The organism is Mesorhizobium sp. P2_C4, from assembly GCF_056404575.1.
On record NZ_JBFUDT010000009.1, the window covers coordinates 167,907 to 222,664 of the forward strand.

General features: G+C 63.1%; 58 protein-coding genes (1 of these 58 only partly in view). 19 read left to right on the forward strand and 39 right to left on the reverse strand.

Annotated elements, in window-relative coordinates; translation table 11 throughout:
• The 4 genes from lhpI to sppA form a co-directional block, all read right to left on the reverse strand.
• Positions 1-366, reverse strand: the 5' portion of a protein-coding gene (gene lhpI / locus AC1DX6_RS27035; RefSeq protein ID WP_477319022.1) for a bifunctional Delta(1)-pyrroline-2-carboxylate/Delta(1)-piperideine-2-carboxylate reductase. Its footprint begins 606 nt before the window's first position; only the first 366 of its 972 coding nucleotides appear in the window; its start codon is at positions 364-366; its stop codon lies beyond the left edge, outside the window.
• A gap of 34 nt (positions 367-400) precedes the next feature.
• Positions 401-757 carry a LapA family protein gene (locus tag AC1DX6_RS27040; RefSeq protein WP_477319024.1) on the reverse strand — a complete coding sequence of 119 codons (357 nt, stop codon included), beginning with the start codon at positions 755-757 and terminating at the stop codon, positions 401-403.
• Between the two features lie 62 nt (positions 758-819).
• On the reverse strand, positions 820-1,104 hold the full coding sequence (locus AC1DX6_RS27045) for an integration host factor subunit beta (RefSeq protein ID WP_006200394.1): 285 nt from the start codon (positions 1,102-1,104) through the stop codon (positions 820-822).
• An 82-nt stretch (positions 1,105-1,186) separates the two neighbouring features.
• Positions 1,187-2,143: a signal peptide peptidase SppA gene (sppA, locus tag AC1DX6_RS27050; protein WP_477319026.1), complete on the reverse strand. Its 957-nt coding sequence runs from the start codon at positions 2,141-2,143 to the stop codon at positions 1,187-1,189.
• Positions 2,144-2,447: 304 nt separating this feature from the next.
• On the opposite strand from sppA, the gene lptC reads away from it, so the two are divergent.
• The 6 genes from lptC (at position 2,448) to ptsN (ending at position 7,685) form a co-directional block, all read left to right on the forward strand.
• Complete coding sequence (gene lptC / locus AC1DX6_RS27055) at positions 2,448-3,161, forward strand: LPS export ABC transporter periplasmic protein LptC (RefSeq protein WP_477319028.1); 714 nt, start codon at positions 2,448-2,450, stop codon at positions 3,159-3,161.
• Positions 3,148-3,738, forward strand: coding sequence for an LptA/OstA family protein (locus AC1DX6_RS27060; RefSeq protein ID WP_477319030.1), 591 nt, complete (start codon positions 3,148-3,150; stop codon positions 3,736-3,738). The genes lptC and AC1DX6_RS27060 overlap by 14 nt, the downstream gene beginning before the upstream one ends.
• A gap of 2 nt (positions 3,739-3,740) precedes the next feature.
• On the forward strand, positions 3,741-4,559 hold the full coding sequence (lptB, locus tag AC1DX6_RS27065; protein WP_477319032.1) for an LPS export ABC transporter ATP-binding protein: 819 nt from the start codon (positions 3,741-3,743) through the stop codon (positions 4,557-4,559).
• A gap of 199 nt (positions 4,560-4,758) precedes the next feature.
• Positions 4,759-6,285 (forward strand): RNA polymerase factor sigma-54, encoded by a 1,527-nt coding sequence (rpoN, locus tag AC1DX6_RS27070; RefSeq protein ID WP_477319034.1) that lies wholly within the window; start codon positions 4,759-4,761, stop codon positions 6,283-6,285.
• A 268-nt stretch (positions 6,286-6,553) separates the two neighbouring features.
• Complete coding sequence (gene hpf, locus AC1DX6_RS27075) at positions 6,554-7,138, forward strand: ribosome hibernation-promoting factor, HPF/YfiA family (RefSeq protein ID WP_477319036.1); 585 nt, start codon at positions 6,554-6,556, stop codon at positions 7,136-7,138.
• Between the two features lie 82 nt (positions 7,139-7,220).
• On the forward strand, positions 7,221-7,685 hold the full coding sequence (ptsN, locus tag AC1DX6_RS27080; protein ID WP_477249196.1) for a PTS IIA-like nitrogen regulatory protein PtsN: 465 nt from the start codon (positions 7,221-7,223) through the stop codon (positions 7,683-7,685).
• Positions 7,686-7,767: 82 nt separating this feature from the next.
• Here ptsN and AC1DX6_RS27085 read toward each other — a convergent pair whose 3' ends face one another.
• On the reverse strand, positions 7,768-8,025 hold the full coding sequence (locus AC1DX6_RS27085; RefSeq protein WP_477319038.1) for a BQ00720 family protein: 258 nt from the start codon (positions 8,023-8,025) through the stop codon (positions 7,768-7,770).
• Positions 8,026-8,101: 76 nt separating this feature from the next.
• Positions 8,102-8,527 carry an Hsp20 family protein gene (locus tag AC1DX6_RS27090; RefSeq protein ID WP_477319040.1) on the reverse strand — a complete coding sequence of 142 codons (426 nt, stop codon included), beginning with the start codon at positions 8,525-8,527 and terminating at the stop codon, positions 8,102-8,104.
• Between the two features lie 144 nt (positions 8,528-8,671).
• Here AC1DX6_RS27090 and AC1DX6_RS27095 point away from each other — a divergent pair, with 144 nt between their 5' ends.
• Entirely contained in the window at positions 8,672-9,613 is a 942-nt protein-coding gene (locus AC1DX6_RS27095; RefSeq protein ID WP_477319042.1) for a nucleoside hydrolase, read from the forward strand.
• Positions 9,614-9,768: 155 nt separating this feature from the next.
• Here AC1DX6_RS27095 and AC1DX6_RS27100 read toward each other — a convergent pair whose 3' ends face one another.
• From AC1DX6_RS27100 to AC1DX6_RS27115, 4 genes are all read right to left on the reverse strand, one after another.
• The gene (locus tag AC1DX6_RS27100; RefSeq protein ID WP_477319044.1) at positions 9,769-10,383 is read right to left on the reverse strand and encodes a LysE family translocator; all 615 of its coding nucleotides are present in this window, start codon (positions 10,381-10,383) and stop codon (positions 9,769-9,771) included.
• Positions 10,384-10,492: 109 nt separating this feature from the next.
• Complete coding sequence (locus AC1DX6_RS27105; RefSeq protein WP_477319046.1) at positions 10,493-11,950, reverse strand: amidase; 1,458 nt, start codon at positions 11,948-11,950, stop codon at positions 10,493-10,495.
• Positions 11,947-12,855, reverse strand: a complete 909-nt coding sequence (locus AC1DX6_RS27110; RefSeq protein ID WP_477319048.1) for a ribokinase — start codon at positions 12,853-12,855, stop codon at positions 11,947-11,949. The genes AC1DX6_RS27105 and AC1DX6_RS27110 overlap by 4 nt, the downstream gene beginning before the upstream one ends.
• A 178-nt stretch (positions 12,856-13,033) precedes the next feature.
• A complete protein-coding gene (locus AC1DX6_RS27115) occupies positions 13,034-13,921 on the reverse strand; it encodes a methylated-DNA--[protein]-cysteine S-methyltransferase (protein WP_477319148.1) in 888 nt (295 codons plus the stop codon).
• 181 nt (positions 13,922-14,102) lie between these two features.
• On the opposite strand from AC1DX6_RS27115, the gene AC1DX6_RS27120 reads away from it, so the two are divergent.
• Entirely contained in the window at positions 14,103-14,870 is a 768-nt protein-coding gene (locus AC1DX6_RS27120) for a class I SAM-dependent methyltransferase (protein WP_477319050.1), read from the forward strand.
• Between the two features lie 9 nt (positions 14,871-14,879).
• On the opposite strand, the gene AC1DX6_RS27125 is transcribed toward AC1DX6_RS27120, so the two are convergent.
• Complete coding sequence (locus tag AC1DX6_RS27125; protein ID WP_477319052.1) at positions 14,880-15,374, reverse strand: DUF2244 domain-containing protein; 495 nt, start codon at positions 15,372-15,374, stop codon at positions 14,880-14,882.
• 22 nt (positions 15,375-15,396) lie between these two features.
• On the opposite strand from AC1DX6_RS27125, the gene nth reads away from it, so the two are divergent.
• Positions 15,397-16,203 carry an endonuclease III gene (gene nth, locus AC1DX6_RS27130; RefSeq protein ID WP_477319054.1) on the forward strand — a complete coding sequence of 269 codons (807 nt, stop codon included), beginning with the start codon at positions 15,397-15,399 and terminating at the stop codon, positions 16,201-16,203.
• Here the strand turns inward: nth and AC1DX6_RS27135 are convergent.
• On the reverse strand, positions 16,197-16,652 hold the full coding sequence (locus AC1DX6_RS27135; protein WP_477319056.1) for a DUF2214 family protein: 456 nt from the start codon (positions 16,650-16,652) through the stop codon (positions 16,197-16,199). The two genes, nth and AC1DX6_RS27135, sit on opposite strands and share 7 nt — an antisense overlap.
• Before the next feature lie 176 nt (positions 16,653-16,828).
• Here AC1DX6_RS27135 and AC1DX6_RS27140 point away from each other — a divergent pair, with 176 nt between their 5' ends.
• Both AC1DX6_RS27140 and AC1DX6_RS27145 read left to right on the forward strand, forming a co-directional pair.
• Positions 16,829-17,059, forward strand: coding sequence for a YdeI/OmpD-associated family protein (locus AC1DX6_RS27140; protein WP_477319058.1), 231 nt, complete (start codon positions 16,829-16,831; stop codon positions 17,057-17,059).
• A 79-nt stretch (positions 17,060-17,138) separates the two neighbouring features.
• Entirely contained in the window at positions 17,139-17,678 is a 540-nt protein-coding gene (locus AC1DX6_RS27145; protein ID WP_477319060.1) for a GNAT family N-acetyltransferase, read from the forward strand.
• A 16-nt stretch (positions 17,679-17,694) separates the two neighbouring features.
• Here AC1DX6_RS27145 and AC1DX6_RS27150 read toward each other — a convergent pair whose 3' ends face one another.
• From AC1DX6_RS27150 to AC1DX6_RS27160, 3 genes are all read right to left on the reverse strand, one after another.
• Complete coding sequence (locus AC1DX6_RS27150) at positions 17,695-20,175, reverse strand: EAL domain-containing protein (protein ID WP_477319062.1); 2,481 nt, start codon at positions 20,173-20,175, stop codon at positions 17,695-17,697.
• A 393-nt stretch (positions 20,176-20,568) separates the two neighbouring features.
• The gene (locus tag AC1DX6_RS27155) at positions 20,569-21,045 is read right to left on the reverse strand and encodes an NUDIX hydrolase (protein ID WP_477319064.1); all 477 of its coding nucleotides are present in this window, start codon (positions 21,043-21,045) and stop codon (positions 20,569-20,571) included.
• A 131-nt stretch (positions 21,046-21,176) separates the two neighbouring features.
• Positions 21,177-21,482: a hypothetical protein gene (locus AC1DX6_RS27160; RefSeq protein WP_477319066.1), complete on the reverse strand. Its 306-nt coding sequence runs from the start codon at positions 21,480-21,482 to the stop codon at positions 21,177-21,179.
• Between the two features lie 223 nt (positions 21,483-21,705).
• Here AC1DX6_RS27160 and AC1DX6_RS27165 point away from each other — a divergent pair, with 223 nt between their 5' ends.
• A complete protein-coding gene (locus AC1DX6_RS27165; protein WP_477319068.1) occupies positions 21,706-22,290 on the forward strand; it encodes an invasion associated locus B family protein in 585 nt (194 codons plus the stop codon).
• A 15-nt stretch (positions 22,291-22,305) separates the two neighbouring features.
• Here AC1DX6_RS27165 and AC1DX6_RS27170 read toward each other — a convergent pair whose 3' ends face one another.
• From AC1DX6_RS27170 to kdpF, 7 genes are read right to left on the reverse strand one after another with little or no spacing between them, the layout of a single operon-like run.
• Positions 22,306-22,998 carry a response regulator transcription factor gene (locus tag AC1DX6_RS27170; RefSeq protein WP_477319070.1) on the reverse strand — a complete coding sequence of 231 codons (693 nt, stop codon included), beginning with the start codon at positions 22,996-22,998 and terminating at the stop codon, positions 22,306-22,308.
• On the reverse strand, positions 22,995-25,730 hold the full coding sequence (locus AC1DX6_RS27175) for a DUF4118 domain-containing protein (protein ID WP_477319072.1): 2,736 nt from the start codon (positions 25,728-25,730) through the stop codon (positions 22,995-22,997). Before AC1DX6_RS27175 ends, AC1DX6_RS27170 begins: the two co-directional genes overlap by 4 nt.
• Before the next feature lie 60 nt (positions 25,731-25,790).
• On the reverse strand, positions 25,791-26,357 hold the full coding sequence (gene kdpC, locus AC1DX6_RS27180; protein WP_477319074.1) for a potassium-transporting ATPase subunit KdpC: 567 nt from the start codon (positions 26,355-26,357) through the stop codon (positions 25,791-25,793).
• Positions 26,358-26,369: 12 nt separating this feature from the next.
• Positions 26,370-28,463: a potassium-transporting ATPase subunit KdpB gene (gene kdpB / locus AC1DX6_RS27185; protein WP_477319076.1), complete on the reverse strand. Its 2,094-nt coding sequence runs from the start codon at positions 28,461-28,463 to the stop codon at positions 26,370-26,372.
• A complete protein-coding gene (locus AC1DX6_RS27190) occupies positions 28,460-28,669 on the reverse strand; it encodes a hypothetical protein (RefSeq protein ID WP_477319078.1) in 210 nt (69 codons plus the stop codon). Before AC1DX6_RS27190 ends, kdpB begins: the two co-directional genes overlap by 4 nt.
• Positions 28,670-28,676: 7 nt before the next feature.
• Complete coding sequence (gene kdpA, locus AC1DX6_RS27195; protein WP_477319080.1) at positions 28,677-30,380, reverse strand: potassium-transporting ATPase subunit KdpA; 1,704 nt, start codon at positions 30,378-30,380, stop codon at positions 28,677-28,679.
• Between the two features lie 34 nt (positions 30,381-30,414).
• Entirely contained in the window at positions 30,415-30,504 is a 90-nt protein-coding gene (kdpF, locus tag AC1DX6_RS27200; RefSeq protein WP_081609884.1) for a K(+)-transporting ATPase subunit F, read from the reverse strand.
• 425 nt (positions 30,505-30,929) lie between these two features.
• Between kdpF and AC1DX6_RS27205 the strand changes: the two genes are divergently transcribed.
• Positions 30,930-32,720 (forward strand): NAD(P)/FAD-dependent oxidoreductase, encoded by a 1,791-nt coding sequence (locus AC1DX6_RS27205; RefSeq protein WP_477319082.1) that lies wholly within the window; start codon positions 30,930-30,932, stop codon positions 32,718-32,720.
• A 194-nt stretch (positions 32,721-32,914) separates the two neighbouring features.
• Here the strand turns inward: AC1DX6_RS27205 and AC1DX6_RS27210 are convergent, their stop codons facing one another.
• Complete coding sequence (locus tag AC1DX6_RS27210; RefSeq protein ID WP_477319084.1) at positions 32,915-34,141, reverse strand: amidohydrolase/deacetylase family metallohydrolase; 1,227 nt, start codon at positions 34,139-34,141, stop codon at positions 32,915-32,917.
• 28 nt (positions 34,142-34,169) lie between these two features.
• Positions 34,170-34,535: a RidA family protein gene (locus AC1DX6_RS27215; protein WP_477319086.1), complete on the reverse strand. Its 366-nt coding sequence runs from the start codon at positions 34,533-34,535 to the stop codon at positions 34,170-34,172.
• A gap of 222 nt (positions 34,536-34,757) precedes the next feature.
• Between AC1DX6_RS27215 and AC1DX6_RS27220 the strand changes: the two genes are divergently transcribed.
• Positions 34,758-35,243, forward strand: a complete 486-nt coding sequence (locus AC1DX6_RS27220) for a hypothetical protein (protein WP_477319088.1) — start codon at positions 34,758-34,760, stop codon at positions 35,241-35,243.
• Between the two features lie 136 nt (positions 35,244-35,379).
• Here AC1DX6_RS27220 and AC1DX6_RS27225 read toward each other — a convergent pair whose 3' ends face one another.
• Positions 35,380-35,610: a hypothetical protein gene (locus AC1DX6_RS27225; protein ID WP_477319090.1), complete on the reverse strand. Its 231-nt coding sequence runs from the start codon at positions 35,608-35,610 to the stop codon at positions 35,380-35,382.
• 184 nt (positions 35,611-35,794) lie between these two features.
• Here AC1DX6_RS27225 and AC1DX6_RS27230 point away from each other — a divergent pair, with 184 nt between their 5' ends.
• From AC1DX6_RS27230 to AC1DX6_RS27245, 4 genes are all read left to right on the forward strand, one after another.
• The gene (locus AC1DX6_RS27230; RefSeq protein ID WP_477319092.1) at positions 35,795-36,436 is read left to right on the forward strand and encodes a glutathione S-transferase family protein; all 642 of its coding nucleotides are present in this window, start codon (positions 35,795-35,797) and stop codon (positions 36,434-36,436) included.
• Positions 36,437-36,578: 142 nt separating this feature from the next.
• Positions 36,579-38,078, forward strand: a complete 1,500-nt coding sequence (locus AC1DX6_RS27235; RefSeq protein WP_477319094.1) for a helicase HerA domain-containing protein — start codon at positions 36,579-36,581, stop codon at positions 38,076-38,078.
• Between the two features lie 335 nt (positions 38,079-38,413).
• Complete coding sequence (locus AC1DX6_RS27240) at positions 38,414-39,385, forward strand: hypothetical protein (RefSeq protein WP_477319096.1); 972 nt, start codon at positions 38,414-38,416, stop codon at positions 39,383-39,385.
• Between the two features lie 112 nt (positions 39,386-39,497).
• Positions 39,498-39,938 (forward strand): hypothetical protein, encoded by a 441-nt coding sequence (locus AC1DX6_RS27245; protein WP_477319098.1) that lies wholly within the window; start codon positions 39,498-39,500, stop codon positions 39,936-39,938.
• Between the two features lie 199 nt (positions 39,939-40,137).
• Here AC1DX6_RS27245 and AC1DX6_RS27250 read toward each other — a convergent pair whose 3' ends face one another.
• Both AC1DX6_RS27250 and AC1DX6_RS27255 read right to left on the reverse strand, forming a co-directional pair.
• On the reverse strand, positions 40,138-40,920 hold the full coding sequence (locus AC1DX6_RS27250) for an SDR family oxidoreductase (protein ID WP_477319100.1): 783 nt from the start codon (positions 40,918-40,920) through the stop codon (positions 40,138-40,140).
• Between the two features lie 109 nt (positions 40,921-41,029).
• Positions 41,030-41,494: an NUDIX hydrolase gene (locus tag AC1DX6_RS27255; RefSeq protein ID WP_477319102.1), complete on the reverse strand. Its 465-nt coding sequence runs from the start codon at positions 41,492-41,494 to the stop codon at positions 41,030-41,032.
• Between the two features lie 194 nt (positions 41,495-41,688).
• Between AC1DX6_RS27255 and AC1DX6_RS27260 the strand changes: the two genes are divergently transcribed.
• Positions 41,689-42,222, forward strand: a complete 534-nt coding sequence (locus AC1DX6_RS27260) for a sterol desaturase family protein (protein WP_477319104.1) — start codon at positions 41,689-41,691, stop codon at positions 42,220-42,222.
• A gap of 25 nt (positions 42,223-42,247) precedes the next feature.
• Here AC1DX6_RS27260 and rsgA read toward each other — a convergent pair whose 3' ends face one another.
• From rsgA to AC1DX6_RS27320, 12 genes are all read right to left on the reverse strand, one after another.
• Entirely contained in the window at positions 42,248-43,279 is a 1,032-nt protein-coding gene (gene rsgA, locus AC1DX6_RS27265) for a ribosome small subunit-dependent GTPase A (protein ID WP_477319106.1), read from the reverse strand.
• A gap of 211 nt (positions 43,280-43,490) precedes the next feature.
• Complete coding sequence (locus AC1DX6_RS27270) at positions 43,491-44,639, reverse strand: substrate-binding domain-containing protein (RefSeq protein WP_477319108.1); 1,149 nt, start codon at positions 44,637-44,639, stop codon at positions 43,491-43,493.
• A gap of 72 nt (positions 44,640-44,711) precedes the next feature.
• Positions 44,712-45,707, reverse strand: a complete 996-nt coding sequence (locus AC1DX6_RS27275; protein WP_477319110.1) for an ABC transporter permease — start codon at positions 45,705-45,707, stop codon at positions 44,712-44,714.
• Positions 45,704-47,287, reverse strand: a complete 1,584-nt coding sequence (locus tag AC1DX6_RS27280) for a sugar ABC transporter ATP-binding protein (RefSeq protein ID WP_477319150.1) — start codon at positions 47,285-47,287, stop codon at positions 45,704-45,706. The genes AC1DX6_RS27275 and AC1DX6_RS27280 overlap by 4 nt, the downstream gene beginning before the upstream one ends.
• 134 nt (positions 47,288-47,421) lie before the next feature.
• Positions 47,422-48,153 carry a DeoR family transcriptional regulator gene (locus AC1DX6_RS27285; protein WP_477319112.1) on the reverse strand — a complete coding sequence of 244 codons (732 nt, stop codon included), beginning with the start codon at positions 48,151-48,153 and terminating at the stop codon, positions 47,422-47,424.
• Between the two features lie 150 nt (positions 48,154-48,303).
• Positions 48,304-49,407, reverse strand: coding sequence for a glycosyltransferase family 4 protein (locus AC1DX6_RS27290; RefSeq protein ID WP_477319114.1), 1,104 nt, complete (start codon positions 49,405-49,407; stop codon positions 48,304-48,306).
• A gap of 197 nt (positions 49,408-49,604) precedes the next feature.
• Complete coding sequence (locus AC1DX6_RS27295) at positions 49,605-50,375, reverse strand: SDR family oxidoreductase (protein WP_477319116.1); 771 nt, start codon at positions 50,373-50,375, stop codon at positions 49,605-49,607.
• A gap of 199 nt (positions 50,376-50,574) precedes the next feature.
• A complete protein-coding gene (locus AC1DX6_RS27300; RefSeq protein ID WP_477319118.1) occupies positions 50,575-51,240 on the reverse strand; it encodes a HupE/UreJ family protein in 666 nt (221 codons plus the stop codon).
• 47 nt (positions 51,241-51,287) lie between these two features.
• A complete protein-coding gene (locus AC1DX6_RS27305) occupies positions 51,288-51,821 on the reverse strand; it encodes a hypothetical protein (RefSeq protein WP_477319120.1) in 534 nt (177 codons plus the stop codon).
• A 2-nt stretch (positions 51,822-51,823) separates the two neighbouring features.
• Positions 51,824-53,032 carry an agmatinase family protein gene (locus AC1DX6_RS27310; RefSeq protein WP_477319122.1) on the reverse strand — a complete coding sequence of 403 codons (1,209 nt, stop codon included), beginning with the start codon at positions 53,030-53,032 and terminating at the stop codon, positions 51,824-51,826.
• Between the two features lie 11 nt (positions 53,033-53,043).
• Positions 53,044-53,853 (reverse strand): ATP-binding cassette domain-containing protein, encoded by an 810-nt coding sequence (locus tag AC1DX6_RS27315; protein WP_477319124.1) that lies wholly within the window; start codon positions 53,851-53,853, stop codon positions 53,044-53,046.
• The gene (locus tag AC1DX6_RS27320) at positions 53,850-54,734 is read right to left on the reverse strand and encodes an ABC transporter permease (protein WP_477319126.1); all 885 of its coding nucleotides are present in this window, start codon (positions 54,732-54,734) and stop codon (positions 53,850-53,852) included. Before AC1DX6_RS27320 ends, AC1DX6_RS27315 begins: the two co-directional genes overlap by 4 nt.
• Between the last annotated feature and the right edge of the window lie 24 nt (positions 54,735-54,758).

Here is a 54,758-nt window from a genome sequence, read left to right on the forward strand (position 1 = left end):
CGCCGAGGCGCAAGCCGTGCGCCACTGCGTCAGCCGCTGGCCGTCGATCAAGGCTTCAGGCTCGCCGGTGGCGCCGTCGAGCAGCAGATAAAGCCCCATCACCGCAGGTTTGGCGATGGCATTGTTGTCTGGCGACACCGTGACGATCTTGACGCCGATATGGCCGCCGGCAGAGGTGCCGGCGGCGTTGAAGTCGGTCCAGGCCGGCATCAAAAGCAGGGTCGAGGCCGCGCCGTCGGGCCGTTCGACCGTGTGGTGATGACGCACCGGCTGCACGGCGCCATCACGAAAGGCCGCGCGCAATGTCTCGACCAGTCCGGGAAATGTCAGCGCATGGTCGACCTCGGCGGCCGAAATGGTCAGCATGAAAAACTCCGTGGAGAAAGCGCGATCAGGCGCTTCAATTCGTCGGCTTCGGCAAGGCCGACCCGTGGGCTGACCCTTGGGCCGGGCCCTGCGGCGCGGTCGGTGCGCGGCTGACCGCCTGGCGCAGGTTCTCGGCCTCGACGCCGCGCTGGCGTGCCAGCTTGCGATAGCGGCCCTGCCTGACCCAGGTCGCCAGGCTGCCGACGATCATACCGATGGCGAGCGCGAGGAACAGGAAGATGAAGAGCGGCAAGGTCAGCGTCAGCGCCGGATTGCCGGGATGGAACGGGTCGAGCGTGAAGGCAACCAGTTCGCGGTTGGCCACAGCCAGCGCGATCAGGATGATGGCCAGCGGCACGAAGACCACGATGAGCAAGAAGCGATTGAACATAGTATTTCCTGTCGAAAGGCGGGCCGTGCCGACAGCCGGCATGGCCCATGAACCCGCGGCGCCTATTTGCCGCCGTTCAGCCTTTCGCGCAACTCCTTGCCGGTCTTGAAGAACGGCACCCATTTCTCCTCGACCTCGACGGATTCGCCCGTGCGCGGGTTGCGCCCGGTGCGGGCGGGGCGGTTTTTCACCGAAAAAGCGCCGAAGCCGCGCAGTTCGACCCGGTTGCCTTCGGCAAGGGCGTCGGTGATCTCGTCGAATATGGCGCCGACGATGTTTTCGACGTCGCGCAGGAAAAGATGCGGATTGCGCGTGGCAATAATTTGCACAAGTTCGGATTTGATCATGAGAGGGGTCCCCGTGAAAGCACTGCGGTCGAAATTATGAGGATGATTTTATTTGCTTTTTTCACTCGTCCCAGAAGGCTCATCAAGGGTGCCAGACGGAAACGAGACCGTCAAGAAACAAGCGGTCGGCGCCAAGTTCCTCAATAACGTCGCCGCTGGCGACCGGTAGGCCGAGCGCGCTGCCGATGTTTTGGGCCATCGCTTTCGAGAACAGGAAGCCACCGCGCCTTTCGGTGCTCTTCCATTCCACCACCTTGAGCTTGGCATCGACACCTTTGGTCGCCAGCCAGTCGATCGCCTCGGTCTCGCCGCCGACGGCGTCGATCAGCCGGTTGGCGACGCCCTGCCGGCCGGTGAAGATCGAACCGTCGGCGAGCGCCAGCGCTTCCTCGCGGGTCATCTTGCGGCGTTCGGCGACGATGCCGACGAACCAGTCGTAGCTGTCGAGGATGAGTTTGCGGACCATGGCGCGCTCGTCGTCATTGGTCGGCTTGAAGGGCGAGGGCGAGGCTTTCAACGGTGAAGATTTAACCTCTTCGAGCTTGATGCCCAGTTTGTCCATCAGGCCACTGACATCGGGATACTGGATCAGCACGCCGATCGAGCCGACGATCGAGGTTTTGCGGGCGACGATATGGTCGGTGGCGGTTGCGATCATGTAGCCGGCGGACGCGGCGAGTGTGCCGACCTCGGCCACCACCGGCTTGTCGGCGGCGAGCTTGCGCACTTCCTCGTAGATGGATTCGCCACCGACCGTGGTGCCGCCCGGCGAATCGATCGACAGGATCACGCCCTTCACCGTCGAGGATTGGCGGATGGTCTCCAGCCGTTTGATCAGTTCCTCGTCCTCGGTGATGGTGCCTTCGATCCTGACCTTGGCGATATGATCGACGCTGGCGCCGGCGAAGTCGTCGCCGTAGACCCAGGCTGAAAGGGCGATCAGCCCGGCTGCTGCAACAACGATCGCCGCGACACGCCAGAATGTCAGCTTGCGCCGCAAGCGGCGGCGGTCGATCAGGTCGTCGGCTCTCAGTGCCATGGTCAGCCTCATAGTCGGTGGGAAGAGATGCTTTTAGAGCAACCGTCCGCGCCCGGCTACCGTTTCCTGACGGGCGCGCGCCAAACACGGGATCGTCAACGCCTGCGAAACGGTACTTGATGAAAAATTAACGCTGCGCGGCCGTATCTGGTATGAAGTGCGGACAGTTGTGTTGACTTCATTTTCGTTTGTACAACAGCAGCCGTCACATTTTTGCGATTTTCCTCCGCTTGTGCTTGCTTGCGGAGGTCGACATCCCACCTATGTGCGGTGTCTGGCGGGCAAGGGTTTATAGAAAGCAGTTATGTTAGCGCGACCGAATGAACCGACCAATGCCGAGACGGTATTGGCTCCTGCGGTGCCCGGCACCGTGCGGGTCGACGCCTTCGGCCTTGCGCAGCGCCATTCGCGCCGTGTCCGCGTCTTGAAGTTCGTGGTGCCGCTGGCTGCCGCCCTGATCGCCATTGCCTTTCCAGTGTACTCCTATCTTGCGGCTCCCATTTCCGTGCGGGTGCAGGCCGATGGCACCGCCTATGCCGACGGCAAGCTGGTGATGGCCAACCCCAAGCTTAACGGCTTCACCAAGCAGAAGCTGCCCTATTCGCTGACGGCCTTGCGCGCCATCCAGGACGTCGGCAAGCAGGACATCATCGATCTCGAGGGCATCAACGCAAAAGTGCCGCTCACGGCCGACAATGTGGCAATGGTCAATGCGACGCGCGGCATCTACGACCGCGCCGGCAACACGATGAACCTGACCAGCGATGTCACCGTGACAACGACGGATGGCGTCGAGGCGAAATTCAAATCGGTCTTTCTCGACATGGGCAAAGGTTCTATGAAGACGGATGATCCGGTCGACGTCAGCCGTGGCGGGTCGCGTATCACGGCGGATAAGATGTCGGTCCAGGACAATGGCAAGGTCCTGGTTTTCGAAAACAGAGTGCGCGTCAACATTGATCCCGCCAGTCTGAAGGCGGCACAGGCAAAGAGCGGAGAATCGAATGCGGCCCAGTAGTTCGACACGGCTTGTGGCCGCAACTTCGGCGCTGCTGCTGCTGCTGCTGCTGCTGGGGCTGGTGCCATCGCTGGCCCAGTCCAGCACCAGTCAGGTGTCCGGGCTGCAATTGTCCGGCGACAAGCCGATCCAGATCGAAAGCGATAAGCTTGAGGTCCGCCAGGCCGACAGCCTCGCGGTGTTCACGGGCAATGTCACGGTCATTCAGGGGCCGACCATGCTCAAGGCCGGCAAGATGACGGTCTATTATGTCAAGGATCCCAACGCCGCCAAGGGCGCCGCCGCCAACGCATCGGCGATGACCGGCTCGGCCAACATCGATCACTTGGACGTCGACAACCGGGTCTATATCAAATCGAACGACCAGATCGCCACCGGCGACCGCGGCACTTTCGACATGAAAACCGAAGTGCTCGTCCTGTCCGGCAAGGAGGTTGTGCTGTCTCAGGGCGACAACGTCCTCAAGGGCTGCAAGCTGACCGTGCAGATGAAGAGCGGCCTTGCCCAGGTCGACGCTTGCGGTGGGCGCGTCATCATGTCGATCACGCCGCCACCGAAGTCAGGAGCGGCGAAGTAACAATGGCCGGCGTATCGTCGCTGATGGCGCGTCTTCCGGGGCGGGCCGCCAGCAAGCTAGCGGCACCGGCTACGGTCAACGTCGACGCGGGAAAGTTCAAGGGAACCTTGATCGCGAAAGGCCTGACCAAGAGCTACAAGGGCCGCAAGGTGGTCAGCGGCGTGACCATCGGCGTGCGCGCAGGCGAGGCTGTCGGTCTGCTCGGGCCCAACGGCGCCGGCAAGACGACCTGTTTCTACATGGTCACCGGACTGGTTCCGGTCGACGAAGGCACGATCGAGATCGACGGTTTCGATGTCACCTCGATGCCGATGTACCGTCGCGCCCGCCTCGGTATCGGCTACCTTCCCCAGGAAGCGTCGATCTTTCGCGGCCTCAATGTCGAGCAGAACATCCGCGCCGTGCTGGAAGTGGTCGAAAAGGACCGCAAGGCGCGCGAGCGCTCGCTGGACGAACTGCTCGAGGAATTTCACATCAGCCATTTGCGCAAGTCGCCGTCGATGTCGCTTTCCGGTGGCGAGCGGCGACGGCTTGAAATCGCACGCGCGCTGGCGACGCGGCCGGCCTACATGCTGCTCGACGAGCCTTTCGCCGGCATCGATCCGATCGCCGTCGCCGATATCCAGCAGCTTGTGCGCCATCTGACGGCACGCGGCATCGGCGTGCTCATCACCGATCACAATGTCCGCGAGACGCTCGGCCTGATCGACCGCGCCTACATCATCCATGCCGGCCAGGTGCTGACGCATGGCCGGGCCGATGAAGTGGTCGCCAATGCGGATGTGCGGCGCCTGTATCTCGGTGAGGGATTTACGCTCTAAGCGCGAAATCCCCGTCCAATTCGATTTTTCAAGAAAATTTCGATCGTTTTCCGCGATTTTTCTAGACGCTAACGCCGGGGTAACCGGCTTTTGCTAGCAATTGCCTTGACAAGCAAAAGCCGGGCCAGTTTCTATGACCGGCTGGGAAAATTTGTCCCGACAATCCTGGATGCGTATACGAGGCGTTTGAAACCGAACCATGGCGCTGGCTGCCAAACTACAGCTACGACAATCTCAGTCGCTGGTGATGACGCCGCAGCTGATGCAGTCGATTCGGCTGTTGCAGCTCACCCATGTGGAGCTCGAACACTTCATCGACGATGAGATCGAGCGCAATCCGCTTCTGGAGCGCGCCGAACCCCAGGACGACGCCGTCAGCGACCAGGCGCAGAAGGCTGACGCCGTATCCGAAGCCGCTGCCGAGGGCGACTGGTTCGACACCGAGACGCAATGGAGCGCCGAGGCGATCTCGGACAAGCTCGATACGTCGCTGGAAAACCTGTTTCAGGACGATCCCGGCACGAGCGAGCGGCTAGGCCCTGATCTGACGGCGCAATGGAAATCGGCCGCCGGCAACAGTTCAGCGTCCTCGGGCGAAGGCTTCGACGTCGGCGACATGGCCGCCGCTGCGATTACGATGCGCGAGCATGTCGGCGAGCAGATTGCCCTTGCCTTTGCCGATCCGGCGGAGCGGCTGATTGCCGGCGAGCTGGCCGATGGCCTCGACGAGGCCGGCTACATGCGCGCCGATATGGCGGAGATTGCGGCCCGTCTCGGCACTGACGCCGCCACAGTGGCCAAGGTGCTGGCGGTCTGCCAGACATTCGAGCCTGTCGGCCTGTTTGCTCGCGACCTCGCCGAATGCCTGTTGCTGCAGCTGGTCGTGCGCGACCGGTTCGACCCGGCGATGAAGGCGCTGATCGCCAATTTGGAACTGCTAGCGCGGCGCGATTTCCAGACGCTGAAACGGATTTGTGGCGTCGATGAAGAGGATCTTCTCGACATGCTGGCCGAAATCCGGGCGCTTGACCCGCGACCCGGGACGGCGTTTTCGGGCGGCACCAGCGACGCCATCGTCGCCGACGTCGAAGTGCGGGCGGCAAACGATGGCAGCTGGACGGTGGAGCTCAATGCCGAAACGCTGCCGCGCGTGCTGGTCGACCATATTTATTTCGCCCAGGTTTCGCCGCAGGCAAAAAACCAGACGGAACGGGATTTTCTGGCCGAGTGCCTGCAAAATGCCAACTGGCTGACGCGCAGCCTCGACCAGCGGGCCAAGACCATCCTCAAAGTCGCCTCGGAAATCGTGCGCCAGCAGGATGCGTTTCTCATGCATGGCGTGCGTCACCTCAGGCCGCTCAACCTGCGCACGGTGGCCGACGCCATCGGCATGCACGAATCGACCGTCAGCCGGGTCACGGCCAACAAATACATGCTGACGCCGCGCGGTGTGTTCGAACTGCGCTATTTCTTCACCGCCTCGATCGCTGCGTCGGGTGGTGGCGATGCGCATTCGTCGGAAGCGGTGCGCGATCGCATCAAACAGCTGATCGACGAGGAGAAACCCGTCGACGTGCTTTCCGACGACGCGATTGTGGATATGTTGCGGGAAAATGGCGTCGATATCGCCCGGCGCACGGTCGCCAAGTACCGGGAGGGTATGAACATTCCCTCCTCGGTGCAGCGGCGGCGCGAAAAACGTGCGCTGGCCAGCGCCGGGCGCTGAACGCCAGCCGGATTTCCACAGTTTTTGCGCTTCATTGACAAGCTGCAATGAAGTGGCTAGAAGCCCGCCCGCATGAGACGGGCTGGATTGCCCGCATGCGAATGGTCCGTCACGACGTAGGCCACGGGACGGCCAAGAGGCGGCTTGTGATCAATCGGAAAGTCCGGATTTAAAATCGGCGCGAGTGACGCCGCAAAGCTTGTGCGCACGGACCACGAGTATAAACTCGGGCCAGTTTGAAGCCTGAGCAAGGAAGGTCAGTTTTCAGATGAAGCTGCGCATATCGGGAAAACACATGGATATTGGCGATGCGTTTCGTACGCGCATCACCGACCGTGTCGGCGAGGCGATCGGAAAATATTTCGATCGGGGCTTTTCGGGGCACGTCACCGTCATCAAATCAGGGTCGCGTTATTCGGCCGATTGCATGATCCGGCTCGATTCCGGCGCTTCGCTGCAGGCGACCGGCGATGCCCAAGATCCGACGCTGGCCTTCGAGGCCGCCGCCGACCGCCTCGAAACCCGCCTTCGACGCTACAAGCGCCGGCTGAAATCGCACAATTCGGGGGCCTCCAATGGCGAGCCGACCGACATCGCCTATACGGTGATGGCGCCGCTTGCCGATGACGACGAGGACATTCCGGAGAATTTCGCGCCGGCCATCGTTGCCGAATCGACCATGACGCTGCAGACCATGTCGGTGGCGTCAGCCGTTATCGAGCTCGACACCAAGGACAGCCCGGTTTTCGTCTTCCGCAACGCCGGAAACGATCATCTCAACATCGTCTATCGCCGGCCGGACGGAAATATCGGCTGGATCGACCCGTCCACGACCAAAGTCGCGCAGGCGTAACGACAATGGTCGCACAGGGATAGAAGCCAGCCACGCGAGGGGCGAGGACTGGCGACGGCAGGCGAACAAGGGAATTTCAAGCATGGATCTGAGCGATCTTATCAACGTTCCGGCGATCATGCCGGCGTTGAAGGCGAACTCCAAGAAGCAGCTGCTGCAATTGCTGTCCGAAAGGGCGGCGGCAATTTCCGGTATTCCGGAGCGGGAAGTGTTCGACACCATCCTGCAGCGCGAACGGCTGGGCTCCACCGGTGTCGGCAACGGCATCGCCATTCCGCATGGCAAGCTCGCCGGGGTGAAGCGTATTGCCGGGGTCTTTGCCCGGCTGGAGACGCCGGTCGATTTCGAGGCGCTGGACGACCAGCCGGTCGACCTGGTGTTCCTGCTGCTGGCCCCCGAAGGGGCGGGTGCTGATCACCTCAAGGCCTTGTCACGCATCGCGCGGGTGTTGCGCGATGCCGACACGGTGGCCAAGGTCAGGGGTACGCGCGATGCCGTGGCAATCCACGCGCTGCTTTCGGATACACAAGCCTCGCACGCAGCCTGACGTTTTTTCGAGTTGAGCTTTTCGATAAAGTCTGCCGAGGGCCGCGATGAGCGGCCCTGCCTGTTTCAGCCAACCAGTTCGCTTAATGGATAGCGACGGTGGTCAGGTCGTTTTCCATCGCGCCGGCCAATGCCCGGTCGCGCGCGTCGGAAAGCAGGATCGGCTGGCCGTTGGCGGCAAACAGCGCCCACAGCTCCATACCGGGCTCGATTTCACCGAGGCCGGGGAAGCGCCCGAGCAAATCGTCGCTCGACACTTTCCGGAGATAGGCGACCGAGCCTTCGCCGAGATGGGCGAATTCGCCGCTGGTCATGGTGATGGTTTCGTCAGTTCTGGTCATTTCAAGCCTCCTTGGCGCGAGACGCCGCCCTTTTCCGGGGCAACAGGCCATCCCGCATGAGAGCCATCGGCAAAGATCAGTCTTTCACCGATATATTTATTTTCCGTACCAGCCGTTCGGTGTCAGGCCGATCGAGGTCGATCGACAAAAGGCCGTTCTTCAGCTCCGCCGCGATCACCCGCATGCCGTCGGCCAGCACGAAACAGCGCTGGAACTGGCGCGCGGCGATGCCGCGGTGAAGGAATTCGCGCTCGGTGTCGTCGTTCTGACGGCCGCGCACGACCAACTGATTCTCCTCCGTGGTGACATCGAGATCGCTTTCCGCGAAACCGGCGACGGCGAGCGTGATGCGCAGCCTTTCGGCCTTGCCGTCGGCACCGCTGAGGCGCTCGATGTTGTAGGGAGGATAGCTGTCACCGGATTTCGCCAGTCGTTCCAAGGTCTTTTCCATGGCATCGAAACCGAGGAGAAGCGGGCTGGAGAAGGGCGTCATTCGGCTCATGTTACACTGTCCTCTTTGGAGCGACATAAACTGGAAAAACCCGGATGGCATTTTTCCCGATGGTCTTGATATGGTCCGCGCCGCGGCCAAGTTCAAGCCGTCAAAAAACCCCGCCCAAAAAGACTCCCCAGACAAGGAAATGAAATGCCCCAAGCCCGCAAGATCATCATCGACACGGATCCCGGCCAGGACGATGCCGTCGCCATATTGCTGGCACTCGGCAGCACCGAGCTGGAGATCGTCGGCATCACTGCTGTTGCCGGTAACGTGCCGCTGAAGCTGACCGAGAAAAACGCGCGCAAGATCTGCGAACTGGCGGGACGACCGGAGGTCAAGGTCTATGCCGGCGCCATCCGGCCGCTGGCGCGGCAGCTCGTCACCGCCGAGGAAGTGCATGGCAAGACCGGCCTCAACGGACCGCAACTGCCCGAACCGACAATGAAGCTGCAGGACCAATACGCGGTCGATTTCATCGTCGAGACGCTGATGAAAGCGCCGAGCGGCACGATCACGCTCTGCCCGCTCGGGCCGCTCACCAACATTGCGCTGGCGCTGATCCGCGAGCCCAAGATCGCGCCGCGCATCAAGGAAATCGTGCTGATGGGTGGCGGGTTCTTCGAAGGCGGCAACGTCACGCCGACCGCCGAGTTCAACATCTACGTCGACCCGCACGCCGCCGATATCGTGTTCAAATCCGGCATTCCGATCGTCATGATGCCGCTCGACGTCACCCACAAGGCGTTGACCACGGCCAAGCGCACGCAGGCCTTCCGCACGCTCGGCACCAGGGTTGGAAATGCCACCGCCGACATGCTCGAGTTCTTCGAACGCTTCGACGAAGAGAAATACGGCACCGATGGCGGGCCGCTGCACGATCCTTGCGTCATCGCCTATCTGCTGAAGCCGGAGCTGTTCAAGGGCCGCAACTGCAACGTCACGGTGGAAACATCCTCGGAACTGACCATGGGCATGACCGTGATCGACTGGTGGGGCGTCACCAAGCGGCCGAAGAACGCCATGGTGATGCGCGACATCGACCATGACGCGTTTTTCGCACTGCTGGTGGAGAGGCTGGGGCGGCTTTAGAGCACTTCCTTCTCCCCGTTCACGGGGAGAAGGTGCCGGCAGGCGGATGAGGGGCGGCGCAAACGTTTGAAATTATGCTTGCAGCTTCGGCGCCGCCCCTCACCCGATCGCTTCGCGACCACCCTCTCCCCGTAAACGGGGTGAGGGAAGAGGCCTTACTTCGCCTTTGAAAACGCCAGCCACAGGCCGCCGCCGACCAAAAAACTGCCGCTGATCCTGGACATCAGCTTGATGCGGCTGGCCGACAGCAGGCGCCCGGCGCGGCTGGCGGCGAGCGCGTAGGTCGAATCCGAGACGGCGGCGAAGATCATGGCGGTGAGGCCCATGACCACGATCTGCAGCGTGTAATTGCCCTGAGGGGCGATGAACTGCGGGAAGAAGGCGCCGAAGAACACCAGCGTCTTCGGGTTGCTGAGCGCCACCAGCTGGCCCTGCAGGAAGAAGCCACCGCGCGGCTTCCTGGCGGTACCATCGGCATTCAGCGTGCCCTTGGAGCGGAACATCTGCACGCCCATCCAGATCAGATAGGCGGCGCCGATCAGGCGCACCCATTCGAACCAGTGGCCCATGCCCGTGATCAGCGTGTTGAGACCGATGCCGACAATGGCGATCATGATGGCAAGCCCGGCCTGCGTGCCGGCAACGTTGGCGAGGCCGGCGCGCGAGCCATGGCGGATGCTGTTGGCGATGATCAGAGTGACCGTCGGTCCCGGCACCAGGATGATTACAAGGCAAGCGAGAAGATAGGCAGCGTAGAGTTCCAGCGACATGGGGATTTCCTCGACTGAATGCCGCCCTTCGATGCGGCGAGCCCCGATCAAAACATGACGGCGATGCCGGTGCAAGCCAGTGGAAACGTCGCCAACGCTACCCGCCTGTTCAGGCGCCAGCCTGCCATGGCAGCGTCGCCTCGTAGGCCGCTGCCGCTCTCAGCACGGCAAGGTCGCCACGCGGCCGCCCGATCAGTTGCATGCCCATCGGCCGGCCCTGGTCGTCGAAACCGACCGGCACGTTGACCGCCGGGCAGCCGCCCAGCGTGGCAAAGGCCGAGACCTGCATCCAGCGGTGGTAGCTGTCCATGGCGCGTCCTGCCACTTCGCTTGGCCAGTGCGTGGTGACATCGAAGGGAAACACCTGCGCGGTCGGCAGCGCGATGAGATCGAAGCGTTCGAACAGCGACAGCAGCATTTTGTGCCAGGAGGAGCGCCGCACGGAGGCGGCGTAAACCTGCGGCGCGGTGAGTTGCTGCGCCTGTTCCACTTCCCACACGGCCTCCGGCTTCAGAAGGCTGCGTTTTGCAGGATCGTCGTAATGGGCTTTCAGCGCGCAGCCGCTGGTCGCCTGGCGCAGCGTCACGAAGGCTCGCCATAGCGCCTCGTAGTCGAAATCCGGCACCAGCGGCTCGGTTGCGAACGATGCGGCCGCAAACCGGGCGAGGGCGGCCTCGCAAAGCTGCAGGATGCCGGCTTCCATCGGCAGATGGCCGCCCAGATCGCCGAACCAAGCAATGCGGCCGCCAGCAGCAGCCGTTTGCAGCCCTTCGAGGAACGAACCCTGCTTGTGGTGTGAGAGCGGCGCGCGGGGGTCGTAGCCGGCCTGCTCGTCGAGCAGCAGCGCCATGTCGCGCACGCTTCTGCCCATAGGCCCATCGACGCCCATCTGCGCATGAAAGACATCGAGGTCCGGGCCGCCAGGAACAAGTCCCTGCGAGGGCCGAAAGCCATAGACATTGTTGTAGGCGGCCGGATTGCGCAGCGAGCCGCCAAAATCGCTGCCGTCGACGACGGGAACCATGTTGAGCGCCAGTGCGACAGCCGCACCGCCACTCGAGCCGCCGGCGGTCAAGGCCGGATCGAAAGCGTTGAGCGTCGCACCGAACACGCTGTTGTATGTGTTGGAGCCAAGCCCGAATTCGGGAACGTTGGTCTTGCCGATGATGATGGCGCCGGCCTTGCGGATGCGATCAACGAAGAAATCGTCCTCCTGTGGCACGAAATCGGCGAAGATCGGCGAGCCAAAACTGGTCCGCAGCCCGCGGGTCATGGCGAGGTCTTTTATCGCGATAGGCAGGCCGAACAGGGAACCAACTGGCCCACCCTGCGTCATGTGGACGTCCGCCGCGTCAGCCTCGCGCAGTATGTCGGCGCGGTCGCGCAGCGAGACGATGGCGTTGACCAGCGGGTTCACAGCTTCGATACGGTCGAGGAAGGCCGCAACCACTTCGCGCACCGACAGGCGGCGGCGCCTGATCGCGTCTGCAAGATCGACGGCGGACAGCCGGCAGATATCGCCGGCGGGCGGCACGGCGTGTTTGGTGGCGGGACGCACTGCAATCATGCTTTGGCAGCCTGCAAGGCGGTGTCGACGGCCGCCGCCAGCGGGATCGCCGGCTGCGCGCCGGGCTTCAGGCAGGCGAGCGAACCGGCGGCTGCGGCACGGGCGAGCGCCTGTTCGAGCGGCAGACCGGATGACAGGCAGGCGGCCAGATAGCCGCAAAACGTGTCGCCGGCGCCGACCGTGTCGACTGGGGTGATTTTCAGCGCCGGAACGGTCAGGAAATCCTCCGGCGTTGCGGCCAGCACGCCGTCGCCGCCGAGCGTGACGACGATTGTGCGGCCGGTCTTGCCGGCAAAATCGCGCATCCGTGCCGGGCGGTCGCGGCCCTTCAACGACAGCGCTTCGCCATAGAGGTCGAATTCGGTTTCATTGGCGACGACATAGTCGGCCTTGCCGAGAAGCGCGGCCGCCTCGCTGCGGAAGGGGGCTGTGTTGAGCACGGTGATCGCGCCTGCTACTCGTGCCGCATCAAGTGCTGCATCGACGGTCTGCAGCGGGATTTCGTGCTGCAACAGCGCGACATCGCCCTTTCCGAGGAAAGCCTTGGCAAGATCGCCAGGCACAACCGAATCATTGGCGCCGGGCGCGACGGCAATGATGTTTTCGCCGTCGTCGCCGACCATGATCAGCGCCGTGCCGGTCGAGGCGAAGGTTTCACCGACGCCGGACAGGTCGACCTTGCCGTCGCGCAGCAGCGCCAGCGCCTCGGTGGCGAAATTGTCCTTGCCGACGGCACCGACCATGCGCACCTTGGCGCCGGCGCGTGCGGCGGCCAGCGCCTGGTTGGCGCCCTTGCCGCCAGGCGCGGTGGTGAAACCTGAGCCGCGAACCGTCTCGCCGGGTGCCGGCAAGCGGTCGACCTTGGTGATAAGGTCGAGATTGATTGAGCCGATGACGATGATCAAGAAATGCCTCCTCATGAATGCGCGGGAAGCTATCCTGTAAGATCGCTGCTTTCCAGAGCATGCTGATATGCTAGCGCGCTGTCGTTGCGCCATTCACTGGCAAGGCCATGTCGTTTTCGCCATGAAACGAAAACACCGGCGAAAAGTTTTCGCCGGTGTTTTTTCTGCGAGCCGTTTTTCAGGACGCGGTCTGTCCCGCTTCCCAGCCGAGTATGGCGCGCTTGCGCGTCAGGCCCCAGTGATAGCCGGTGAGTGCGCCGGACTTGCCGAGCGCCCGGTGGCACGGCACGACGAAGGACATCGGATTGGCGCCGACCGCGGCACCCACCGCACGGCTTGCACTCGGGGCGCCGATGCGGGCGGCGATCGAGGAATAGGTGCAGGCCTTGCCCATCGGGATGCGCAGCAAGGCTTCCCAGACGCGGAGCTGGAAGTCGGTGCCGATCATCACCACGCGCAGCGGCTGGTCGGCGCGCCACAGCGTCGGATCGAAGATGCGCGCGGCATAGGGCGCGGTGGCCGACATGTCCTCGACATAGGTGGCATTTGGCCAGCGGCCCGACATGTCGGCGAAGGCCGCGCGCTCGCCGCCGGCATCGTTGAAGGCGAGGCCGGCCAGCCCGCGGTCTGTAACCATGATCAGGGCGATGCCGAAAGGCGAGATGTGATAGCCGTAGCGGATGGTCAGCCCGGCGCCGCGCGTCTTGTAGTCGCCCGGCGACATCGCCTCATGGGTGACGAAGAGATCGTGCAGCCGGCCGGGGCCGGACATGCCGACCTCGAACGAAGTCTCGAGCAGCGGCATGCCGGAATCGAGCAGCTTGCGCGCATGGTCAAGCGTGACGGCTTGCAAAAAGGCCTTCGGCGACAGGCCGGCCCAGCGGGTGAACAGTTTCTGCAGGCCGGTCGGCGTCTCGCCGACTTCCTCGGCCAATGTCTCGAGCGAGGGCTGGTCGCGGTAGTCGAGGCTGATCTTCTCGATTGCGCGGCGCACGACCTCGTAGTCGCTGCCTTCGGGCGTGATGTCGTTCTGCAGGATGGCCGTCGGTTTCATCTGCGCATTCATGGTCATCTGGGCGTTCATGGCAATATCTCCTTGACCGCGAATATCGTTCTTCCCGCCCTTCGCCACCACCCGAAACTTGCCTTCCTGGCGCGGATACCCAGATAGAGTCACCTTCGAAGTGAAGAGGACAATCATGGCCGGTGAAAAGGTAAATTTGACCGGGGCAAAGGAGACTTTGCTGATGACCCTCTACGGCAAGGCGAGGGAAAGCAGGTTGCCGGGTTCCTTGCTCAGAGATCATTTCGCCGACGAGGCGGTGCGCAAGATCGACTATGATTTCTCCAGGCTCAAGGTCGACGACAATCTCGGCGTCGGCCTGGCGATCCGGGCCAGGACGCTGGATGTCCGCGTTCAGGACTTTCTCGCCAGAAATCCCGATGCGATCGTGCTGCATCTCGGGTGTGGCCTCGATACGCGGGTATTCCGCGTCGATCCACCGGCCGACGTGGAGTGGTTCGATGTCGACTACCCCGACGTGATCGAACTCAGGCGCAGGCTTTACCCTTCCCGAAATCACTACCACCTGATCGCCTCGTCGGTGACCGAGCCGGGGTGGCTGGCTGAAGTTCCGCGCAATCGCCTGGCCGTCGTGGTGATGGAAGGACTGACGCCCTATCTTCCCGCCGAGGAGGGACCGCGGCTGTTTTCGCGCCTCGTCTCGCATCTTGCCAGCGGCGAGCTGATGTTCGACGCCTACAGCCGCTTCGGCCTGAAGCTGCTTCGGCTCAATCCGACCATCAGGGCAACGGGCGCCGAGGTCCACTGGGCGATCGAGGATCCGCACGAGCTGGAGCGCGCTGTTCCGAAACTGCGCTTCGTCGATGACATCTCGGCCTATAGTCCTGAACGCACTGCCGGCATGGGCTGGTCCGCGAAACTGTTTATCCAGCTTTGGAGACATATCCCCGCATTGCGCAAGGTCGGCAGGATCTTGCGCTTTCGATTCTGAAACAACGGTTTAGCGGGTCTTCGCGGTTGCCAGCGCGCGTGAAAAGGCTGTGGCAAAACTTTCGCGCGAGTCGGGATCCAGGAAAGACCCGATCGGCACATTCTGCCCCTGTGCTTCCACCGCCATTCTGGTGATGCCGATCTCGGCATGGCGGGCGATCGAAAAGCGCGCCCAGAACGGATTGAAGCGATGCGCTTCGGATTTGCCTGACGGCGCGGTCTTGCGAATGTCGAGCGCGGTGCGCGAAACCGAGACCTCCTCGCGGGCGCGGGCGGCGCGGTAATTGGCGCGAAAGGCGATGTAGACAGCAATCACGTCGAGGCCGAAGAAGCCGAACACCGGCCAGGCGCCGCGCGACAGGAAAAACGCGCCGGTCACCACCCAGCCGAACAGCAGCGCGCCCATCAGGATGGCAAAGCCGGTTTTGCCGAGCGACCGGTGCGGTGTCAGCAGCGCCCGGAAGAAGGGTTCGTCAGCCTGGAATGAGGCGTTTGTGTCGCTCATGCGGGAATACTATAGGAAGGGAATGGCGAGCCCCAAGTCCAAAAAATTGTCCGCACCCAAAAATGGATTGCCGCCCGGCCGACGCGATGGCTCGAACGCCAAACCGCGCCCCAGACCGGCCCGGCCCGGTTCGCTCTACAGCGCGGCGGAGGTGCACGAGATCTTTCGGCGCTTTTCCGTTCAGCGGCCCGAGCCGAAGGGCGAGCTCGAGCATGTCAACGCCTTTACGCTGCTGGTCGCCGTGGTGCTGTCGGCGCAAGCCACCGACGCCGGCGTCAACAAGGCGACGCGGGCGCTGTTCAAGATCGCCGATACGCCGCAAAAGATGCTGGCGCTGGGTGAAGCCAAGGTTGGCGACCATATCCGCACCATCGGGCTCTGGCGCAACAAGGCCAAGAACGTCATCGCGCTGTCGCAGGCGCTGATCCGCGATCATGGCGGCGAGGTGCCTGACGAGCGCGACGAACTGGTCAAGCTGCCGGGTGTCGGGCGCAAGACCGCCAATGTCGTGCTCAACATGGCCTTCGGCCAGCACACGATGGCCGTCGACACGCATATTTTGCGCATCGGCAACCGGCTCGGTCTGGCGCCCGGCAAGACGCCGGAACAGGTCGAGCAAGGGCTGTTGCGGATCATTCCGGACGAATATATGCGCCATGCCCATCACTGGCTGATCCTGCATGGCCGCTATGTCTGCAAGGCGCGCAAGCCGGATTGCCCGGCCTGCGTCATTGCCGATATCTGCAAGGCGCCGGAGAAGACGACCAGCATTCCAGCGCCGCTGGTGCCGATCGCTCCTCTTGCGGCGGCTTCAGCTGAAAATCAGTAGCCGTAGCCGCGCGTCATCGCTGCCGCGAAGACCGGGATCAGCAGGAAGATGAAGGCTTCGGCGCGGATGTAGGTCTTCACCGAAGCAAGCTCGGCTGCCGGCACCAGGAAAGAGGGATTGGCGCTGGCCTGCCTGTTCCAGGAAATGAAGCGGATGGTCGGGATGATCGACAACAGGCCGACAAGGGCGAAGGCCGCCATCTTGGCCCAGAACACCCAATTGTAGACATAGAACTCCCAGCCTTTCAGGCCGTAAAGTACGCGGCCGATGCCGACGATGATGATCAGCGTGGCGATGATGCCGTAGTGGCGATCGATGCCGGCAAGGCGCTTCAGCGTCGCGGCAGGCAGGTCGCCACGGATCAGGACAAACTCGGCGCCGATGATGCCAGCCAGCGAGAACACCAGCAAATGATGGACGATGGCTAGTACGAGATCGGTGGTGTCCATGGTCTTTCCCTCCGCTTGAGCGGCCTGCGCCGAAACCGGCCAGCTGATTCGATCACCCTGAATCAACGCTTGGCGAAAGCTAGCATCGTTCGGCATGATTCCCATACCGCAGCATGCGTTCGCGACCTGGCCATCGGCGTCATTGACGCCAGTTCCTGACAGTCTAAATCTTGGCCATGACCGGACTGAAACGCGCGCTCAATCCAATGCCGGACGACATCCGAACCGCTTTGACAGAGCGGGGACTGACGGTGGCCTATGATGGCAGGCCGGACTACCAAAAGAACGATTATCTCGGCTGGATCGCCCGCGCCAAACGCCCCGACACCAGGCAGAAGCGGCTCGACCAGATGCTCGACGAACTGCAGCGCGGTGGCGTCTACATGAACATGGTCTGGCGCGGCTGACATAGGGCCGGGCCGGGTGCTGGCCCTTGGTATCCCCCAGGCTGTTTGCTAGTCGCCAGGTACCCAAGCGAGGCATGTCATGAGCGCTCATCGAACACGATCGGCTCCGGTCATCGAGACGGAACGAACAATCCTGCGGCCGCATAGGCTGGAGGATTTCGATGCCTATGTTGCCATGTGGGCGGATCCTGTCGTCACCCGTTTCATCGGCGGCAAGCCGCGTACGCGCGAGGAAAGCTGGATGCGCTTTCTGCGGCATGCCGGCCTGTGGTCGCTGCTCGGCTACGGCTTCTGGGCGATTGAGGAAAAGGCGACCGGCAACTTCATCGGCGAGGCCGGCTTCCATGATTTGAAGCGTGACATGGTGCCGTCGATCGAGGGCATTCCGGAAGCCGGTTGGGCGCTGGCGCCTGAGGCGCACGGCAAGGGCCTCGCCAGCGAAGTCGTCGGGCGTGTTCTTGCCTGGGGCGACGAGACATTCGCCGCCGCAAGAACCGTCTGTATCATCGATCCGGAAAACACCGGCTCGCTGAATGTCGCGGCAAAGTGCGGCTACAAGGAATTGCTGCGGACCACCTATCACGATGCAGCGACGATCCTGCTCGAACGGCGAGTGTGAAGGGATCGCGCCTCTGTCACCCGACCTTGCGCAGCTTGCGCGCCAAGGCGCTCCACAAATCGTCGTCAAGAACGGCCGGTGTTGCACCCGGATGCAGCAACTTCGTCGAAGCATCGAAAGGTTGCGGCCGGGCGATGGCGAAGCCCTGGGCATAGTCGACGCCGATTTCCTTCAATGCCGCGACGATGCCTTCGCTTTCGACGAATTCGGCGATGGTGCGCTTGCCCATCACCTTGCCGATATGATGGATCATCTCGACCATGGCACGGTCGATGCGGTCCTCCAGCATGTCCTTGACGAAGCTGCCGTCGATCTTGAGGTAGTCGACAGGCAGGTGCTTCAGATAGGCGAAGGAAGACATGCCGGAGCCGAAGTCGTCGAGGGCGAAGCGGCACCCCAATTGGCGCAAGTCTGCAATGAAGCGGATGGCGTTGGCGAGGTCGGCGATGGCACTGGTCTCGGTGATCTCCAGGCAGATCATTTTCGGTGGAATGCCGTGGGCGAGAAACTGTTCGCGCAGGAAATCGAGGAATGTCTCGTCGCCGAAACTCGCTCCGGAAAGATTGATGGCGCAGGTGGCGATGGGGGCGGCTTGCGGATCGGCAAGGCGGGCAGCCAGAACGCCCAAGGTATTGCGCACCACCCAACGGTCGATCGACGGCATCAGGCCGTAGCGCTCGGCCGCCGGAATGAAACTGGCTGGCGAGACGATGAGGCCGTCCTCGTCCGTCAACCGCAACAGGATCTCGATATGAGCGCCGGCCTCCGCCGCGGTCTCGTTGAGCGGCCAGATTTCCTGGGCATGAAGCTTGAAACGGTTTTCCTCCAGCGCGGCGTGCAGGCGCTGAACCCAGGCCATCTCGCTGAATCGCTCCCGCAAGGCCATGTCGCTGTCGCTGTGCAACTGAACCCGGTTGCGGCCCTTTTCCTTGGCCATGTAGCAGGCGACATCGGCGGCTTGCAGGGTCTCCTCAAGCGTGATCTCGCTATTGGTGATCTGAACCATGCCAATGCTGACGCTGATGTTGAACTGCCTGCCATCCCAGGCGAAATGCAGCTCCTGCACGGTCGTGCGCAGCCGTTCGGCGATGTCGGCGACGAGATCCGGTTGGCAATCGAGGAGCAGCACGCCGAATTCGTCGCCGCCCAACCGGGCCAGGACGTCGCCTTGCCGCAGTTCATTGCCGAGCAGCACGGAGATCTGCCGCAACAACTCATCACCGGCGGCATGACCACAGGTATCGTTGACAAGCTTGAACTGGTCGAGATCCAGATACATCAGCGCATGTTGGCGGGACTGCAGCTCCGCGATTGCCCTTTCCAGGCGGCTTTCGAAGTCGCGGCGGTTGACAAGCCCGGTCAAGGCGTCGTGCGACGCCTGCCATGAAAGCCGCTCGATGTAATCCTGTTCGCGCCTCATGTCGTGGAAGGCGAGGACCGCGCCGACGACGCGGCCGGAAACGAGCAGGGGCGCACCGGTCAGTGCAACGGGAACAAGTGAGCCGTCAGCGCGCTGCAGCAGTTGCGGGCGGACATTGGCGCCGTGCGGCTCACCGGCCAGCAGGCGCTCCATCAACCGAGGCTCTTCGACGCCAGTGTCCTTGTCCACCAGCCGAAACAGCGAGGCGACCGGCTTGCCCTTGGCCGCACTGAGCGGGCATGCCAGCAGACACTCCGCGACGGTGTTCATATAGTCTAGGCATCCGTCTGCTCCGGTGCTGATGACGGCCTGGCCGATGGAGGCCAGCGTGATCTGGGCACGCTCGCGTTCGGCGTTGAGGGCGTTCTGGAAAGCCCGGCGCTGCGCCAGGAGTTTGCGGGTGCGCCACACGGCAAGCAGGATAAGCAAAGCGGCGGTGGCGAGATTGGCCATCATGAGCGCTATCATGATGAAGCGGGATCCCTCGCCGAGGCTATCGGAAAAAGCCTTGGAGAGCGGGCCGATCTGATGATCGAGCCGATGGATCTCTGCCTTCCAGGCGCTGATCTGTGTCGCCGATGCCGGCCCTTCCTTGAGCTTCTGGTGTATGTCACTGCCGAGCCGGTCGAGCGCGAGGATCATGCTGTCGGCGGCCGTCCAATGACGGATGGCGATGTCGAGGTAGCTGAAGCTGCGGAAGTTCTGGAACAACCAGATCATCCCCGTCAGATCATCTGCGTGATTTCCGCCTTGCAGGAATCCGACACGGGCCGCATCCGTGTCAGGCTCGGATTGCTCGAGAGCAAGCCGCGCCGAATGGTCGGCCAGCGGAATGGCGATGGCTGCGCGGTACTCGCCGAAGAATTCTTCCCTGCCAGTGTTGGCGTAGAGACTGAGAAAATAGATGGCGTGTTTTTGGCCCTTCGACCACTGGCTTTCGCCGCCGACATAGGCGCGGACTGCCGACAGGGTGTAGAGGCTGCCGCTGGCGACCAGGGCCTGGACAAGGACGACAATGACGAATGGCCAGACGAGCCCGAGAAGACGGGGGCTGGTGTCTGTCTGCGAAAGCTTCATCGAGCTTCCATGGAGATTGCCATGACCCCCGTGAACTTGCCTGCCGACTGATGCAGATGTCGATGAGGGCGATGCCCTTGCCTCATGTCGCCCTGCAAACAGCAACAACAACCCGACTAGCATGCCGGTCTTAACGGCCAATAAATTCTTCGGTTTTCTGCTTCCAGAATCGCTTGTTTTGGCAATTCACATGTTACGTTGCGTCATGCAAAAGATGTTTAGATAAAATTTTATCGTATTCGATTTTTTCCAAAAAGCATTCATTGTCCGGAGTCTGCAAGGCGACAGAGCAGTTGAGCCGGCTGCGTTGCATTGCTTACGAACTTCGCAAAACTCGAAGGAGCCACGGTGTCGTCCCGCCGCCGCTGACGCGCGGGACCGATTGAGGCGGCCTCAAGCCGGGCTGGCAGCCACGGTTGCGGGTGCCTTCAAGGCGCTGACGAGGGTGGAAAGATCCGGCTCGTCGATGAGCATCGCCGCATCGGTCGGGGCGAGCCACGCCCGCTGCCGCCTCTTGGCCTCCTGCCAGTCGGCGAGTTCCTCGGTTACTTCAAGCAGATAGACAATGACATCGACGTGAACGAAGCGGTTCGACAACCGTTTCCAGTATGAATAGGTGCCGGCCGGCTGCTTCACGATCTTGCCGAGGACACCGGCTTCCTCCTGAGCTTCGATCATGGCCGCCTTGCGCCCGCTCTTGCCCTTCATCGGCCAACCCTTGGGCACGATGAAGCGCTTTGTCGTGCGTGACGTCACCAGCATGACTTCGATATCGCCATCCTGGCTCAGCCGAAAGGGAATGGCTGCGACCTGACGGATCCGCTCGCCTTTCTTTGCCTTTCTGACTGCTTTCTTCTTGGTGGCCGCCATTGGTGAAAATCCAGTCGAAGCAATGCCCCATAACGCGAACGGGCAGCGCTGCAAAAGCCAAAAACTGCCCTTGTTCTCAGGCAGCATCACAAGCACGTAAGTCGGCTAAATAAATGAAAAGCGCCGGCTTGTCAGCGACATACAGTGACAAAACCGCCGCCCGACGGTTGTAGCTGGCAGCTTGGCTTGATCACCGGCACCACCGGCCGTTGCGGCGGCACGATCTGGCGGTCCTGGTCGCGGAACTGCTGTTGCTGCTGCTGGAACTGCTGCCGCTGCAGCCTGTTTTCCAGCATCTGCAGTTCGTTTTGGTCGACCAGCGCGTTGCGATTTGTCGGAATGACGACCTGTGCCGCGGTGTACGAGGTTGCAACCGGCAGCATCGCTGTTGCCAGCATTGCCGTCATCAAGACCGTCGAAAAGCGAAGCGGCGACATACGTTCATTCCTGTACGAAACGGAACATTGCCCAGATATAGGGCGTTTGTCGCTATGTGCCATGGTCAAGGGTCGATCGCGGCCAATTGATGGTCGTTGCCCAAGAATCTGCCTGGCCACCCGGCGTGGCTCTTGACGGAAGCGGGCGTTTCACCGCTCTATCGCGTCGGCGCCTGCCTGGGCTCAATGGCTTGCTCCGAACCAGGGCAATAGGGGGAACTTGATGAGAAGCAAGCAGGCATATTTCGTGGCAATACTTGGTCTGGCCTGCATCGCCGGATCGGTGGCGTTTGCGGCGCAGACCAAGGGTGACAAAGTGGTGGCACCTGCCACCGACGCAGCCAAGCCACCGCAACTGCCCGGCGGCGCGTCGGCGCTGTCCGAGACCCATGGCGACTGGACGGTCAATTGCCAGATTTCAGGCACGACCAAGGTCTGCAGCCTGTCGCATCAGCAGTTCAACAAGCAAACCAACCAGCGCCTGCTGGCGATAGAACTGTCGAGCAAGACCGGTGACGATGCCGCCGGAACCCTTGCCCTGCCGTTCGGCCTGGCCTTGGCCAAAGGGGTTGCGCTTTCGATCGACGACCAGAAGCTCGAGGGCAGCCTGCAGTTCAACACCTGCCAGGCGGTCGGCTGTTTGGTGCCGGTGACGTTCGATGCGAACGTCACGCCCCTGCTCGCGGCAGGCACGACCTTGAAGATCGATGCGGTCGCGGCGGACACGCTGCAGCCGATCAGTTTTTCGATCCCGCTGAACGGCTTTGCCGGTGCGCTTGCCAGAACCGCGGAACTGTCGGCCGATTGAGCGTCGGTCCAGGCCTCATTCGACTTCGCGCAGGCGATAGCCGACGCCGGTCTCGGTGGTGATATAGCGTGGCTGGTCCGGGATCTTTTCGATCTTCTGCCTGAGCTGGCGAACATAGACCCTGAGATATTGCACGTCGGTCGAATCGCCCCACACCTGCTTCAGCAGAAAGTGGTGGGTGAGAACCTTGCCGGCGTGCTGCACCAGGATGCGCAGGATGTCGTATTCTTTCGGCGACAGCTTTACCTCCTTGCCCTCGACCTTGACGATGCGCTTGACCAGATCGACGGTGAGATCGCCGGTCTGGAACACCGGTTTCTCGCCCTGCTGCTGGAATTTGTGCCGCAGCGCCACGCGGATGCGCGCGACCAGTTCGTTCATGCCGAAGGGCTTGGCGACATAGTCGTCGGCGCCGAGTTCAAGCGCCTGGACGATGCCCGCTTCGTCGGTGCGGCTGGATAGGATGACCACCGGAATATCGAGGCCGTCATCACGCCATTTGCGCAAAAGGTCGTGGCCGCTCATGCCGGGCAGGCCGAGATCGAGCAGGATCAGGTCCGGCCGTTCGGTCTCCACGATCTCGATCGCGGCCTTGGCGTTGGGCGCTTCGCTGATCGCATAGCCCTGGCTGCCGAGGCCGACGCGAAGCAGTTTGCGGATTGGCGGTTCGTCATCGACGACCAATATGCTGACGTTCGAATTGGTCATGGCAAATCGCCAATATTTTGAGCGCCCACATCGAGTTCGTCGACATCGGGCAGTTCTGTCGGCACCGGCATCCGGATGGTGAAAACGGCACCCGCGCGGTCGGTCCGGTTTGCCGCGGCAATCGTCCCGCCCATAGCCTCGATAAAGCCGCGGCAGATCGACAGCCCAAGCCCGGTGCCGGCGCGGACCTGGTCGCCTTTGCGCACCCTGTAGAAAGTATCGAAGATGCGCTCCAGATCGCCGGGCGGGATGCCCGGACCTTCATCCATGATCTGCAGGATGACGGATCCGTTGTCGACCCAGCCCTGCAGCCGGATGGTCGAGCCTGACGGCGCATACTTTGCAGCATTGTCGAGCAGATTGAACAGCACCTGCTCGAACAGCACCGGGTCGAGCCGCAACATCGGCAGGTCCGAGGGGATATCTGTCTCGGCCTTGTGCTCGCCGATGATTTTCTTTGCCCGCCGCAAGGCGGAGCCGACAATGTCGCCGACATAGTGGAAGGCGTAGTTCGGCTCCATGGCGCCGGATTCGATCTTGGTCATGTCGAGCAGATTGGCGATGAAGCGGTTCAACCGTTCCGATTCGTCGAGCACGGTCGACAGCAATTCCACCCGATCTTCTTCAGGAAGAGCCGGCGCGAATTCCCGGAGCGTTCCGGCCGCGCCCATGATGGCGGCAAGCGGCGTCTTCAAATCATGGGAAATTGAGGTCAGCAGCGCCGAGCGCAGGCGGTCCGCCTCGGCGGCGAGCTTGGCCCGGTCGACATCGCCGACGAGCTGGATGCGCTCGATGGCGACAGCCGCCTGGTCGGCGAGCGCATCGAGCAGCCGCTGCTGCTCGGGCGTCAGCAACGGACCTTGCTTGTCGTTGTCGAGGCCGACGACACCGACCGCCGTGCGCCCGGTCCGCAGCGGCAGATAGAGGCGTTTTGCGCCCGGCAGCGTGTCGGCGCCGCGTCCGGCGGCGCGGTTGTGCTCCCAGGCCCAGAGTGCTGCGGCGATATCGGCTTCGGCCAGCGTGTCGTCAGGCGGATAGCCGGCCCTGACGGCGATCGTGCCGTTTTCGGGCAGAAGCAGCACGACGCGCAGCTTCAGCATCGAGGCGATCTGGAAGGCGGTGGCCCAGAGCACGTCGTCGAGCGTGCCGGCGCCGGCGAGCTTCTTTGAAAAGAGATAGATGTCTTCCGTCGCCCGTGCCCGCGCGCGGGCAGCGACCGCCTGGCGCTGCACGCGTGCCGTCAAATTGCTGGCAATGACGGCAACGACGAGGAACACGCCGAGCGCGACAATGCTCTCCGGATCCCGGATCGTCAGCGTGTAGCGCGGCTCGAGGAAGAAATAGTTGAAGCATAGCGCGCTGACGAGACAGGCGTACAGAGCCGGCCAGAGCCCCCCGGTCACCGCCGATGTCAGCACGCCGATGAGAAAGATGATGGCGAGATTTCGAACGTCGAGAAACTGGTCGAGAAGGGCGGCGAAGGCGAGCGAACCGGCGACATAGGCCGTGGCCTTGAGATAGGGCCAGATCTGGAATTGCTTTTGCTCGTGCGCCGTCCTGACGTTCCGTGACGCCGCTGCGATGTCCCGATCGGTTCCTGAGATAACATGGACGCTGATGTCGCCGGCATTGCGGATGAGGTCATAGGTCAGCGAGCCTTCGACCAGTTCGCGCCAGCGCGAGCGGGTCGGCCTGCCGATGACGATATGGGTAAAATTGTTCGCCGTCGCATGGCGAACGATATCCTGCGCGACGTTCTGACCCGGAATGGTCGTCACCTCGGCGCCGAGCTGCTCAGCAAGGCGCAGATGCGTCGCCAGCCGGTCCTTGTCCTCCTCGGACATGGCGGCCGAGCGAGGGGTATCGACATTGAGCGCCGTCCAGGGGGCACGGAGCCGGTCGGCCAGCCTGCGCGCATAGCGGACGCGGGCCGCGCCGCCCGGACGCGCGTCGACGCAGACGAGAACCCTTTCGCCTGCCGCCCACGGTCCGGGGATGGCGTGGGCCTGCATATGGATCAGCAACTGCTCGTCGACGCGCTGGGCGGTGCGGCGCAGCGCCAGTTCCCTCAGTGCGGTCAGATTGCCAGGCGAAAAATAGTTCTCGATGGCGCGCTGGGCAGTGTTGGGGAAGTAGACCTTGCCCTCTTCGAGCCGCTTGATCAGATCGTCGGGGGTGAGGTCGATGATCTCGACGTCGTCGGCCTGGTCGATGATGGAGTCCGGGACCGTCTCGCGAACCCTGACCTTGGTGATCTGGGCGACGACATCGTTCAGGCTTTCGACATGCTGGATGTTGAGCGTCGTGTAGACGTCGATGCCGTGCGTCAGGATTTCCTGGACGTCGAGATAGCGCTTGGGATGGCGGCTGCCTGGAGCGTTGGTGTGGGCGAGCTCATCGACGAGCACGAGGGCAGGGCGCCGGGCGAGGATGGCATCGATATCCATCTCCTCGAGGATGCGGCCCTTGTAGTCGACTTTCTGGCGCGGGATGACTTCATAGCCTTCGACTAGCGCCAGGGTTTCCTTGCGGCCGTGTGTCTCGACGATGCCGATCACCACGTCGATGCCGTCGGCCAGCCTGGCGCGGCCCGACATCAGCATTTCGTAGGTCTTGCCGACGCCGGGTGCGGCGCCGAGAAATATCCTCAGGCGACCGCGCGCCTCCCGCTCCGCATGATCAAGCAGCGCATCTGGAGAAGGTCTGGTTTCGTTGCTTCGGTCTTCCGGCATCGGCATTCTTGTCAATCATGAATGGCGCCGGGGATGCTGTCGATCCCCGGCCGGTACCATTCACTCTTTCGCGCCGTCCAGCGCAAGGTTGAGCGCCAGCACGTTGACCACCGGCTCGCCCATGAAGCCGAGTTCGCGGCCCTCGATGTTGCTGTCGACCAGGGTCTTGACCTTGGCTTCATCGATGCTTCTGGCCTTGGCCACCCGGGCGACCTGGAAATAGGCGGCTTCAGGACTGATATGCGGGTCCAGCCCGCTGCCGGAGGTCGTGACCAGATCCATCGGCACCGGCTGGTTCGGATTTTCCGCCTTCAGTTTTTCGGCATCGCCCTTGATGCGGTCGATCAGCTTGGGATTGGTCGGGCCGAGGTTGGTGCCGCTGGAGGCGGCGGCGTTGTAGCCGTCGCCGGCAGCCGAAGGGCGGCCGTGGAAATACTTATCGCTGGCGAAGCCCTGGCCGATCAGTTCGGAGCCGATGACCTTGCCGTCCTTCTCGATCAGGCTGCCATTAGCCTGATGTGGAAACAGGGCCTGGGCGATCTCGGTCATGCCCAGGGGATAGGCCAGGCCGGTCAGGAGGGTGAAGAAGACGATCATGACGATCGCGGGTCTGATTTGCTTGAGCATGAACGTAATTCCTTATGCGAGGCCAAGCGCGGTGATGGCCATGTCGATCGCCTTGATGCCGACGAACGGAACGATGATGCCGCCGAGGCCGTAGACGAGAAGGTTGCGGCTGAGCAGCGCGCCGGCGCCGATGGCGCGGTATTTGACGCCTCTCAGCGACAGTGGGATCAGCGCGATGATGATCAGCGCGTTGAAGATGATGGCCGATAGGATGGCGCTCTGCGGCGTCGCCAGGTGCATGATGTTGAGCGCCTGCAGCGGGCCGGTGGTCTGCCCCGGCGCGATGTAGAAGACGGCGAACATGGCCGGGATGATGGCGAAGTACTTGGCCACGTCGTTGGCGATGGAGAAGGTCGTCAGCGAACCGCGCGTCATCAGCAGCGCCTTGCCGATTTCGACAATCTCGATGAGCTTGGTCGGATCGCTGTCGAGATCGATCATGTTGCCGGCCTCTCGCGCGGCAACGGTGCCGGTGTTCATGGCTACGCCGACATCGGCCTGGGCAAGGGCGGGCGCGTCGTTGGTGCCGTCGCCGCACATGGCGACCAGCTTGCCCTTGGCCTGCTCGTCGCGGATCAGCTTCAGCTTGTCCTCGGGTGTCGCCTGGGCCAGGAAGTCGTCGACGCCGGCTTCAGCCGCGATCGCCGCCGCAGTCATCGGATTGTCGCCGGTGATCATCACCGTGCGGATGCCCATGCGGCGCAGTTCGGTGAAGCGTTCCTTGATGCCACCCTTGACGATGTCCTTGAGGTGGACGACGCCGAGCAGGCGCCCATCACGCTCGACCGCCAGCGGCGTGCCGCCGGACTTGGCGATCTCGTCGGCAATCGTCTGCAGGTCGCGCACGGCGTCGCTGCTTGGACGCGTGCCCTGCGTGGCTGATGTCGACTGGTTGACAAAAGCGAGCACCGAATCGACCGCGCCCTTGCGGACCGACGAGCCATCGATGTCGACGCCGCTCATACGGGTCTGCGCGGTGAAAGGCACGAAGGTGGCGTGCAGTGTTGCCATGTCGCGGGCGCGGATGGCGTATTTCTCCTTGGCCAGCACGACGATCGAGCGGCCTTCCGGAGTTTCGTCGGCGAGCGAGGCGAGCTGAGCGGCGTCGGCCAGTTCCTGTTCGGTGACGCCCTTGACCGGACGAAACTGCGTCGCCTGGCGGTTGCCGAGCGTGATGGTGCCGGTCTTGTCGAGCAGCAATGTGTCGACGTCGCCTGCCGCCTCGACGGCGCGGCCGGACATGGCCAGCACATTGAAGCGCACCAGGCGGTCCATGCCGGCAATGCCGATGGCCGACAGCAGGGCGCCAATGGTGGTTGGGATCAAAGTGACGAACAAAGCGACGAGCACGGTCACCGAGATGTAGCCGCCCGAGTACGAGGCGAAGCTCGGGATCGTCGCCGTCGCCAACACGAAGATCAGCGTCATGCCGACGAGCAGGATGTTGAGTGCGATTTCGTTCGGCGTCTTCTGGCGCGAGGCTCCTTCGACCAGCGAGATCATACGGTCGAGGAAGGTGTGGCCGGAAGCCGCGGTGATGCGCACGCGGATCCAGTCGGACAGCACCTGCGTGCCGCCGGTGACGGCGGAACGGTCGCCGCCGGATTCACGGATGACCGGCGCCGACTCGCCTGTTATCGCCGCCTCGTTGACCGAGGCGACGCCTTCGATCACTTCACCATCCGACGGGATGATGTCGCCGGCTTCGACCAGCACCGCGTCGCCAACCTTCAGGCTGGTGCCGGGCACCAGCTTGAATTTTGTGCGGTCCTCGCCGGTCAAAAGCTTGGCCTGGGTCTCGGTGCGCGCCTTGCGCAACGAATCCGCCTGCGCCTTGCCACGGCCTTCGGCGACCGCTTCGGCGAAATTGGCGAACAGCACGGTGAACCACAGCCAGATGATGATCTGCAGCGAGAAGCCGAGATCGCCGCCGCCGGTGACGAGATCCTTGATGAAGAGCACGGTGGTGAGCGCCGAGACGACGGCGACGACGAACATCACCGGGTTCTTGCTCAAGGTGCGCGGGTTCAATTTCCTGAAGGCGCCGCCGATGGCGGGCCACAGGATGCGGGCATCCATGATACTCGCGGATTTTGCGTGACTCATTTTGAAGCTCCGGCTTCGCTGTTGTTGGACGGCACCGTTCGATCGGATGCCGAAAAGGGTGGCCCGTAGACCAGCACCCAGATCACGATCATGACTGCCGCGAGGCCGAGGAATGTGGACACGCTCGGGAAGGGAGGGGGAGTTGCCTCCCCCTCATTGTCGGCCCGGGGCCGAGCCTTGCGGCGCATGATGTTGAACCAGCTCATGACGGTCTCAGAAGGTCTGCCCATGGATGCCGGCCAGATGTTCGACGATCGGACCGACGGCCAAAGCCGGGAAGAAAGTCAGGCCGCCGACGATCAGGATGACGCCGACCAGCAGGCCGACGAACAACGGACCGTCGGTCGGGAAGGTGCCGGCCGAGGCCGGAACCGTCTTCTTCGCCACCAGCGAGCCGGCGATTGCCAAGGCCGGAATGATGACCAGGAAGCGACCCATCAGCATGCCGATACCGATGGTGATGTTGTACCAGGGCGTGTTGCCGGTCAGGCCGCCAAAGGCCGAGCCATTGTTGGCCGCCGCCGAGGTGTAGGCATAGAGAACCTCGGAGAAGCCGTGCGGGCCGGCATTGCCCATCGACGCCACACCGGTCGGCAGCACCACCGCGATGGCGGTGAAGATCAGCATCGCCAGCGGCAGGCAGAGAATGGCGAGCATTGCCATCTTGACCTCCTTGGCCTCGATCTTCTTGCCGAGATATTCGGGCGTACGGCCGACCATCAGGCCGGCGACGAAGACGGCGACGACGATGTACATCAGGATGCCGTAGAGACCGGCGCCGACACCGCCGACGATGACTTCGCCGAGCTGCATGTTGATGATCGGGATCATGCCGCCCAGCGCGGTGAAGGAGCCATGCATGGCATTGACCGCGCCGCAGGACGCAGCCGTGGTGATGACGGCGAACAATGCCGACAAAGCAATGCCGAAGCGGCTCTCCTTGCCCTCCATGTTGCCGCCGTCGATGCCAAGCGCATGGACGAGCGGGTTGCCGGCGGCTTCCGCCCAATAGCAGATGGCGACGCCGGCGATGAACATGACGCCCATGGCGGCGAGGATCGCCCAGCCCTGGCGCTGGTTGCCGATCATGCGGCCGAAAACGTTGGTCAGCGCAGCGCCAATGGCAAAGATCGTCACCATCTGGATCAGGTTGGAGATGGCGTCGGGGTTTTCGAACGGGTGGGCGGCGTTGGCGTTGAAGAAGCCGCCGCCATTGGTGCCGAGCATCTTGATGGCGACCTGCGAGGCGACCGGGCCGACCGCGATCGTCTGCTGGGCGCCCTCGAGCGTTGTTGCGTTGACATAGGCGCCGAGCGTCTGCGGCATGCCGAGCCAGACATAGACCAGTGTCAGGACGATGCAGAACGGCAAAAGCAGATAGAGGGTGGAGCGGGTCATATCGACCCAGAAATTGCCGATCGATTTGCCCGACGCCCGGGCAAAGCCACGGATCAGCGCAATGGCGATGGCGATGCCGGTGGCCGCCGACAGGAAGTTCTGCACGGTGAAGCCGGCCATCTGCACGAAGTAGGACATCGTGCTTTCGCCGCCGTAGTTCTGCCAGTTGGTGTTGGTCATGAAGCTGGCGGCGGTGTTGAAGGCAAGCCCTGGCTCGACTGATGTCATGCCGGCGGGATTGTAGGGCAGGCTGCCCTGCAGCCGCTGCAAGGCATAGAGCACCAGGAAACCGGCAAGGTTGAAGAACAGCAGGGCCGCCGCATAGCCGGTCCAGTGCTGCTCCTCGCGCTCGCTGGTTCCCGAAATGCGATACAGGCCGCGCTCAAGCGGGCCAAGAAGCGGCGAAAGCAATGTGCGTTCGCCGGTGAAGATGCGGTGCATGTAGCCGCCGAGCGGCTTGACCAGCAAAATGACGATCCCGCAAAAAACGAGGATCTGGAGCCATCCGTTGAGAGTCATTGAAGGTGCTTTCCGTGCCTGGTGCCAGGTGCTGTCAGAAGCGTTCTGGACGAACGAGGGCGTAAGTCAGGTAGGCGAGGAGGAACAAGGTCACACCGCCACCGAGGATATAGTCGACAAGCATTTTGTGATCCCCGCTCAAATTCTGTCGCAGGCTTTGACGTAGGCGAAGGACAGGGCGAAAAACAAAACCCCGATCCCGATGACAATGATGTCCATTGTGCTGTTCCTTACTTGCGCTTTGTACTTGGTGCCTGCAGCCGGCAGGGTCGAAATTCCATGAAAGGGACTCGCCGTGGCTTGATCAGCGACGGCGCCAGGAGCGTTCTGCTCGCGATGGAATATGGACCCGACCGCCATAAAGGTTCGAGACGGGGCGCAGAGGAAAGATATAAAATTCCTATAAAGATTTCCGACTGCCGCACGCCAGGCTTCGGGGTTGTTGCGAGCGGATTATCGCCATTATGCTGGGGGTCGACGAACGGCAGAGAAGGGCCGGGAGGTCGGGAATTTTCACCGCGCTCGGCGTGCAGGATGAAGGAAGACCAGATGCTCGATATGGCACCATCGAAACAGGCGGCGACATGGCTTTCCGCCTTTGCGCGCGCGCTCGAAGCAAGCGACGCCACGGCGGTGACCGGTCTGTTCGTCGAGGACTGCTATTGGCGCGATCTTTTGACCTTCACCTGGAACGTCAAGACCATGGAAGGCCACGCCGCGATCCGCGCCATGCTGGACGCGACGCTGGCGACGACCAGACCAAACGCGTGGCAACTCGCCGGCGAAGCCACCTCGGGCGAAGGCACCGTGGAGGCCTGGTTTACCTTCGAGACGTCATCGGCGCGCGGCCAGGGTGTGATGCGTTTGCAGGACGGCAGATGCCGGACGCTGTTCACGGCGATGAGCGATCTCAAGGGATTTGAGGAACGCAAAGGCCCGGCGCGGCCACTGGGTGTGCGCCACAAGGCCGATCCGGACCGCGAGACCTGGTCGGAGGCGCGGGCGCGCGAGACGCGCGACCTCGGCGCCAGCGAACAGCCCTATTGCCTGATCATCGGCGGCGGCCAGGGCGGCATCATGCTGGGGGCGCGGCTGCGGCAACTGGGCGTGCCCACGATCATCATCGAGAGGAATGCCCGGCCCGGCGATTCCTGGCGCAACCGCTATCGCTCGCTCGTGCTGCACGACCCGGTCTGGTACGACCATCTGCCCTACATTCCGTTCCCGGAAAACTGGCCGGTGTTCACGCCCAAGGACAAGATGGGCGACTGGCTGGAGATGTACACGCGGGTCATGGAACTCAACTATTGGGTGGCGACGAAGTGCATCAGCGCCAGCTATGACGAGGCCGAAAAGGTCTGGACTGTCGAGGTGGAGCGCGTCGGCCGGCGCATCACGCTGAAGCCGAAGCACATCGTCTTCGCGACCGGCGCCTATGGTCCGCCGCGGCAGATCGATCTGCCGGGCGCGGACCGGTTCAAGGGCGAATTGCTACATTCCAGCCAGTATTCGAGCGGCGAGAAATTCCGCGGCAAGCGGGTTGCCGTCATCGGCGCGGCAAGTTCGGGCCATGATGTCAGCGTCGATCTGTGGGAGAGCGGCGCCGAGGTGACGATGGTCCAGCGGTCGCCGACGACCGTGGTCAAGTCGGACACGCTGATGGAGGTGGGCTTCGAGATCTTTTCGGAAAAAGCGCTGGCGCGCGGCATCACCACCGAGAAGGCCGATATGATCGTCGCCTCGACGCCGTTCGCGCTGCTGCCGAAAGGCCAGCAGGCGCTCTACGAAGTCATCAAGGCGCGCGACGCGGCGTTCTACGACCGGCTGCGCGGTGCCGGCTTCGCCATCGATTTCGGCGAGGACGAGACCGGCCTGCTGATGAAGGCCTATCGCACCGGCTCGGGTTTCTACATCGACGTCGGCGCCTCGGAATTGATCATCGACGGCGAGATCGGCGTGCGCAGCGGCGTGGCGGTCAAGTCGCTGACGCCGACAGGGATCCTGTTCGACGACGGCACCGAACTGGCGGCGGACGCGATCATCTCCTGCACCGGCTACCAGTCGATGAACGAGACCGTGGCCGGCATCGTCTCGCGCGAGGTCGCCGACAAGGTCGGCCCCTGCTGGGGGATTGGCTCGGGCATGAAGGGCGACCCCGGACCGTGGCAAGGCGAATTGCGCAATATGTGGAAGCCGACCGCGCAGGAAGCGCTGTGGTTCCAGGGCGGCAATCTGGCGCTGTCGCGGTTCTACTCGAAGTATGTGGCGCTGCAGATCAAGGCGCGGATGGAGGGGATTGCGACGCCGGTTTATGGGAAGCCGAGTAGTGCACAGCGGTGACGTTCGATCTCCCCCCTTGTGGGGGAGATGGCCGGCAGGCCAGAGGGGGGCGCCGTCCCGCCGACGTCTCTTCCGATCCGTATTGCCTCGTCAGCCGGTTTCTCGATCGGTCGCAAGACGACTAAGGTTGGCGTTCCGTCGCGCCCCCCTCTGCCCTGCCGGGCATCTCCCCCACGAGGGGGGAGATTGGCTTATCACCCACGCCCGAAATGCCTCGCGGCAACCTCGACATGCGTATGTTGCGCATGCGCTTCAAAGCGCTCGGTCTCGTTGTGGTCAGGCGCCTCGTTTGGCCACCATGTGCCGCCGATGACAATGCCGTCTGCGACCAGCCGCTGCTCAGCCACCAGCGATGCGCCGACCGCATCGACAAAGGTGAAGCGACCCGAAATTTGCCGCAGTACCGCGACGTCGCCGATGCCGCCAACTTTCAACGTGCCGAGATCAGGCCTGGCGATCGCCTCGGCCGGCCGCTGCGTGGCGGCGCGCAGGACTTCGACCAGTGGCATGCCGAGCGCCAGCAGCTTCGACATGCAGACCAGGATATCGAAGGCTGGACCGTCGACGCAGTAGAGATGCACGTCGCTGCTGATGACGTCGGGCGCCAGCCCTTCCCTGAGCATCGCCTTGGCGACCTCGAAGTCGAACGAGCCCATGCCGTGGCCGATGTCGAAAATGACGCCGCGCTCGCGCGCCAGATGCATGTCCGGTCGCACCGCGCCGGAGGCGAAGATCGGCGCATTGGGAAACGGCCGGAAACAGTGGGTGAGAATGTCGCCCTTGCGCAGGCGCGGCAGCACTTCCGAGCGGCCGGGCGGCGGCTCGTCAATATGCGCCATCAGCGGCAGGCCTGATTTGTCGGCGGCTTCGAGCGCGAGATCCACCGGCGCGATACCGCTGGTGCCGCCGGCATGCTTGCCGGAGCGGACTTTCACGCCGACGACGACATCGGCGTGCTCGCGTGCGGCAGCGACCACCTCGCGCGGCTCGCAGAGCCTGAGGTCGCTGCACTCACCGACCGACACGGTCTGCGAGAAGCCGAAAATGCCGGCAAACGAGATGTTGACATAGGCAAGGATGCGGACCTTCGAGCGTTCGATGACATGGCGTCGAAAGCCGATGAAATTACCCGCACCCGCACTGCCGGCGTCGATGAAGGTGGTGGTGCCGCTCTTGGCGGCGAGACGGTCGGCATCGACGCCAAGCGAGGTGCCGCCCCAGTAGACGTGGCTGTGCAGGTCGACGAGGCCAGGCGTGACGATGCAGCCGGCGGCGTCGATGACACGGGCGGCGCGCTCGGCAGGGATGTTGGTGTCGATCGCCGCGACACGGCCATCGGCGATGGCGAGATCGCGGGGCGCGTCGAGGCCGGATGCCGGATCGATGAGCCGGCCGCCCTTTATCAGCAGATCGAATTGCATCGGCGCCTGCCTCCGTTTCGTCTTACTCTCAGACCGGCCTGTAGGCGACGGCCTCGACCTCGATCTTGATGTCGATCATCAGCCGCGATTCGACAGTGGTGCGGGCCGGCGGATTCCTCGGAAAATGCCTGGCATAGACGGTGTTGAAGGTGCCGAAATCGCGCGCATCCTCGAGCCAGACCGTGGTCTTGACCACATCGTCCAGGGTGCAGCCGGCCAGCGCCAGCGCTGCCTTGATGTTGGAGAGCACCTGCTCGGTCTGCTGAACGATGCCGCCATTGACCACCAGGCCATCGCTGCCGACCGGAACCTGGCCGGAGACATAGACGAAATCGCCGGCCCGCACGGCCGGAGAGAGCGGGACATGGGATGTTCCAAAACACTGTTTGGGCAAGGAATGGCCTCCTGTCAGTCTTGTCGGGAACGCCTGCGATCCCGTTTCCTCCGGACCCTCTACGCCTCTCCTTCTATTCCTCATAGAGGCCCCTGTAAGGAAGCAACATTTTTCGAAATGCGTGTTGCTTTACGACAAACGGCGCAGCATTTTGCGCGCCGCTGGCGGATCGCGTTCACGGCGCATGGCGGTTGGCAAACGTCCAGGCAGGAGAGACCAGGAATGACCTACGACAAGAATCCGTTTCCGGCCGGCGATGCCGATCGTCACGCGCTTTGGGAGATGCTGGTGCGGCGCGACATCGACGCTTTCACCAGCCAGGACTGGTCGATGGTCGAGGACGATTTCGTTGCGGCAAGCTTCTTTGGCATGCACGCGCATTTCCTCAGCGATGCCGACGCCTGGCGGCTGCAGTTCCCGACGCTGACCGCCTATCGCGACGAGTGGCTGCGCCAGGCCAAGGAGACGGCGGCGACGGCGTTTGCCGAACCGCTGCGCGAGGCGATTTTCCGCGTCACCAACATGCGCGACATCGATGTCGACGGCGACCGGGCGGTGCTGCACAAGAAGTTCAACGGCTCTATCGCCAAGGCCGATGGCAGTGTCGACCGGCTGAAATGGCAGACGCTCTATTTCTGTACGAAAGTCGCCGGCCGCTGGAAGATTGCGGGCTTTGTCGGCTACATGCCACATCCCCTGGGCAGCTAGAGCAATTCCAGGAAAAGTGTGAAACGGTTTTCCCGGGAAAAGCGCGTAGCGCTTTCCCTTGGGAATTGCGTTAAACTCAGGTCGAACGGCCCAATCGGGGTATTCGTTCCAAATAATGCTGTCGGGCCAAATAAAGCTAACGGGACCGATGGTCGAATACGACCCCCATGGTCCTACCAATTGCCGTCATGACGATCAGCTCGACCAATTCGTCGTCGCTGTCCTCGCAAGCCGGAGCACTGCGGCGGACGGCGTCCAGTGTTGCCCTGGTCGATATGGTGTCGCCGGCGCGGAATTTTGAAAGCGCAGATGAAACAAGTTGTTGGGCTGTCAGGTCAACGACAGCCACCCTCGGCACGACGTTCATTGGCCTCCTCCTGCCATGAACCCTCCCCCATTTGAATGATACGCCGAACGGCCGATTGCGCCAGCGGAATGGTGGTCCGACCAGAGAGATTGGCGACACGCTGCCGCCAAATCTGTTCAGCCGATGAAGGCGCGATCTTGCCTGTGATAGAGTCGAGCCGATCCCGTCCAGAACTGGCCTCGAGATGAAACTGTTCTTCAGCCGCAATCCCAATCCTCGCCTCGCGGTCGCGGTGGCGCGCTATCTTCAGGCCAAGGTCGAGTTTGAATTCGCCGCGCCCATGGCGCCGGGGCAGGCCGAGCGGTTTCGGCCGCTCAACCCCAACCTTGCATTGCCGATACTGGCAGGCTCGTGGGGCAGCCTGTGGGAAGCCGACGCCATAGCCTGCCGGCTGTCACGCGACGCGCGTTCGGATTTCTGGCGCACCGGCGACGACGAACCCGAGATGATCCGATGGCTGAGCTGGGGCAAGGAAAACTTCGTCAGGGCTTGCGACACCGTGCATTTCGAGCGCGGCACCAAGCAGCGCTACGGACTTGGCCCGATCGACCGGACGCTGATCGAGGAGGGGCTGGGACAGTTCCGCATGGCGGCCGGGCTCCTCGAGGCGGAGCTTGTCGACCGGCAATGGCTGGTCGGGACGTCCGTTTCCTATGCCGATTTCCGCATGGCGACGTTCCTGCCCTTCAACGATGTCGCCGGATTGCCGCTGGGTGACTATCCCTCCGTCCTCGCCTGGTATCGCCGGCTCGAAGCCATCGACGCTTGGCGCGATCCCTTCGACGGGCTGGAGGCGCCGCTTTTGCCGCCGGTGAAGCCCGCTTGATGCAACTTCCTTAGGGGTATTCCTTAGGGGTAGGCGGGCTGGGCGCTTTGGCAGCATAAGTGTGGAACACCGGGCGGGCGATGATCGCCCGCTCGACGGGCCGCGGTCAGGTTGATAAGCCCTCTCCTCAAGGAGAGTCGACATGACCGTTGCGATCGAGATGGGACAAACGACGGCAGGCGCGCCGGCGAAGCTGGATCTCGAGGAATTGCTGGCGACCCGCCTTCTGGTGCAGGGCAATTCGGGCTCCGGCAAGTCGCATCTTTTGCGCCGGCTGCTCGAACAGAGCGCGCCCTGGGTGCAGCAGACCATCATCGACCCCGAAGGCGACTTCGTCTCGCTGGGTGACCGCTACGGCCATCTGGTGATCGATGCCGAGGAGCATACGGAACGCGGCCTGCAGGCGGCCGGCGAGCGGGCGCGCATGCATCGCGTCTCCACGGTGCTCAATCTCGAAGGGCTCGACGCCGAGAACCAGATGCGGCGCGCCGCCGCCTTCCTCGGCGGGCTGTTCGAGGTCGCCCGCGACCACTGGTACCCGATGCTGGTGGTGGTGGACGAGGCGCAGCTGTTCGCGCCGGCGGTCGCCGGCGAGGTGTCGGACGAAGCGCGAAAACTCTCGCTCGGCGCCATGACCAATCTGATGTGCCGTGGCCGCAAACGCGGGCTTGCCGGCATCATCGCCACCCAGCGCCTGGCCAAGCTCGCCAAGAACGTCGCCGCCGAGGCTTCCAATTTCCTCATGGGCCGAACCTTCCTCGATATCGACATGGCGCGCGCCGCCGACCTTCTGGGCATGGAACGGCGCCAGGCCGAGGCTTTTCGCGACCTGGAGCGCGGGCAGTTCATGGCGCTCGGTCCGGCGCTGTCGCGCCGTCCGCTGGGCCTGCGCATCGGCCCGACCGATACCAGCCCGCGCAACGGCACCCCGCGGCTGATGGCGATGCCGGAAGCGGGGCTGGAAGATGCCCGCGCGATCATCCTGGCGGCGCCGCCGCCGGAAACGGTCCGGCCGCAACGCCGCTCGTCGCCGGACCTGCTCGATCAACTGATGGCGGCGAAGTCGGCGACGCGGGAAATCCGTCCCGAAGTTGTGGAGCAGCCGATCAGCGCCGAGGATCTGGCGGAGCGGCGTGAGCGCATGGACCGCATTCTGCGCGCCGTGCTGGCGGAACCCGATGCGGGCTTTCGAGTGCTCGGCGTGCTTTATCAGGAGTTCGTCGTCCGCTGCCGCATCGAGGGCCTCGCTTCGGTGGTGCCGGCCCTGCCGGAGTTCCGCCGCATGCTGACACGTGCCCGCGCCGGGCTTGGCTCCGATATGGCGGGGGATGATGCATGGCAGGATGTCTCGGTGCGCGCCTCACTGCTGCCCGAGGATATGCAAGGCGTGTTCATGATGATCGCGCGTGCCGCAAAGGAGGGCTGGCCGTGCCCGGGCGATGCCGCGATTGCCCGCGCCTATGGCTCGCACTCGCTGCGCCGTGCCCGGCGCTTGCTGACCTATATCGAGGAGCAGGGCCTCATCGTCTGCCAGCTCGACGGCCTCGGCCGGCGCACCGTGACGCTGGTCGAACTCGCCTGGGCAACGGCACCCGGCGACCCCAATGCCGAGGAGGCGGGGCAGGCGAGTCTGGCTCTGTGATGAGGCGGACTGGGCCTATCCCGTGTCGGCGTCGCTCTACGAATACCCCCACCCCTAACCCCTCCCCACAAGGGGGAGGGGACTTCCGTAGGCGCTGACATCGGCAAACTGCCGACGTCTCGGCGCCAAGAGGATTAAGAAAGAACGCGCGGCAGCTTTCCCTCCCCCTTGTGGGGAGGGTTAGGGTGGGGGTCCTTCTTCGCAAGACTCCATATGCGATTGCCTTGCGGCTTGGTGCGCTGAACACGCTGAACAAGTTGTGTTTCGCAGATTGGCGCGCGGCGCTTTATGATCGCCTCCGATTCGCAAAACGCCTTCGACAGGAGAATGATCCGGTGCGGTTGAGATCTGTCCCGCTTGGTGTCGTCGGTATCCTCGGCCTCTTCATCGTCATCGTCGCCCTGGCGGCGTCGGCCCGATCCTTTGCCGCGCCGTCCGCCGCTCCGGCCTGGCTGCAGGCGCATGTTGGCGTGGGCGAAGGCCAGATCGCACAAGTGGTGCTGGACAGGGCGCGCGCGCTTTACCTGAAAAAGGTGAGCCAGGGCGCCGTCAGGAACCCCTGCTATTTCGCCATGGACGCGACGCGCCCCGGCGATCTCGGCAACAACGTGCTCGGGCGCCGTTATTACGTGATCTGCGAAGCCAGCCAGTCGTTTCGCGCAATTTCGTCGGGTCACGGCGGCGGTCGCAATCTGAAAGGCGTCGCCGATTTCTCGAACGGAAAACGCTGCGCGAAAAACTTCGGCAATGCGCTGGATTCGTCATTGACCGCCGGCGGCGCCTATATGACCAGCGAGGCGAAAACCTCGTTCAAGGGCTATTACCGCACCGGCGCGAAACAGGACGCGGTGTTGCTGCGCACCTTCATCCAGTTCGACGGCGAAGGCGAATCCGGCAACGCTAGGCAACGGGTGATCGGCGGCCATGCCGCCCGGCTGCTCAAGGGAATGTGCCTGCGCAAGAACCCCAACAGTTCCTACGCCGACCATGACGGCTTCGTGCCTTATGGCAAGCTGGTGGACTACGCCGGCGGCCGCAGCAATGGCTGCACCAGCTGGTCGCCTTCGGATGCAGACCAGATGATCGCGATGGTGAAGAACAACCCGACGACGCTCTACATCTACCCGGAATCGCGCGACATCGCCGCCGCCGGCAAAGCCGGCGCCTATTGGAACGCATCCTGCCTGAAGGAAATCGGCGCCCCGAAATTCTGGCCGCGAAAAACCCTCGAACCGATCATCGCGCAATACAAGAAGGACCATCCGGCCCCACCGCCGCAGCCGCTGCCGATTTGTACGGGGCCGTGAGGTTCCCGAAGCGCCTGCCTGGAACCAAACCACGGGCTAGATTGTTCAAGTTTGATTCGACGCCGACGAGCCCTGCCTGTTGGGTAAGCGGCAATCTTGTGGAGCTCTCATCATGAACATTTCATCCAGCTTTCGTTCGCTAGCGGCTGCCGTCATCGCCGCAGGCGCTGTCAGTGCTGCAAGTGCAGCGCATGCCGACAGCGGCACGATCCGCTTCGCCGTCTACAAGGCGGCGTTCTTCGTCGGCGGCTCCGGAGGCGAGGGCACGCTGACCTTCCATGGCCGCAGCTATCCGATCACGGTCGGCGCCGTCTCGGGCGGCTTCGCCTTTGGGGTTTCCAAGACGTATTTCCGCGGCACCGTGCGCCATATCCGCAGGGTCCGGGATGCGACCGGGGTTTACGGCGCGGCGGGCGGTGGCGGCGCGCTCGGCAAAGGCGCCCAGGTGATCGTCATGACCAATGACAGGGGCGCCCAACTCGAACTCACGGGCAGGCAGGTCGGCCTGCAGATCAACGCCGATCTCAGCGGCATGGCGATTTCGTTGAAGTAGGGGGCGGCACGTCAGGTGCGGTAAGCCCGGCGTTGATCAGGGCAATCGCGCAAGGCGTCCCCCCACTCCGTCTCGGCTTCGCCGAGCCACCTCTCCCCATTTCATGGGGGAGAGGAAATGCCAGTCGCCGAAGTCGCGACCCTAGAACTCGAGTTCCTCTCGCCACTACGATTTGGGCGCCTTGATCAGGCCGAGACGTTCATTTGTTCGCCCCGATCACCGACTGCTCCTGGTCGATCACGGCACCGGTCATCGGCCCGGCCGCGTCGGAGAGCAGGAAGACGGCAAGGTTGGCGATGTCGTTTGGCGTCAGCAGCCGGCCGAAGGGCTGCGCGGCGTTGGCCGTGTCGAGCCAGCCTGGACCATGGCCGAGCGTTTCGGCTTGCATGGTGCGTTCGGCCGGCGTGTCGGTCCAGCCGACATTGATGCCGTTGACGCGGATGCGGTCGAAGCGATGGGCGTTGGCGGCGTTCTTGGTCAGCGTCGCCAGCGCGCCCTTGGTGGCGGAATAGACGGCGAGTTCCGGCGAGCCGCAATGCGCGTTGACTGACACGATGTTGACGATGGCGCCGCCCTGGCCGCGCTTGACCATGTCGGCGATTGCCGCCTGCATCAGGAAGAACGGTGCGCGCGCGTTGACGGCGAAGAGCGACGCCCAGTCGTCGAGACTGGCATCGACGAAGGAAGCACGATCAGTCAGGCCGGCTGCGTTGACTAGCGCGTCTATGCGGCCGAAGCGGCTCACGCATTCCGCCGCCAGCAGCGCTGGTGCCTCAGGGTCCGCCAGGTCAGCGGCGACGAAAATAGTTGGCGTGCCGATCTGCGAAAGCTCAGCCGCCACCGCGTTGCCCCGCGTTGGTTCGCGGCCAGAAATCAGCAGGCCGCCGGCGCCGCTATGCGCAAGCGTTTCCGATATCGCACGACCGATGCCTTGCGTGGCGCCGGTGACCAGCACCACCTTGTCGTCGAGCCGAATCTCCATTCCTCCTCCTGGAGTTTCTATTTTCCAGATATCGAATGACAGGTCCCGCTAGTCAATTGCGCCAGCGGCGGTTCGCGGGGATAGCCGATCTCCCCCACGAGGGGGGAGATCACCCTAGTTGCTTTGCCAAATCCGACAGCATCGGGCGCTGCCCTGCAAGGATTTTGACCTCGGCCTCGGGCAAGCTGAACCAGCCAGCTTTGTCGACCTCCGGGAACTCCTTCATCGATCCAGACCGTGGCGGCCATTCCATGGTGAAGCTGTTGCTCCTGATGGTGGCGACATCGATCTCGGTCAGCGCCTCGACCGACCAGGCCATGACGATCTTGCCGCCCGGTTGCTTGTAGTCGCCAAGGCGCGCGAAGGGGCCATCGATCTCGAGGCCCAGCTCTTCCTCGGTCTCGCGTTGCGCGGCCGTCAACTCGTCCTCGTTCTCGCCGACGAGGCCCTTCGGTATCGACCAGGCACCATCGTCCTTCTTCGCCCAGAACGGTCCACCGGGATGAACCAGTAGCACCCGAACATTGTCATCGGCCCGACGGTAGATCAGCAATCCCGCACTGCGTTTTACCATTTCGATACTCTCGTTTGCGAAGCTGGTTCCAAGGGGCAGCACTCAAGAATTATCACCGAACCCTGGATGCATACCTTGTGCCGACAAATTGCGACGTTATGTCAGGTGCATCCGCATTGCTCCCCACCTGGAGAATAGGCAATCTGGATGCAGCCGCGAATCTACAGCGCCAAAGACTAGCCGGGGCGTCCTCAATGCAACTCGGTCTTATCGGCTACTATAGCGACTTCGTTGTCTATCCGCTGGTGATCGCCGTGCTGGCAGTGGCCGGGCTGCGCGAGGCCGGCGAAAGCAATGCGCCAGGCTGGATAGCCACGGTTATCGCGTGTCTGTGTCTGTGGACGCTGACCGAATACCTCCTGCACAGGTTCGTGCTTCACCACATTCCGTACATCAGGGACCTGCATGATCGTCACCATGTCGAGGAGCGCAGTTCCGTTGGCACGCCGACCTGGCTCAGCCTCGGCGTGCATGCGCTGATCGCGTTTTTCCCGGTATGGATGGTGTCGGATTTTTCAACCGCAAGCGCGGTCAGCTGCGGGCTGATGCTGGGCTATCTCTGGTACATCAGCACCCACCACATCATTCATCACTGGCACCCCGCCCATCCGAGCTATCTCTACACGCTCAAGCGCCGCCATGCGGTGCATCACCATGTCGACGAAACGGTCAATTTCGGCGTGACGTCAGCTTTCTGGGACAGGGTGTTTGGCACGGCGCGGCTCTAAGGGACCGAGGGTATGCCCGGGCCGGTCAGCGCCGCTTTCCGCGACCGCCGGGGGATTTCGCTCCACGCGGCCCGCTCTGCACCGGCGTGTTGCTCTGGTTTTCGTCGGACAGTTTGCGCCAGCGGGCAAGGCGCTCCGGATCGAGCGTACCAGCCTTCAACGCTGCCTGCACCGCGCAGCCCGGTTCGTGGACGTGGGTGCAGTCGCGGAATTTGCACAGCGGGGCAAGCTCGGTGATTTCGGCAAACAGCGTGTCGATGCCATAGGCGACGTCGCTGACCTGCAGCGTGCGCATTCCTGGCGTGTCGATCACCCAGCCGCCGCCAGCAATGGCGTGCAGCGATCGCGCGGTGGTGGTGTGGCGTCCCTTGGCGTCGTGTTCGCGAATGCCGGCGGTCTGTTGCGGCAATTGCTGCGCCGATCCGGCCAGCGTGTTGACCAGCGTCGATTTGCCGACGCCGGAGGAACCGACCAGCGCCACCGTCTGGCCCGCGCCGCACCAGGCGGCCAGCGCGGTTGCGGCGTCTGATATGCGAGGGTTCAACATCACCACGGACAGGCCGCGCTGCAGTGCTGCGGCTTGGCTTTGATACGCCTCGGCGTTTTCAGCCGTATCGGCCTTGGTCAGCAGGATCACCGGCGTCGTTCCGGCCTCGTTGGCCAGCGCCAGATAGCGCTCGAGCCGGGCGATGTTGAAATCGGCATTGCAGGAGGTGACGATGAACAGCGTGTCGACATTGGCCGCGGCCAGCTGCGGGGTCCTGCCGCCCTGGGTGCGGCGCTCCAGCACCGTCTTGCGGGTCAGGCGGCGCTGCAGCAGATGACTATAGGGCTCGACGAGAACCCAGTCGCCAACGGCATAGTCGCCGGTGTTGGCATTGGCCGGCAGCGTCAGATCCATTTGCCCCGTCTGCGATATTCCGGCCAGGCGGTCACGGTGCACCGTGGCAATGCGCGTCGGGACGAGTTTTTTCTCATCGGGTTCAAGCTGATCGGCGAAGAAATCAGTCCATCCGAGGCTGGCAAGCGAGGCGAGGTCCGTCACAGCTTTGACCACGGCGTCGCAGACATCGGACAGTATCCTTGGCAAAATGGGCGCGGACGAGAGCCCGTCGGGACGGGCGATCTGCCCCAACGTTGTATGGGCGGCGTGGTGGGATTTGGCAAGCCGAGTGCAGCCATCAAAACCAGATCGGGAGGCCTGGCATTCGCCAAACCTCCCGAAATGCATGTCGATCGTCGGGAGGTGTCTCCCGCCCCGCTACAGTTCAATTACACGCAGGCTTGGCGCTGTTGCAGGCGTCGAGCAGTTCCTGCGGCGGGTCCTTGTGGAACACCGTCTTGAACGATTCCAGCACGTTGGACTGCACGACGGGCAGAGACTGCACACCGACCCAGGCCGGTGGCGTCTGGCCGATCAGCGCCTTCATCATGGCCAGCGCTTCGGCAACGCCCTGATCGTATGGCCGCTGCGAACCGGTTGCCTTAAGCGGACCGCCCTTGGCGATCTCGATCGCCGATTGCAGGCCGAGATCGACGGTGGCGATCGGGATGTCGATGCCCTGGGCGCGCATGGATGACAGCGTGTCGAGCGCCGGCTGGTCCCACACCGCATACAGGCCCTTCACGTCGGGATTGCCGGTCAGGAAGTCGCCGGCGATCTGCGACACCTTCGACGGATCGGTGAAGTCGACCTGCTTCATGATGATGTCGGGACGGTTCTTCTTCATCCACTCGGACACGCCCTTGGTGCGCTCATTGGTGCTGAAATAGTCGACGCCGAAATTCACCAGGCCGATCGTGCCGCCCTGCGGCATGCAGGAGGCGAGGATCGTCGCCGCGATCTGGCCATTGCCCTGGCTGTCGGCCGAGACCATCGTGGCAAAATCCTCAGGATGCTTGAGGCCGGTCGGGATCGAATCCATGAAGACCAGCTTGATGCCGGCCTGCTGGACCTTCTTGTAGGTCGGCGCCGTGGCGGTGAAGTCGACCGGGATCGAGATGATGCCGTCGGGATGCTGCTGGATGGTGTTTTCGATGTCGGCGATCTGCTTGTCCACCTGATACTCGGCGGAAGCGACGCCGGTGACGGTGACGCCATATTTCTTCAGCGTCTCGCTGATGCCTTGCACCTGCAACTGCGACCAGTCGAGATTGACCGTCTGCATGGAAATGCCGACCTTGAAATTGCCGGCCTTGACCTTGGCGGCTTCGTCGTCGGTCAGCGCCAGTTCGTCGGGCGAAGCGGCCTTTTCGCCATTCGGGCCTTGCCCGACAATGCCCTTCGGGCCGAGCGTGGCCAGGTCGACGCCGGTAACGCAGGTGGCCGGTACTTCGGCGAGGCTGACTACGGTCGACAGCGCCAGTGCGCTTGCCGCCAGGCCCAGGATTGTGGTCAGGCGTGATGGATGTTGCATGCTTTCTCCTCCGTTGGTCGTCTCCTCTCCCCATGATTGGGTGAGGCATTTGCGTTCCCGGATCGCGGCGGTCTACCTCTTGGTGAAGGCAACGGCGGCGACGATGATGGCTCCCTTGATGACAAGCTGAAGCGATGAGCTGACGCCCAACAAAACCAGCCCGTTGTTGAGCGTGCCGATGATCAGGCTGCCGAGCAGTGTGCCCAACACAAAGCCGCGCCCGCCAAACAGGCTGCAGCCGCCAAGGATCACCGAGGCGATGACATCGAGTTCCATGCCCTGGACAACGTCGGGCCGCGCCGCATGCGAGCGCGCCGAAAGCACCAGCGATGCAAGGCCGGCAAGCGTGCCCGTCAGCACGAAGGCCAGCGTCGTGACCTGCTTGATATGGATGCCTGAATAGAGGGCCGCCGTCGGGTTACCGCCGGCGGCGTAGATCCTGCGGCCATAGACGCTGTAGTGCAGCAGCAGGATGCCCGCCACGGTCACCGCCAGCGTCCAGATGATCGGCGCCGGAATGCCGAGCAGCGAACCCTCGCCGAAGATGGCAAAGTAATTCTCGTTGGTGATGATGACCGGCTTGGTGTTGGTCACCATCAGCGCCAGGCCACGCGCGGCGCTCAGCGTGCCAAGCGTGACCAGGAAGGACGGAATGGCGAGCTGCATCGTCAGCACGCCGTTGATCAGGCCGATGAGGGCGCCGGTGCCAAGCCCGGCCACGGCGCCGACGATCCAGCTGTTGTAGACGAACGACATGGCAAGGGCTGCACTCATGCCCGACAGCGCCAGCGTCGAGGCGACCGACAGGTCGATCTGCCTGGAGATGATGACGAAGGTCATGCCGACGGCGATGATCGACACCAGTGTCGTCTGGCGGCCGATGTTGAGGAAATTGTCGATCGACAGGAACCAGGGCGATGCCAGGCTGAAGACGATGAGCATGACCAGGAAGGCGAGATAGAGCATGTAGGGCCGCTCGCCCTGGACGAGATGCTGCAGGATCGAGCGTCCGCCGGCGGACTGAGCCGATGCGGGTTTCGCCTGAGAGGCCAGTTCGCTGTCGGTCATGCCGCCCTTTCTCCCGAAGACTGCAAGAGCTGGACCATGTGGTGCAGATCCTCCGCGCTGCCGAGATCGGCGCGCGCAATCGTCTTGATGATGCTGCCGTCGACAACGATCGAGACGCGGTCGCAAAGCAGCAGCAGTTCGGCCAGGTCCGACGAAACCAGCAGCACGCCGGTTCCGGCCCTGGCCGCGGTGCGGATGACCCAGTAAATCTCCTCGCGTGCGCCGACATCGACGCCGACCGTCGGTTCGTCGAGCAGCAGCACCCGCGGGCGCGGCTCGTTCCATTTTCCGAAGACGACTTTCTGCTGGTTGCCGCCCGACAGGTTCCTGACGGTGGTCGAAGCGTTCGGCGCCTTCACCTTGAGCTTGCGCATGGCGCCGTCGGCCTGCTCGACCGACGCGCGATGCTGCAGCCAGCCCCAGCGCGAAAAATCCGGCAGTCGCGGCAGGGTGAGGTTGCGCTCGATGGAATGCTCGAGAACCAGCCCCTGGACATGGCGGTCCTCCGGCACCAGCGCCATGCCGCGGCGGATGGCTTGCGCGGTATCCCCGTTCTTCAGCGAGATGCCGTCGAGCGTCACGTCGCCCTGCAGAATCGGCCGCAGTCCAAAGATGGTCTGCAGGATCTCGGTGCGGCCACTGCCGATCAGGCCGGCCAGGCCATGGATCTCGCCCGCATGCAGATCGAGATGGACGCGGTCGAGCCGGTCGTTGCTGACCGCGGACAGCGCAAGCACGGGTGTCTTGCCCTGCAACGGTGACCCCTGCCGCGCGTCGACCGAGCCGGCGTCCGTCGCTCCCGCTTCCGCCTGGAGAACCGCATGCTCGGGGCCGACAATTGCGCCGACTAGCTGCCGCATATCGGTTTGCGCCGTGACGAACGTCCCAGCGTTGAGCCCGTCACGAAACACCGTCACGCGCTGCGAGATGCGAAAGACCTCGTTGAGGCGATGGGTGACGTAGATCACGCCGACGCCGCGGGCGGTGACCGCGCGGATCGCGTCGAACAGGATGCGCTCCTCGTCATCGGTCAACGCCGAGGTGGGTTCGTCCAGAACCAGCAGCCGCACGTCGCCCATCAGCGCCTTGCTGATCTCGGTCATCTGGCGATAGGCAAACGGCAGCGAGCCGACGGTCGCGCGCGGGTCGAGCGGGATCTTGTGCTCGCGAAGGAAGCTTGTGGCCGTCTCCATCAACTGCCGCTTCTTCAGAAATCCGAGCCGGTTGCGTGGTTCGCGCCCGAGCATCAGATTGGCGGCGACCGACAGCGACTCGACCAGGCTCAAATCCTGGTAGACGACGGCCACGCCGGCCTGGCGCGACTGCGACGGTGACCCGAACGATACTGGCTGGCCATCGATCTCGATCGCTCCGCCGTCATGCATATGCACGCCACTGAGGATCTTGATCAGCGTCGATTTGCCGGCGCCATTTTCACCGAGCAGGGCATGCACTTCGCCTGGCAATATCTCGAGGTTCACACCGCGCAGCGCCTGCACGCCGCCGAACCTCTTGCTGACGCCCTCGACGCGCAGCAAGGGTGTTCCCGAAACCGGTGAAATCGAACCGTGTTCGATCATCACGCCCGCATTGCCTCCCTGTTGACCGGTGCGTTCTTCGCATCGGCCGGCAACTTCTTGCAATTTCTGTTACTTTTTTTGTGACTTTTCCATCAGATCATCGAAAAGTCAAACGCGGAAATTTGCGTCAGAGGTCAGGCCTCGTGCAGCTTCGTCTCACCGTGCTCGGTGATGACGGCATCGAACCGCGCGACAGGAGCGAAGAAGGCGCGCTTCAGTTTGCCAAGCTTGCTCGAGTCGACGACAAGATAGTTCTCGCGCGCCAAAGCCATCACCTTTTGCTTCACCACCGCCTCATGAAAATGCTCGCAGGTGGCGCCGCGTTTGTCGTCGACACCGGCGGCCGAGAGGAACGCGACGTTGATGCCGACGCTGGTGAGGATGTCGAAGTCGTGGGTTCCAGAAAACGATGCCGATGCAGGGTGGTAGACGCCGCCGAGCATGATGATCGTCACATTGGCCTTGCGGGCCAGACGTTCGGCGACGTTCATGGCATAACATATTGCGGTTATTTGATAATTTTCCGGGATGAGATCGATGAGGTGGACCAGTGTGGTGCCGCAGTCGATGAAGATGGTCTCGTCCGGGCGGATCTTCTGCACGGCGTGCAGGCAGGCGTCGCGCTTGGCCGCCGCATGGCTGTCGGCAGCGGTCGCCAGTTGATAAGGAATGTCGGCTTCGATCTGCGCGGCCGACATGATATGCCCACCCAGATAGGCAAAATGCTCCGGGTTTTCGGCGACATCCCGGCGAACCGTCATTTCCGACACGCCGAGCAGCACGGATGCCTCGCTCAGATGGATGACACGACGTTCCGACAACGCGTTGATCAACCTCACCGTCCTCTGGGCCTTGCGTGCGGTCATGTCTTTGGCTCTTGTTTGAAATCTGTGATAAATTTAACAAGAGATGTTATTGCTGCGCAAGTGATTGTCAAATCTTATCAACACCGCAGGCCGATGCGGCGGCTTAAGCGTCCTTTGGCGGGTCGTGACAACATCTGCGACACGCTTTGGCTACCAGAGGTCCCCGGCAAAAAGCCTGGCTGTCTCCGAATGGCCGTTGGACAGGGTCGGGTTTGCCCCGAAGCGCGCCCCGGCTGCCGACCATGCGGCCAGCTGGCCCGCCGACTGCGCAACAGCAAGCGCGTCCATCAGATCACAGTGCAGGTATGTTCCTTTCAGCACCACGCCAGCGTTCGCCTGTTCGACAAAAGCGGCGAAGCCGCATGTCTCGCTGACAATCACCGGCAGCCCGTTGGCGAGTGCCTCCAGAATAACTGTTCCCGCGGTTTCAATTCGCGCCGGATGAAGCAGGATATCGGCTGCCGCCATCACTTCGGGCACATCGCTGCGGATGCCTGCAAATATGACGCGCGGCCGATTGCGGGCCGCAACCTTTGCCTGCAGCCAACGAGCCATGTCACTGTTCGGGACGATTCCGCAGACAAGCCAGACTGTTTCCGGATGGGCTGCCAGAGCTGTCGCAACGCGATCGAAACCTTTCACCCAGGCGGACGATCCGATCGACAGCCAGACGGGCGCCTCTTCCGGGATACCCAGTTCGGACCGCAAACGCTGACGCGTCCCATCGGTGCGCAGGCCAGGCAGCCGTCGGGCTGAGTCAAGATTGGGGGAGATGCGGCGGAATCGGCTGTCGGGCGTATCCCAGACACGCTGATATTCATTTTGCTGATGCGCAGTCAGCATGATCAGGCTCGTCCGGCTCCGGGGCTCGAAGCAGGCCTGCTCCAACTGCATCTGGGCGCGATAGCGGGGCGAGAAAGGGCGCCAGAATCCCGTCTTTACCGCGGCATAGGAGCGATCGCCCGAGTAGTAGATGTCCAGGTCCGGTAATCTGTTGAAACCGACGATCCGGTCGAACTCCCGACGGCGAGACAGCAGCGTCTTGCCAAGCGCAATATCGCGACCGGGATTGGTCGGCACATGGCTTTTGACGACATGAACGTTACAGCCTGGATCTGCCGCCGTTCCGCGGATTTCCGTCGTCAAAATCGTGACGTCATGGCCAGCCGCGATAAGGTGTCTGGCGACCGAAATGCAATCCCGCTGCAGCCCGCCATAAGTCGACAAATTGCTAATGGCCATGCCGAGGCGCATCTGAGGCTTTCAGTCCCACGATTTAAACCAGCCAAAACAACATGTTCGCGGCCGAGCACATAAGCGGTTGCGCATGCGTTTGGCAACAACCTATGGGATCATAACCTGCGTGGCTGAAAAAGAATTTAATCAACTTGCCGTGAGGGCATATCGGCGCATTGTGCAGAGAATCGGGCGCGTTTTCGCGGCCGCTATGGTCACATCTGCACCGACATTCCGCCGTCCACGGTCAGAACATGGCCGTTGACGAAGGAAGCCGCGTCACTGGCAAGGAAGAGGGCGGCGCCGGCAATTTCCTGCGGCTGTCCCCAACGCTGTAGCGGGACCCGCTGGCGGGCGAAGGCGAGCATATCGGGATTTTCGGCAAGTGCTGCGTTGGTCTCGGTTGCGAACATCCCCGGCGCAATGGCGTTGCTCGTCACCCCGTGCGCGCCATACTCGACGGCCATGCTGCGCATCAGGCCGGTCAACCCCTGCTTGGCGGCGGGATAGATGGCATCGCCGGACCGCGCCATCTCGCCGGAGATCGAGGTTACCGCGATCAGCCGGCCATGACCTTGCGCCTTCATGATTTCCGCCGCATCGCGCGACAGCGAGATCGCCGACAGGAGATCGGTCCGGATCAGGTCAAGGATCTCGTCGTCGCCGAAGGCGGCGAGTGGCCGCCTGTCACGAGCGCCGACATTGTTGACGAGAATATCGAGCCGGCCGCAGGTCTTGCGGATATCCGCGATCACGGCGCGGCCTGCCTGCATGTCGGCCATGTCGAAGGTCGCTGCCTGCGCGCTGCCGCCGCCCTTGGCGAGGGCGGCGACGGCACTGTCGAGCGTCGCGGCGGTGCGTCCGCTGACAACCACATGGGCGCCGGCCTCGGCAAAGGCACGTGCGATCTCGAAGCCGAGCCCACGGCCGCCTCCGGTGATCAGCGCCACGCGTCCAGCAAGGGAAAATCTGTCGAAAATGCTCATGCCCGGCGAGCCTCACTATGCACAGAGATGCCCGCGACCGGTATGAACCCGGTCGCGGGTTTGACCTCTGTCGAATGCGATCAGAGCCGCTCAGCCCGGATCTTCAGGATCTGGTACAGCATGTTTCGAATGCGCTGCCAAACGGTCAGTCGCTTGATCATGCCTTCCCCTCCCGTTGCTCGCTGATGTCATCGGCCGTTCAGATGATCTGCGCCGCCAGCGCCACGCCGACCAATGAGGTGCCGACGCCTGCCGTGCGGATGGCGCCTGGCCAGCGCCGAAGCGTCAGAGCGGCCAGCGCGCCGGTCGCGTGCAGGGCCGAAGTGGCGGCCACGAAGCCAACCGCGTAGGCGATGCCGCTGGCCGTCTCGGGAATTTCGAGGCCGTGGGCATTGCCGTGGAAGAGCCCGAAGAGGGTGGCCAGCGACGCGGCGGCGGCCAGAGGCAAGGGTCTGGCGAGCGCCATCATGGCGCCAAACACCACCAGCGACAGAGCGATGCCGGACTCCAGCGACGGCAAGCCGATCCCGGCGATGCCGAGCAGGGTGCCGCTGATCATCGCCACGACAAAACATGACGGCACGACGACGATGGCTTTGCCGCCGGTCCGGGCGGCGATGATGCCGACAGCCACCATGGCAAGCAGATGGTCGATGCCGGCCATCGGGTGTTCAAAGCCGCTCGCAAAGCCGTGGACATGGAAGCCACCGCTATGGGCGAAAGCCAGGGATGGGGTGAGGACTGCGGCGACGGCTGGGGCAAGCCTGGAGAAGGCTGCCCGGGCAAGCCTGGAGAAGGCTGACCGGGCAAACCTGGAGAAGGCTGCCCGGGCGGGCCTGGCGAGGATCGAAAGCGTTGGTTTCATCGTTCTGGACCTGTTTGAAAGGGGTGTGATTGGTTGGAAGCTGGGGCTCATTGTCCGGATCCCGGCATGGCGAATTGCGCGGCCCCGGATCGGTCGGCAAGACGTCGCGCCTGGCTGAAATCAAGAGGTCTTTGCCCGGTGCCGTCGTGGTAGACGAAGGCCAGGCGCCGCCGTCGCGACGTCAGTTTCGCGGGCAGCGGATGATAGGTCACGCCGGCGCCGCCGATCAGCGGCATGACGCCGCCGACATCGACCATGTCCTGCGTCTCGACGCGCAGAAGATGCAGCCGTGAGCCGTCGGCGGTTTCGCCGACAAAGGGAATCCCGGCGAGGCGCAGGAAACTGGACGGATCCGGCGCCCGCGAAAATGCTTCGAGAAAGGCGATCTCGACGAGGTCGAGATCCACCGTCCTGGGGTCGGCGGGTTCGGGCGCGTGGTCGTGCGGCAGGTGCGGCGTCTGCCATTGCAACGGCTTGCCGGCCGGCCCGTTGTGGCCGACCGGGTGCGGATGATGATGGTGACCATTCGGTCCATGGTGGTGGCCGTCCCCATGGTCGTGGTGATGATGATCCTCATGCATGGTCAAAAACTCGTCGGCTTGTCGATGATGGATTTGTGCTTGCCGAGATTGCCGTGGGCGACCATCGAGCCGAGCGCCTCGACGACCACCCGCACGCCAAACAGCGCCGTGATGTCCGACGTGTCGTAGGGCGGCGACACCTCGACCACTTCCAGCCCGCAGATGCCGGGTGCCGAAACGAGCCCGAGCAGCTTCAGCGCTTCGCGCGGCAGGAAGCCGCCTGGCTCTGGCCAGCCCGTGCCGGGCACGAAACCGCAATCGATGCTGTCGACGTCAAAGGAGATGTAGACCGCGTCAGTGTCCTTCCACGCGAGTTCGAGCGCGATCTCTGCCGCCTTCTCCAGCCCCATCTGTTCGATGTCGGAAATCGTCAGCACGTTGGTGCCGCGCTTCCTCGCCTCGGCGACGCCGTAGCGGGGCACCTGCCAGCCGCCGATGCCGAGCTGCACCAGATTGGTCGCCGAGACGTTCGGCAGGTTGGTCGCCCAGTACCAGGGCGTGGTGTGCATGCGCTCGTCGAGATCCTTTTCCTGGATGTCGATATGGCGGTCGAAATGGATGATGCCGATGCGCTTGGAGGTCACGTCGGCAATGCCGCGCACGCACGGAAATCCGATCGAATGGTCGCCGCCCAGCATGATCGGCAGCGCGCCGGACGAGGCGACATGGCTGACGCCCTTGGTTATCTGGTCGAAGCTCTTTTCGAGATTGGCGGGAATGGTGAAGACGTCGCCGGCGTCGCACAGCGTCATCTGCTCGCGCAGGTCGACACCGAGCTCATAATTGTATGGCGTGTAGAGCGCCGAGATGCGGCGCATGCCTTGCGGTCCGAAGCGGGTTCCGGGCCGGTAGGTGGTGCCGCTGTCGAAAGGAATGCCCATGACAGCGGCGTCATATCTGCCGACATCGCGGACATTCTCGACATAGGGCGCCTTGAGGAAGGTGTTGATGCCGGCGAAATGCGGCAGCTCGCCGCGTGCGAATGTCGGGATCGACTTGTCGATGATCGAATCCGATCCCGGCAGACCCATGTCCAGAGCCCATTTCTGTTCCTTGCGCCAGCCGTCCTCGGGCAGCTTTCCTTCCGCCTCGATCGACTTCCAGCCCTGCATGTCGCGGATTTCGAAGTTCGGATGATGGAACCGCTGGCGTGGCTGGCGGTCGATGAGCCCGGCGCGGCGATGCCGGCGTTCTGGACTGTCTGTGTGCATGAAAACCTCCTTCACGACGCCGTCGTCGCAATTGCGCTATCCAGTCGGGTCGTCCCGACCATCGCGGCCACTTTGGCCACGTCTCGTGCGGAAGCCCGGTTCTTGCGGTCGAGCTTCAGATCGTAGGTGATCGTCGCGCCATAGGCGGACGGGAACTGGGGGTCGTGGCGCACCTTGTCGAAGACCAGCACGCGGGTGCCGAGCTTGAAGGCCTCGCCGATATCGTGGGTGACCATGACGACGGTCATGCTGTGCTCGCTCCACAGCTCGGTCAGCAGTTCGTGCATCTCGACGCGAATGCCGGGATCGAGCGCGCCGAACGGCTCGTCGAGAAGCAGGATCTGCGGTCTGCCGAGCAAGGTCTGGGCGATCGCCAGCCGCTGCTGCATGCCGCCCGAGAGTGAGGCCGGATAGAGATCGCGCGCATGGGCGAGGCCGACGCGTTCCAGCATGGTTTCGGCCTGTTGCCTGACGCTTTTGCGCCTGGCGCCGAAGACGCGGCCGAACGACCCGCCAGAGCGAAAGTCCTCGACCAGCAGCAGGTTCTGCAGGGCAGTCAGATGTGGAAACACCGAATAGCGCTGGAAGACGATGCCGCGTTGCGGCGTCGGTTCCGGTACGATCGGCCGGTCGCCGACGACGACCACACCGCTGCTCTGCTGTTCCTGGCCGAGCAGGATGCGCAGGAAGGTCGATTTTCCGCAGCCGCTGGCGCCGACCAGCGACAGGAACTCGCCGGCCTCCGCGGTGAGATTGACGCGCTCCAGCACGCGGGCATCGCCGTAGCTCTTCTCCAGCCCATGGACGACGATGCGGCTCATCTGTTTTGCACCGGATGAGCCCAGGGGGAGATGAGGTGCGAAAGCCGCACCAGCAGCCAGTCGGTGATGACGGCAAGCAAAGTGATCCAGGCGACGTAAGGCAGGATCACATCCATCGACAGATAGCGGCGAACGAGGAAGATGCGGTAGCCCAGTCCCTCGGTGGAGGCGATGGCTTCGGCCGCGATCAGGAACAGCCAGGCCGGTCCGAGTGCCAGCCGCACGCAGGTGATGAGGCGCGGCATGACTTGCGGCAGCACCAGCCGGAGCACCATGGTCCAGCTGTTGCCGCCGAGCGTCTGCGCCTTGGCGACGAGTTCGGGCGGCAATTCCATCACCCGGTTGGCGATGTCGCGCACCATGACCGGTGCGACGCCGACGGCGATCAAGGTGATCTTGGCGGTTTCGCCGAGGCCGAGTGCGATGAACAGGATCGGCAGCAGCGCCAATGGCGGGATGACGCAGACGACGGTGACAAAGGGCAGCAGAAAGGCCCTGACGCGCGGGATGAAGCCGATGGCGATGCCAAGGCAAAGTGCTGTCAGCGTGGCTACACCGACGCCTGCGAACAGCCTGATCAGACTGGCAAACGTGTCGGCCCAGAGAATCAGGCCGCCGGAACGCTTGTCTGGCACCGTCGCCAGGTCGAAAAAGGCCGACCACATCTGTGCCGGGGAGGGCAGCAGCTTGTCGCTGGGATTGACGGCCAGTCTTTGCGCCGAAGCCAAGAGATAGGCGATCGCCACGGCGGCAAACGGCAGGGCCCCAAGCAGCAAGGCTCCGCCGCGCGAGACCGTCGCGTTGATGAGGCGAAGCCGCACCCTCGGCCTGCGCCGGGGCGGGGGCGCGACTTCAGCCCCCGACTCGGGCACAGCGTTCATGGTGCCGGTTCCTCTGGCCAGCAT

Coding starts and splice junctions, on each gene's coding strand:
- AC1DX6_RS27040 (WP_477319024.1), bottom strand. CDS start 757: ATGTTCAATCGCTTCTTGCTCATCGTGGTCTTCGTGCCGCTGGCCATC.
- AC1DX6_RS27045 (WP_006200394.1), bottom strand. CDS start 1,104: ATGATCAAATCCGAACTTGTGCAAATTATTGCCACGCGCAATCCGCAT.
- sppA (WP_477319026.1), bottom strand. CDS start 2,143: ATGGCACTGAGAGCCGACGACCTGATCGACCGCCGCCGCTTGCGGCGC.
- lptC (WP_477319028.1), top strand. CDS start 2,448: ATGTTAGCGCGACCGAATGAACCGACCAATGCCGAGACGGTATTGGCT.
- AC1DX6_RS27060 (WP_477319030.1), top strand. CDS start 3,148: ATGCGGCCCAGTAGTTCGACACGGCTTGTGGCCGCAACTTCGGCGCTG.
- lptB (WP_477319032.1), top strand. CDS start 3,741: ATGGCCGGCGTATCGTCGCTGATGGCGCGTCTTCCGGGGCGGGCCGCC.
- rpoN (WP_477319034.1), top strand. CDS start 4,759: ATGGCGCTGGCTGCCAAACTACAGCTACGACAATCTCAGTCGCTGGTG.
- hpf (WP_477319036.1), top strand. CDS start 6,554: ATGAAGCTGCGCATATCGGGAAAACACATGGATATTGGCGATGCGTTT.
- ptsN (WP_477249196.1), top strand. CDS start 7,221: ATGGATCTGAGCGATCTTATCAACGTTCCGGCGATCATGCCGGCGTTG.
- AC1DX6_RS27085 (WP_477319038.1), bottom strand. CDS start 8,025: ATGACCAGAACTGACGAAACCATCACCATGACCAGCGGCGAATTCGCC.
- AC1DX6_RS27090 (WP_477319040.1), bottom strand. CDS start 8,527: ATGAGCCGAATGACGCCCTTCTCCAGCCCGCTTCTCCTCGGTTTCGAT.
- AC1DX6_RS27095 (WP_477319042.1), top strand. CDS start 8,672: ATGCCCCAAGCCCGCAAGATCATCATCGACACGGATCCCGGCCAGGAC.
- AC1DX6_RS27100 (WP_477319044.1), bottom strand. CDS start 10,383: ATGTCGCTGGAACTCTACGCTGCCTATCTTCTCGCTTGCCTTGTAATC.
- AC1DX6_RS27105 (WP_477319046.1), bottom strand. CDS start 11,950: ATGATTGCAGTGCGTCCCGCCACCAAACACGCCGTGCCGCCCGCCGGC.
- AC1DX6_RS27115 (WP_477319148.1), bottom strand. CDS start 13,921: ATGAATGCGCAGATGAAACCGACGGCCATCCTGCAGAACGACATCACG.
- AC1DX6_RS27120 (WP_477319050.1), top strand. CDS start 14,103: ATGACCCTCTACGGCAAGGCGAGGGAAAGCAGGTTGCCGGGTTCCTTG.
- AC1DX6_RS27125 (WP_477319052.1), bottom strand. CDS start 15,374: ATGAGCGACACAAACGCCTCATTCCAGGCTGACGAACCCTTCTTCCGG.
- nth (WP_477319054.1), top strand. CDS start 15,397: ATGGCGAGCCCCAAGTCCAAAAAATTGTCCGCACCCAAAAATGGATTG.
- AC1DX6_RS27135 (WP_477319056.1), bottom strand. CDS start 16,652: ATGGACACCACCGATCTCGTACTAGCCATCGTCCATCATTTGCTGGTG.
- AC1DX6_RS27140 (WP_477319058.1), top strand. CDS start 16,829: ATGACCGGACTGAAACGCGCGCTCAATCCAATGCCGGACGACATCCGA.
- AC1DX6_RS27145 (WP_477319060.1), top strand. CDS start 17,139: ATGAGCGCTCATCGAACACGATCGGCTCCGGTCATCGAGACGGAACGA.
- AC1DX6_RS27150 (WP_477319062.1), bottom strand. CDS start 20,175: ATGAAGCTTTCGCAGACAGACACCAGCCCCCGTCTTCTCGGGCTCGTC.
- AC1DX6_RS27155 (WP_477319064.1), bottom strand. CDS start 21,045: ATGGCGGCCACCAAGAAGAAAGCAGTCAGAAAGGCAAAGAAAGGCGAG.
- AC1DX6_RS27160 (WP_477319066.1), bottom strand. CDS start 21,482: ATGTCGCCGCTTCGCTTTTCGACGGTCTTGATGACGGCAATGCTGGCA.
- AC1DX6_RS27165 (WP_477319068.1), top strand. CDS start 21,706: ATGAGAAGCAAGCAGGCATATTTCGTGGCAATACTTGGTCTGGCCTGC.
- AC1DX6_RS27170 (WP_477319070.1), bottom strand. CDS start 22,998: ATGACCAATTCGAACGTCAGCATATTGGTCGTCGATGACGAACCGCCA.
- AC1DX6_RS27175 (WP_477319072.1), bottom strand. CDS start 25,730: ATGCCGGAAGACCGAAGCAACGAAACCAGACCTTCTCCAGATGCGCTG.
- kdpC (WP_477319074.1), bottom strand. CDS start 26,357: ATGCTCAAGCAAATCAGACCCGCGATCGTCATGATCGTCTTCTTCACC.
- kdpB (WP_477319076.1), bottom strand. CDS start 28,463: ATGAGTCACGCAAAATCCGCGAGTATCATGGATGCCCGCATCCTGTGG.
- AC1DX6_RS27190 (WP_477319078.1), bottom strand. CDS start 28,669: ATGAGCTGGTTCAACATCATGCGCCGCAAGGCTCGGCCCCGGGCCGAC.
- kdpA (WP_477319080.1), bottom strand. CDS start 30,380: ATGACTCTCAACGGATGGCTCCAGATCCTCGTTTTTTGCGGGATCGTC.
- kdpF (WP_081609884.1), bottom strand. CDS start 30,504: ATGCTTGTCGACTATATCCTCGGTGGCGGTGTGACCTTGTTCCTCCTC.
- AC1DX6_RS27205 (WP_477319082.1), top strand. CDS start 30,930: ATGCTCGATATGGCACCATCGAAACAGGCGGCGACATGGCTTTCCGCC.
- AC1DX6_RS27210 (WP_477319084.1), bottom strand. CDS start 34,141: ATGCAATTCGATCTGCTGATAAAGGGCGGCCGGCTCATCGATCCGGCA.
- AC1DX6_RS27220 (WP_477319088.1), top strand. CDS start 34,758: ATGACCTACGACAAGAATCCGTTTCCGGCCGGCGATGCCGATCGTCAC.
- AC1DX6_RS27225 (WP_477319090.1), bottom strand. CDS start 35,610: ATGAACGTCGTGCCGAGGGTGGCTGTCGTTGACCTGACAGCCCAACAA.
- AC1DX6_RS27230 (WP_477319092.1), top strand. CDS start 35,795: ATGAAACTGTTCTTCAGCCGCAATCCCAATCCTCGCCTCGCGGTCGCG.
- AC1DX6_RS27235 (WP_477319094.1), top strand. CDS start 36,579: ATGACCGTTGCGATCGAGATGGGACAAACGACGGCAGGCGCGCCGGCG.
- AC1DX6_RS27245 (WP_477319098.1), top strand. CDS start 39,498: ATGAACATTTCATCCAGCTTTCGTTCGCTAGCGGCTGCCGTCATCGCC.
- AC1DX6_RS27250 (WP_477319100.1), bottom strand. CDS start 40,920: ATGGAGATTCGGCTCGACGACAAGGTGGTGCTGGTCACCGGCGCCACG.
- AC1DX6_RS27255 (WP_477319102.1), bottom strand. CDS start 41,494: ATGGTAAAACGCAGTGCGGGATTGCTGATCTACCGTCGGGCCGATGAC.
- AC1DX6_RS27260 (WP_477319104.1), top strand. CDS start 41,689: ATGCAACTCGGTCTTATCGGCTACTATAGCGACTTCGTTGTCTATCCG.
- AC1DX6_RS27270 (WP_477319108.1), bottom strand. CDS start 44,639: ATGCAACATCCATCACGCCTGACCACAATCCTGGGCCTGGCGGCAAGC.
- AC1DX6_RS27275 (WP_477319110.1), bottom strand. CDS start 45,707: ATGACCGACAGCGAACTGGCCTCTCAGGCGAAACCCGCATCGGCTCAG.
- AC1DX6_RS27280 (WP_477319150.1), bottom strand. CDS start 47,287: ATGATCGAACACGGTTCGATTTCACCGGTTTCGGGAACACCCTTGCTG.
- AC1DX6_RS27285 (WP_477319112.1), bottom strand. CDS start 48,153: ATGACCGCACGCAAGGCCCAGAGGACGGTGAGGTTGATCAACGCGTTG.
- AC1DX6_RS27290 (WP_477319114.1), bottom strand. CDS start 49,407: ATGCGCCTCGGCATGGCCATTAGCAATTTGTCGACTTATGGCGGGCTG.
- AC1DX6_RS27295 (WP_477319116.1), bottom strand. CDS start 50,375: ATGAGCATTTTCGACAGATTTTCCCTTGCTGGACGCGTGGCGCTGATC.
- AC1DX6_RS27300 (WP_477319118.1), bottom strand. CDS start 51,240: ATGAAACCAACGCTTTCGATCCTCGCCAGGCCCGCCCGGGCAGCCTTC.
- AC1DX6_RS27305 (WP_477319120.1), bottom strand. CDS start 51,821: ATGCATGAGGATCATCATCACCACGACCATGGGGACGGCCACCACCAT.
- AC1DX6_RS27310 (WP_477319122.1), bottom strand. CDS start 53,032: ATGCACACAGACAGTCCAGAACGCCGGCATCGCCGCGCCGGGCTCATC.
- AC1DX6_RS27315 (WP_477319124.1), bottom strand. CDS start 53,853: ATGAGCCGCATCGTCGTCCATGGGCTGGAGAAGAGCTACGGCGATGCC.
- AC1DX6_RS27320 (WP_477319126.1), bottom strand. CDS start 54,734: ATGAACGCTGTGCCCGAGTCGGGGGCTGAAGTCGCGCCCCCGCCCCGG.